General features: G+C 49.7%; 55 protein-coding genes and 3 pseudogenes (1 of these 58 cut by a window edge). 42 read left to right on the forward strand and 16 right to left on the reverse strand.

Translation table 11 applies throughout. From position 1 onward, the window contains the following. From tuf to C2M35_RS12435, 3 genes and pseudogenes are all read left to right on the forward strand, one after another. Window positions 1-145, forward strand: a pseudogene (tuf, locus tag C2M35_RS12425) (elongation factor Tu); the annotation flags it as partial. 672 nt (window positions 146-817) lie between these two features. Beyond that, the gene (locus tag C2M35_RS12430) at window positions 818-2368 is read left to right on the forward strand and encodes a TPR end-of-group domain-containing protein (RefSeq protein ID WP_105265489.1); all 1551 of its coding nucleotides are present in this window, start codon (window positions 818-820) and stop codon (window positions 2366-2368) included. 577 nt (window positions 2369-2945) lie between these two features. Further along, window positions 2946-3836: an Abi family protein gene (locus C2M35_RS12435; protein ID WP_105265490.1), complete on the forward strand. Its 891-nt coding sequence runs from the start codon at window positions 2946-2948 to the stop codon at window positions 3834-3836. Between the two features lie 305 nt (window positions 3837-4141). Here the strand turns inward: C2M35_RS12435 and C2M35_RS12440 are convergent, their stop codons facing one another. Then, on the reverse strand, window positions 4142-4672 hold the full coding sequence (locus C2M35_RS12440; RefSeq protein ID WP_105265491.1) for a PaaI family thioesterase: 531 nt from the start codon (window positions 4670-4672) through the stop codon (window positions 4142-4144). A 229-nt stretch (window positions 4673-4901) separates the two neighbouring features. Between C2M35_RS12440 and C2M35_RS12450 the strand changes: the two genes are divergently transcribed. Then, window positions 4902-5432: a DUF924 family protein gene (locus C2M35_RS12450; protein WP_105265493.1), complete on the forward strand. Its 531-nt coding sequence runs from the start codon at window positions 4902-4904 to the stop codon at window positions 5430-5432. On the opposite strand, the gene C2M35_RS12455 is transcribed toward C2M35_RS12450, so the two are convergent. Then, on the reverse strand, window positions 5429-5797 hold the full coding sequence (locus tag C2M35_RS12455; protein WP_105199977.1) for an STAS/SEC14 domain-containing protein: 369 nt from the start codon (window positions 5795-5797) through the stop codon (window positions 5429-5431). The genes C2M35_RS12450 and C2M35_RS12455 overlap by 4 nt on opposite strands. Before the next feature lie 206 nt (window positions 5798-6003). On the opposite strand from C2M35_RS12455, the gene lexA reads away from it, so the two are divergent. The 5 genes from lexA (at window position 6004) to C2M35_RS12480 (ending at window position 11080) form a co-directional block, all read left to right on the forward strand. Further along, window positions 6004-6621, forward strand: coding sequence for a transcriptional repressor LexA (gene lexA, locus C2M35_RS12460; protein ID WP_105199978.1), 618 nt, complete (start codon window positions 6004-6006; stop codon window positions 6619-6621). Window positions 6622-6938: 317 nt separating this feature from the next. Further along, window positions 6939-8072: a cytochrome c oxidase subunit II gene (coxB, locus tag C2M35_RS12465; RefSeq protein ID WP_105257899.1), complete on the forward strand. Its 1134-nt coding sequence runs from the start codon at window positions 6939-6941 to the stop codon at window positions 8070-8072. Beyond that, window positions 8069-9643, forward strand: coding sequence for a cytochrome c oxidase subunit I (gene ctaD / locus C2M35_RS12470; RefSeq protein WP_105265494.1), 1575 nt, complete (start codon window positions 8069-8071; stop codon window positions 9641-9643). Before coxB ends, ctaD begins: the two co-directional genes overlap by 4 nt. After that, complete coding sequence (locus C2M35_RS12475) at window positions 9644-10186, forward strand: cytochrome c oxidase assembly protein (RefSeq protein ID WP_105265495.1); 543 nt, start codon at window positions 9644-9646, stop codon at window positions 10184-10186. A gap of 18 nt (window positions 10187-10204) precedes the next feature. After that, window positions 10205-11080 carry a cytochrome c oxidase subunit 3 gene (locus C2M35_RS12480; protein ID WP_105199982.1) on the forward strand — a complete coding sequence of 292 codons (876 nt, stop codon included), beginning with the start codon at window positions 10205-10207 and terminating at the stop codon, window positions 11078-11080. Here the strand turns inward: C2M35_RS12480 and C2M35_RS12485 are convergent. Beyond that, window positions 10980-11282 carry a DUF2909 family protein gene (locus C2M35_RS12485; RefSeq protein ID WP_267894377.1) on the reverse strand — a complete coding sequence of 101 codons (303 nt, stop codon included), beginning with the start codon at window positions 11280-11282 and terminating at the stop codon, window positions 10980-10982. The genes C2M35_RS12480 and C2M35_RS12485 overlap by 101 nt on opposite strands. Window positions 11283-11311: 29 nt before the next feature. On the opposite strand from C2M35_RS12485, the gene C2M35_RS12490 reads away from it, so the two are divergent. The 5 genes from C2M35_RS12490 to C2M35_RS12510 are packed head-to-tail and all read left to right on the forward strand — an operon-like array spanning window position 11312 to window position 15055. Continuing rightward, the gene (locus tag C2M35_RS12490; RefSeq protein WP_105214979.1) at window positions 11312-12043 is read left to right on the forward strand and encodes an SURF1 family protein; all 732 of its coding nucleotides are present in this window, start codon (window positions 11312-11314) and stop codon (window positions 12041-12043) included. Continuing rightward, the gene (locus C2M35_RS12495) at window positions 12030-12533 is read left to right on the forward strand and encodes a transmembrane cytochrome oxidase associated protein (RefSeq protein WP_105199985.1); all 504 of its coding nucleotides are present in this window, start codon (window positions 12030-12032) and stop codon (window positions 12531-12533) included. The genes C2M35_RS12490 and C2M35_RS12495 overlap by 14 nt, the downstream gene beginning before the upstream one ends. A gap of 10 nt (window positions 12534-12543) precedes the next feature. Next, window positions 12544-13533, forward strand: coding sequence for a COX15/CtaA family protein (locus tag C2M35_RS12500; RefSeq protein ID WP_105265531.1), 990 nt, complete (start codon window positions 12544-12546; stop codon window positions 13531-13533). Between the two features lie 18 nt (window positions 13534-13551). Beyond that, a complete protein-coding gene (cyoE, locus tag C2M35_RS12505) occupies window positions 13552-14460 on the forward strand; it encodes a heme o synthase (RefSeq protein ID WP_105265496.1) in 909 nt (302 codons plus the stop codon). Further along, window positions 14450-15055 carry an SCO family protein gene (locus C2M35_RS12510; protein ID WP_105265497.1) on the forward strand — a complete coding sequence of 202 codons (606 nt, stop codon included), beginning with the start codon at window positions 14450-14452 and terminating at the stop codon, window positions 15053-15055. Before cyoE ends, C2M35_RS12510 begins: the two co-directional genes overlap by 11 nt. Here C2M35_RS12510 and C2M35_RS12515 read toward each other — a convergent pair. Further along, complete coding sequence (locus C2M35_RS12515; protein ID WP_199774426.1) at window positions 15033-16073, reverse strand: polysaccharide deacetylase family protein; 1041 nt, start codon at window positions 16071-16073, stop codon at window positions 15033-15035. The genes C2M35_RS12510 and C2M35_RS12515 overlap by 23 nt on opposite strands. On the opposite strand from C2M35_RS12515, the gene dinF reads away from it, so the two are divergent. Beyond that, window positions 16053-17387, forward strand: coding sequence for an MATE family efflux transporter DinF (dinF, locus tag C2M35_RS12520; RefSeq protein ID WP_105265498.1), 1335 nt, complete (start codon window positions 16053-16055; stop codon window positions 17385-17387). The genes C2M35_RS12515 and dinF overlap by 21 nt on opposite strands. Window positions 17388-17483: 96 nt before the next feature. Here the strand turns inward: dinF and nfuA are convergent, their stop codons facing one another. Then, entirely contained in the window at window positions 17484-18059 is a 576-nt protein-coding gene (gene nfuA / locus C2M35_RS12525) for a Fe-S biogenesis protein NfuA (protein WP_105199989.1), read from the reverse strand. A gap of 149 nt (window positions 18060-18208) precedes the next feature. On the opposite strand from nfuA, the gene C2M35_RS12530 reads away from it, so the two are divergent. After that, complete coding sequence (locus tag C2M35_RS12530) at window positions 18209-20764, forward strand: M14 metallopeptidase family protein (RefSeq protein ID WP_105265499.1); 2556 nt, start codon at window positions 18209-18211, stop codon at window positions 20762-20764. An 81-nt stretch (window positions 20765-20845) separates the two neighbouring features. Here C2M35_RS12530 and C2M35_RS12535 read toward each other — a convergent pair whose 3' ends face one another. Then, complete coding sequence (locus C2M35_RS12535; protein ID WP_105265500.1) at window positions 20846-21535, reverse strand: ComF family protein; 690 nt, start codon at window positions 21533-21535, stop codon at window positions 20846-20848. A gap of 87 nt (window positions 21536-21622) precedes the next feature. On the opposite strand from C2M35_RS12535, the pseudogene bioH reads away from it, so the two are divergent. Further along, window positions 21623-22370, forward strand: a pseudogene (bioH, locus tag C2M35_RS12540) (pimeloyl-ACP methyl ester esterase BioH). A 48-nt stretch (window positions 22371-22418) separates the two neighbouring features. Here bioH and C2M35_RS12545 read toward each other — a convergent pair. The 3 genes from C2M35_RS12545 to C2M35_RS12555 all read right to left on the reverse strand — a co-directional run bounded on the left by C2M35_RS12545 (window position 22419) and on the right by C2M35_RS12555 (window position 25812). Then, window positions 22419-24746 (reverse strand): Tex family protein, encoded by a 2328-nt coding sequence (locus C2M35_RS12545; protein WP_105265501.1) that lies wholly within the window; start codon window positions 24744-24746, stop codon window positions 22419-22421. Window positions 24747-24881: 135 nt separating this feature from the next. Beyond that, complete coding sequence (locus C2M35_RS12550) at window positions 24882-25460, reverse strand: CBS domain-containing protein (RefSeq protein WP_105265502.1); 579 nt, start codon at window positions 25458-25460, stop codon at window positions 24882-24884. 37 nt (window positions 25461-25497) lie between these two features. Beyond that, complete coding sequence (locus tag C2M35_RS12555; protein ID WP_105199995.1) at window positions 25498-25812, reverse strand: hypothetical protein; 315 nt, start codon at window positions 25810-25812, stop codon at window positions 25498-25500. Between the two features lie 77 nt (window positions 25813-25889). Here C2M35_RS12555 and greB point away from each other — a divergent pair, with 77 nt between their 5' ends. From greB to envZ, 3 genes are all read left to right on the forward strand, one after another. After that, complete coding sequence (greB, locus tag C2M35_RS12560; RefSeq protein WP_105265503.1) at window positions 25890-26372, forward strand: transcription elongation factor GreB; 483 nt, start codon at window positions 25890-25892, stop codon at window positions 26370-26372. A 100-nt stretch (window positions 26373-26472) separates the two neighbouring features. Continuing rightward, the gene (gene ompR / locus C2M35_RS12565; protein WP_105188058.1) at window positions 26473-27192 is read left to right on the forward strand and encodes an osmolarity response regulator transcription factor OmpR; all 720 of its coding nucleotides are present in this window, start codon (window positions 26473-26475) and stop codon (window positions 27190-27192) included. Then, a complete protein-coding gene (envZ, locus tag C2M35_RS12570; RefSeq protein ID WP_105265504.1) occupies window positions 27193-28512 on the forward strand; it encodes a two-component system sensor histidine kinase EnvZ in 1320 nt (439 codons plus the stop codon). It begins immediately after the preceding gene. A gap of 163 nt (window positions 28513-28675) precedes the next feature. Here envZ and C2M35_RS12575 read toward each other — a convergent pair whose 3' ends face one another. The 3 genes from C2M35_RS12575 to hslR all read right to left on the reverse strand — a co-directional run bounded on the left by C2M35_RS12575 (window position 28676) and on the right by hslR (window position 31744). After that, window positions 28676-30214, reverse strand: coding sequence for a phosphoenolpyruvate carboxykinase (locus C2M35_RS12575; RefSeq protein WP_105199998.1), 1539 nt, complete (start codon window positions 30212-30214; stop codon window positions 28676-28678). 271 nt (window positions 30215-30485) lie between these two features. After that, window positions 30486-31334, reverse strand: coding sequence for an Hsp33 family molecular chaperone HslO (hslO, locus tag C2M35_RS12580; RefSeq protein WP_105199999.1), 849 nt, complete (start codon window positions 31332-31334; stop codon window positions 30486-30488). A gap of 8 nt (window positions 31335-31342) precedes the next feature. Next, window positions 31343-31744 carry a ribosome-associated heat shock protein Hsp15 gene (gene hslR / locus C2M35_RS12585; protein ID WP_234000064.1) on the reverse strand — a complete coding sequence of 134 codons (402 nt, stop codon included), beginning with the start codon at window positions 31742-31744 and terminating at the stop codon, window positions 31343-31345. Between the two features lie 213 nt (window positions 31745-31957). On the opposite strand from hslR, the pseudogene gspC reads away from it, so the two are divergent. The 13 genes and pseudogenes from gspC to C2M35_RS12650 all read left to right on the forward strand — a co-directional run bounded on the left by gspC (window position 31958) and on the right by C2M35_RS12650 (window position 44009). Then, a pseudogene (gene gspC / locus C2M35_RS12590) lies at window positions 31958-32880 on the forward strand (type II secretion system protein GspC). Between the two features lie 24 nt (window positions 32881-32904). Continuing rightward, window positions 32905-34971 carry a type II secretion system secretin GspD gene (gene gspD, locus C2M35_RS12595; protein ID WP_105200002.1) on the forward strand — a complete coding sequence of 689 codons (2067 nt, stop codon included), beginning with the start codon at window positions 32905-32907 and terminating at the stop codon, window positions 34969-34971. Between the two features lie 52 nt (window positions 34972-35023). Beyond that, complete coding sequence (gene gspE, locus C2M35_RS12600; RefSeq protein WP_325034846.1) at window positions 35024-36520, forward strand: type II secretion system ATPase GspE; 1497 nt, start codon at window positions 35024-35026, stop codon at window positions 36518-36520. Then, window positions 36520-37752 (forward strand): type II secretion system inner membrane protein GspF, encoded by a 1233-nt coding sequence (gene gspF, locus C2M35_RS12605; protein WP_105214941.1) that lies wholly within the window; start codon window positions 36520-36522, stop codon window positions 37750-37752. Before gspE ends, gspF begins: the two co-directional genes overlap by 1 nt. A gap of 44 nt (window positions 37753-37796) precedes the next feature. Then, the gene (gspG, locus tag C2M35_RS12610; protein ID WP_105200005.1) at window positions 37797-38219 is read left to right on the forward strand and encodes a type II secretion system major pseudopilin GspG; all 423 of its coding nucleotides are present in this window, start codon (window positions 37797-37799) and stop codon (window positions 38217-38219) included. 2 nt (window positions 38220-38221) lie between these two features. Then, window positions 38222-38806 carry a type II secretion system minor pseudopilin GspH gene (gene gspH, locus C2M35_RS12615; protein WP_105200006.1) on the forward strand — a complete coding sequence of 195 codons (585 nt, stop codon included), beginning with the start codon at window positions 38222-38224 and terminating at the stop codon, window positions 38804-38806. Then, window positions 38803-39210 (forward strand): type II secretion system minor pseudopilin GspI, encoded by a 408-nt coding sequence (gene gspI, locus C2M35_RS12620; RefSeq protein ID WP_233997926.1) that lies wholly within the window; start codon window positions 38803-38805, stop codon window positions 39208-39210. The genes gspH and gspI overlap by 4 nt, the downstream gene beginning before the upstream one ends. Next, window positions 39210-39983, forward strand: coding sequence for a type II secretion system minor pseudopilin GspJ (gene gspJ / locus C2M35_RS12625; protein WP_105200291.1), 774 nt, complete (start codon window positions 39210-39212; stop codon window positions 39981-39983). Before gspI ends, gspJ begins: the two co-directional genes overlap by 1 nt. Next, a complete protein-coding gene (gspK, locus tag C2M35_RS12630) occupies window positions 39976-40968 on the forward strand; it encodes a type II secretion system minor pseudopilin GspK (RefSeq protein WP_105214939.1) in 993 nt (330 codons plus the stop codon). The genes gspJ and gspK overlap by 8 nt, the downstream gene beginning before the upstream one ends. Continuing rightward, window positions 40965-42170, forward strand: coding sequence for a type II secretion system protein GspL (gene gspL, locus C2M35_RS12635; RefSeq protein WP_158677981.1), 1206 nt, complete (start codon window positions 40965-40967; stop codon window positions 42168-42170). Before gspK ends, gspL begins: the two co-directional genes overlap by 4 nt. Beyond that, window positions 42167-42637 (forward strand): type II secretion system protein GspM, encoded by a 471-nt coding sequence (gspM, locus tag C2M35_RS12640; protein WP_105200009.1) that lies wholly within the window; start codon window positions 42167-42169, stop codon window positions 42635-42637. Before gspL ends, gspM begins: the two co-directional genes overlap by 4 nt. Before the next feature lie 2 nt (window positions 42638-42639). After that, window positions 42640-43404 (forward strand): type II secretion system protein N, encoded by a 765-nt coding sequence (locus tag C2M35_RS12645; RefSeq protein WP_105265505.1) that lies wholly within the window; start codon window positions 42640-42642, stop codon window positions 43402-43404. Next, window positions 43404-44009: a YecA/YgfB family protein gene (locus C2M35_RS12650; RefSeq protein WP_105265506.1), complete on the forward strand. Its 606-nt coding sequence runs from the start codon at window positions 43404-43406 to the stop codon at window positions 44007-44009. The genes C2M35_RS12645 and C2M35_RS12650 overlap by 1 nt, the downstream gene beginning before the upstream one ends. Window positions 44010-44043: 34 nt before the next feature. On the opposite strand, the gene C2M35_RS12655 is transcribed toward C2M35_RS12650, so the two are convergent. Together C2M35_RS12655 and C2M35_RS12660 are read right to left on the reverse strand one after the other, a co-directional pair. Then, window positions 44044-44241, reverse strand: coding sequence for a hypothetical protein (locus C2M35_RS12655; RefSeq protein ID WP_105214933.1), 198 nt, complete (start codon window positions 44239-44241; stop codon window positions 44044-44046). Between the two features lie 6 nt (window positions 44242-44247). Next, the gene (locus C2M35_RS12660) at window positions 44248-44589 is read right to left on the reverse strand and encodes a hypothetical protein (RefSeq protein ID WP_105265507.1); all 342 of its coding nucleotides are present in this window, start codon (window positions 44587-44589) and stop codon (window positions 44248-44250) included. A gap of 213 nt (window positions 44590-44802) precedes the next feature. Between C2M35_RS12660 and ccoG the strand changes: the two genes are divergently transcribed. Genes ccoG through C2M35_RS12680 form a run of 4 tightly spaced genes read left to right on the forward strand, consistent with a single transcriptional unit; the run spans window position 44803 to window position 48519 of the window. Further along, window positions 44803-46236 (forward strand): cytochrome c oxidase accessory protein CcoG, encoded by a 1434-nt coding sequence (gene ccoG, locus C2M35_RS12665; protein WP_105214929.1) that lies wholly within the window; start codon window positions 44803-44805, stop codon window positions 46234-46236. Window position 46237: 1 nt separating this feature from the next. Beyond that, window positions 46238-47215: a serine/threonine protein kinase gene (locus C2M35_RS12670; RefSeq protein WP_105200015.1), complete on the forward strand. Its 978-nt coding sequence runs from the start codon at window positions 46238-46240 to the stop codon at window positions 47213-47215. Window positions 47216-47249: 34 nt separating this feature from the next. After that, a complete protein-coding gene (locus C2M35_RS12675; RefSeq protein ID WP_105265508.1) occupies window positions 47250-47870 on the forward strand; it encodes a thiol:disulfide interchange protein DsbA/DsbL in 621 nt (206 codons plus the stop codon). A 16-nt stretch (window positions 47871-47886) separates the two neighbouring features. Beyond that, window positions 47887-48519: a thiol:disulfide interchange protein DsbA/DsbL gene (locus tag C2M35_RS12680; protein WP_105200017.1), complete on the forward strand. Its 633-nt coding sequence runs from the start codon at window positions 47887-47889 to the stop codon at window positions 48517-48519. 52 nt (window positions 48520-48571) lie between these two features. Here C2M35_RS12680 and trmA read toward each other — a convergent pair whose 3' ends face one another. Continuing rightward, window positions 48572-49669 carry a tRNA (uridine(54)-C5)-methyltransferase TrmA gene (gene trmA, locus C2M35_RS12685; RefSeq protein WP_105265533.1) on the reverse strand — a complete coding sequence of 366 codons (1098 nt, stop codon included), beginning with the start codon at window positions 49667-49669 and terminating at the stop codon, window positions 48572-48574. A gap of 671 nt (window positions 49670-50340) precedes the next feature. On the opposite strand from trmA, the gene C2M35_RS12690 reads away from it, so the two are divergent. From C2M35_RS12690 to C2M35_RS12705, 4 genes are all read left to right on the forward strand, one after another. Further along, complete coding sequence (locus C2M35_RS12690) at window positions 50341-51396, forward strand: OmpA family protein (protein ID WP_105200018.1); 1056 nt, start codon at window positions 50341-50343, stop codon at window positions 51394-51396. Between the two features lie 259 nt (window positions 51397-51655). Then, on the forward strand, window positions 51656-54253 hold the full coding sequence (acnB, locus tag C2M35_RS12695) for a bifunctional aconitate hydratase 2/2-methylisocitrate dehydratase (RefSeq protein WP_105200019.1): 2598 nt from the start codon (window positions 51656-51658) through the stop codon (window positions 54251-54253). Window positions 54254-54486: 233 nt separating this feature from the next. Continuing rightward, window positions 54487-55119 (forward strand): 2OG-Fe dioxygenase family protein, encoded by a 633-nt coding sequence (locus C2M35_RS12700; protein ID WP_105265509.1) that lies wholly within the window; start codon window positions 54487-54489, stop codon window positions 55117-55119. A 9-nt stretch (window positions 55120-55128) separates the two neighbouring features. Further along, on the forward strand, window positions 55129-56367 hold the full coding sequence (locus tag C2M35_RS12705) for a cysteine desulfurase-like protein (protein ID WP_105265510.1): 1239 nt from the start codon (window positions 55129-55131) through the stop codon (window positions 56365-56367). Window positions 56368-56424: 57 nt separating this feature from the next. On the opposite strand, the gene C2M35_RS12710 is transcribed toward C2M35_RS12705, so the two are convergent. Then, complete coding sequence (locus C2M35_RS12710) at window positions 56425-57129, reverse strand: 2OG-Fe(II) oxygenase (RefSeq protein WP_105257877.1); 705 nt, start codon at window positions 57127-57129, stop codon at window positions 56425-56427. 28 nt (window positions 57130-57157) lie between these two features. On the opposite strand from C2M35_RS12710, the gene C2M35_RS12715 reads away from it, so the two are divergent. Then, window positions 57158-57184: the 5' portion of an acyl-CoA thioesterase gene (locus C2M35_RS12715; RefSeq protein ID WP_105265511.1), read on the forward strand. 378 nt of this gene lie beyond the right edge of the window; only the first 27 of its 405 coding nucleotides appear in the window; it begins with the start codon at window positions 57158-57160; the stop codon falls past the right edge of the window.

Raw genomic sequence — 57184 nt, forward strand, 5'->3', positions numbered from 1 at the left:
CGTAGAAATGGTAATGCCTGGCGACAACATCAAGATGACTGTTGAACTAATCTGCCCAATCGCGATGGACGAAGGTCTACGTTTCGCGATTCGTGAAGGTGGTCGTACAGTAGGTGCTGGTGTTGTAGCAACTATCGTAGAATAAGCTTTTACGCTTAATAAAAAGGCGCCTTAGGGCGCCTTTTTTTATGCGTAAAAACCTTATAGACCACCTTCACGGCGTGAGGGGCGACGAGCGACCGAAGCACAGCTTCGCAGCGCTCGGAGGTGGAGGCAGGGATGCCGACAGGAACCCAGCTTCAGGGATGAATTCCTTGCAGGGTAGTGATGTAGGTAACTTAGATTGCATGCACCCAACTCACCATAAACACCAAAGGCCGCTATGCGGCCTTTTAAACACTCTTCTTTTAGTATCTGTCTCTCTACTCACTTCTTCCGTTAAAACTCCCCACAGCTTTGCACAGTGAGTTCTTGTCGCGTTGGCGACGGCAACCAAGGCGCCCATAATTCGCCAATGCTTCCGAACTCAGGTTTTTGCTAAACGCTCCGCTTAGGCTGCGACACGATTTAACGGCACTTCCCTGTGCCGATAAATCTAGCTCGGCATCGTGCCTCGCTGTCTTAGCCACGCGCCGCAGCAAAAGCCGATTTCTCCAGCGCGAATTTAAACGGGGTGTTGATTAGCGCATCGTAGGTTTTAGGTTAGTGATGAAAATTAATCCTCGTTTTACCTTGATGTGATCTTCATCTATTTTTTACGCATAATATAAAATATAATTTTTCCTTATGGTGGGTAGTAAATAGGTTTAATTTTCTGATGTCTTACTTTAAAGGGATAGAAAGTAAATTTCCTTGGTCTTTCTCAGGCTTTATTCTGGCAATTTTCTTTGGTGGCTTATCTATATACTTAGGCTTTTTCAATGAAAGTAAAGCTGATCTAAATTTTATAATCTCTTCTAGCTCTGCTGTTCTTGATATAAAAGAAGAGGTTGGGAAGTTAGACATACTTTATGATGGCGAAAGCCTGAGTAAGTCTAAGCAAGATCTTCAGTTAATAACTCTAAGAGTTGTTAACCAAGGCAATATGGCTATATCAAAACAGTCGTATGACTTGACCGCACCTGTTGGTTTTGAGGTGCTGGAAGGTAAGTTGGCAGAACCCCCTAAAATAGTGAATGCAAGCCAGCAATATTTGAAGAATAAAGCAGCTTTAATAGTCGAAAGTGATACTAAGGTTACATTTTCAGAGGTAATTATTGATGCTGGAAACTATTTCGATATAAAACTACTCATAATGTATGGAAATGGTGATGAGCCTAAAATAGAGTCCTTCGGAAAAATTGCTTCGCTTGACAGAATTGATGTTGTATATGATACAAATACTGTTGAGAGTAGATCTTTTCTTGATGCGACTTTCGTAGCTTCTATAGGAATTCAGATAACAAGGGTTGTAATTTACGGCATACTTTTTATATGTGTACTCGTCGTGCTTGGAGCCTTTTTAGCAGGATACGATGCTTGGAAAGAGAAAAAAGAGAAGCGCGAATTGGTGAAATTATTCAAGAGCTATAACTGCAATAAACTGGCGACAAAAGATACTTTTTTCTTCAACTATTTTGTGTCGAACCAATCAATAAAGACTAAGCACTTGTTAACTTTTCTAGAGAGAGCAATATCGGATAGCAAATTGCTCATGACCTCTGAAATCCTTTCTGTCGATAGTACAGAGCTAAATGTAACAACAGATGTGCTTCTAAGAGAGGAAATCGTTATTCCGAATGACGGAGAAGGCTATAGAGTTTGTCCATCCAGAATAGAAGTTTTCAAAGAGTTTGTGGAGTTTCTTAATAGGCACGAAGAGTTTAGTAAAAAAGTTAACTTATCGTCAGGTGCTAGTGCAGACATAAAAGTGGTTGATGAACGAGTTTCCAATGTATCTGAAGACATGAATAATTTGAAATTCGAACAGCTGAAACTACAGGGTGCTGTTGCTCTTAATGAAGGTAACTATCAAAAAGGTATCGATTACTTTAATGAATATTTGAATAGTTTCCCTCAAGATCCAAGTGTGTTGTGGAAGTTAGCGTGTTGTCAGAAGCGAATGGGTGAATTAGGAGCTGCACTGACTTCCATTGAATCCGCTATCAAATTTTCAGAAGAGGTGACATATCTAATGCACTATAACTATGCATGCTATTTAGCATTAAATGGCAGAGAACTAGACCTCATAATTGAGCAATTGCGCAAAGCCCTAACCAAAGACAAGGACGAAAGCGTTAGAAACCAGATTCCAAAAGAGTCAGACTTTGAAGGGATTAAGCATAATGTTCAATTTATAGAATTACTAAAAGAGTTCGAAATTGTTTAAAGCCTAATTATTTTGATGTTGCAATGCTCTAGTTTAGTGTACTATCATCACAAGTAGAGACGCTTCCTTGTAAGTGTCTTTTTTGTCAGTTCAATGATAGTTCAAAGTCTTATTTAGAGGTTACTGCTATGAAATACTTTATTGGTAATTTTACACCTCAGGATCTAACCCCTCCTATTATTGACTAAAAAGGCCGCGACAAGCGGCCATTTTTATGTGGGTGTGAAGCTATGGCATGATTCTAAAAAACATCTCATCGCCCCTGTTTTTTAGCACCGCACTTGAAAATCAGAAACCCTCTTAAAGCCCGCGACCCTTGGTCTTCTCCACCACCGCCGCGGTCATCCTTGAAATACAACACAAGTCCCCTGCGCTGTCATAAATTTTTATCTCCCACACTGATGAGCGCTTGCCTAGGTGTGCGAGTTAGGTCACGGCTTTGAGCGTGCTGATACGCGATGCACTCAACTCAAATTGCAAAAGGCGATACACACTGTATAATTATCGGTAACAACACCCCTCCCGCTACCCATAAGAACAGCGCCCTGTGAGGGGTTAATTTTTTGGTGTGACGCAAATGGAATTTGATAAGCCACCTTTATCTTTCGAGCAGCAACTAGACCGTCTTATAGAGCGGGGTATGCGTGTTACCGATCGCCCTCGGGCACTTGCCTACCTTCGCCATATTAATTACTACCGTTTAGGTACTTATTGGTGGTCTTTTATTGGTGACCACAACACTCACCAATTTAAACCCGATACCAGCTTTGAAAGCGTTCTGAATCTGTATGTATTTGATCGGGAATTAAGGCTGCTTTTGCTTGATGCAATAGAAAGGGTTGAAGTATCGCTACGTACTCAGTGGGCCTATCACGTGGCCAAAGAGGGTGGGTCACACGCGCATCTAAACAAGGAACTGTTTAATGCGAAGGATTTCGCTCATGACTCCTTCTTGGATAACTTGCTCAGTGAAGTAAATCGAACTTCCGACAGGAATATTAAGAAGCAGGCCCAAAAATACCAAGAAGCCACACCTGCTATCTGGATTATCAGTGAAGTTATGAGCTTTGGGTGGTTATCGCGTTGTTACGGCAATCTTAAGCGCCGCCGTATACGTATGGACATTGCGCAGGTTTATGATCTTAATGAAGCTGTGCTTGCTTCGTTCCTTCACCATCTAACCACTGCGAGAAATATCTGTGCCCATCATGCTCGGCTATGGAACCGAGATTTCACCTTTCGCATGAAATTGCCACATAATGGCCCTGATTACCTAATACAGAGCCTCAACGCTCATAGTCCCCGCGAGTTATACAACACACTGGTAATGCTAGCCTTTTTGTTGGATAAAATTAGCCCTGAACATAGTTGGAAGAGCAGGTTAAAAGCGTTGATAGATAATCATGATATTGACACAGCCCCTATGGGTTTTCCAGAACATTGGCAACAACTGCCAATGTGGCAATAGTTAAATAATTTACGCAAATCTCACCGCCATGCTGAGCCCCCTTACATTTGCGCTGAGCATGGTGGGGCGGGTAGCACAACGAGGCAGGACGCCGAGTTAAGCGAATCGAGACACGATGTCGAGTTTCGCTGTGTGCGTTGGCCGCCACAGTATGCGGAAGCATCAAGCAAATGTTGGGGTGTCCTAGGAGTTCTTAGAGGAAATGGACAAGCATTTCCTCTAAGTCGTAGTCGGCGACCCGACAAGATCTCAAATTGCAAATCGTTCTAAAGAGCGAACACCAAACTCGCTAGAACAATCCCCCATTAAAGCCCTGCGCTTTTACTCCTTTTCTCAACCACCGCCGCGGTCATCCTTGAAATACAACACAAATCGCCAGCGCTGTTGTAGATCTTAATCTCCCACACCGATGAGCGGCCGCCCAGGTGCACGGGTTTGGTTACGGCTTTGAGCGTGCCGGTGCGTGAGGCTTTGAGGTGGTTGGCGTTGATCTCCTGGCCGACGCAGTAATATTTATTGATGTCGACGGCGAAGTTGGCGGCGTAGCTGGCGACGGTTTCGGCCAGTACCACGTAGGCGCCGCCGTGGACTATGCCGATGGGGTTGTAGAGCTCGTTGTCGATTGGCATGGTGGCCACCAGGTAATCCGGGCCGATTTCGCTGATTTCAATGCCGAGTTTGGTCATAAGCGTGCCCTTGGCGCCAACGCCGAGGTCGAGTTCCCGACAAAGATCAAAATCGATTTCCTGGGCCCAAATACTTGGGGTGTTTTCGCTTACACTCGAGTCTGGCTGCTCTGTGACCGGTAGATCGTTTTCATGATTCTGAATACTCATACAGATTCCTTATACGGCGGCATGGTTAAAGGGGGTTATTTGCACTCATTGGCACTGTGTTCCACATAGTGCTGCACTCGCCTGGGCTTCTGCAAGCCTTTTACGACGGTTAGCGAGCGCAAAAAGAGGAACAGGGCGGCGATATCTTCGGCGGCCTTGCTATCACCTGAGGGCCGGATTTGACTAGACTGTCAGTAACGACCTGGGTGTAAATGTTGAAGGAGGGTCTATGGACTTTCAATCCGTGTATGATTTTTGGTTTAACCAGTGCAACAGCGAGGACTGGTTTAAAAAGAGTGCGACCTTCGATGCTAGGGTTACCGAGCTGTTTGCCAAGACTCACCGCGCCGCCAGTCGGGGAGAGCTCTATCATTGGCGTAGCAGTGCCCACGGTGCCCTGAGTGAAATTATCGTGCTCGATCAATTCTCCCGTAATATCTATCGCGATACCGCCAGTGCCTTTGCCCAGGATGCTCAGGCCTTATGCCTGGCTCAGCATGCGTTAGAAAAGGGCTACGACCTGCTGCTCAATGAGCAGGAGCGTGGCTTTTTATACATGCCTTATATGCACAGCGAAAGTGCCGTCATTCATATGCTTGCCGAGCACCTGTTTCGGCCTTTGGAGAGTTATTCCTATGAGCTGGCCCATAAGGCGATTATCGACCGCTTTGGTCGCTACCCGCATCGCAACGCTATACTCGGGCGTCGGTCGACACCAGAGGAAACAGCATTTTTAGAAACGCCCAACAGCAGTTTTTAATCGGCCTCACTCACCCAGTTACGTGCTTGCTCCATCTGGTCATATTGAAAGGCTCTGATTTCGGCACTGATAAAATGCGCCGTTAAATGCTCGCCGAGCATGGCCAGGGGAGAGTCGGTAACTACGGCTATCCTGCTGATTCTCTTATGGTGGTCGCGGGCAAAGCGCAGGTGCGCCGACAAGGCCGCAAACGAATCCCAGCCGGGAAAGTGACGGGTGGCTATCATCAGCCCCTTGAGTCCACCATGACGCTCTATATAGGGATCTATAATACGTACGGCGGCTATAAAGTCGGCGGCAGACAACTCGCCATGGGGGGTAAATACGCCAATATCATGTTCATTATCTAGGCTGATACAGAGCATATTGGGTTCCTTCTTTCATTTAAAATGCTTCGATGCGAAATCGGCTACCTATAACTGTAGGCGCTTTTTCAAGTATTTGCGCAGTCGCTGATACAGCTTAGAAATAACTCCTGACTGTGGCAGCAGCAAAATCATTGAATATATTTGCGATTTTCTGACAACTGTATATACTCACAGTTAAATGTACTGTATGGAAAACCAGTTGTATGCGCCCTTTAACTAATCGCCAATCGCAAATTTTAGAGCTGATCAAAGTCTTTATTAAAGACACAGGCATGCCGCCGACGCGCGCCGAAATTGCACAAACATTAGGTTTTCGCAGTGCCAATGCCGCTGAGGAGCACCTGAAGGCGCTGGCCAAAAAAGGGGTGATCAGAATGAAACCCGGTGCCAGCCGCGGTATTCAGCTGGTTGAGGAAGAAGAGCCGGAGCAATTAGGCCTGCCGTTAATCGGTCGGGTTGCCGCCGGTGAGCCCATTTTGGCGCAGGAGCATATCGAGAGCCATTGCCAAATCGACCCCATGTTGTTTAAACCGGCGGCGGATTATCTGCTACGGGTTAACGGCATGAGTATGAAGGATATCGGTATTCTTGATGGCGATCTGCTGGCGGTACACCGTGCGCAAGTGGCCGAAAACGGTCAGGTGGTGGTAGCCCGAGTGGGTGACGACGTAACCGTGAAGCGCCTGGAAAAGGCGGGCCGCAAGGTTTTCCTGCATGCGGAAAACGAAGAATTTGCTCCCATCGAAGTCGATTTAGAACATGAATCCTTTGATATTGAGGGCTTAGCCGTTGGTGTAATTCGAAACGCCGACTGGATGTAGGTTTTATTCGGTATTTTTGCCCCCGATACGCCGTTTATTGGGGGTTTTACGGCGCTTTTCTCCTTTCTTTCCTTACGCGCTAACAGTTTGAATATCCCCCAAATATTTATTTAAAAAAGAAAAACAAAAACGCTTCATTTCTTGCTATTCGCTCAATTCTTGACTAATTGGTTATATTACAGGCTTTGCTGGTTGCTTTTTGCGCACTTTGTTTGCAGAAAATTGAATCGGCCAGTCCAAGCATAATAATAACGAAGATTGGCTAGCAGTAATTGCCTCTTCCCTTTTTGCGTTGCGCGTAGTTAAGGAGATGGTACATGAAGCAGCTTTGCTCCCTCATGTTGCTGTGTTTGTTTGCTCCCCATCTGGCCTTGGCCAACAGCAAGTACAACTTGCGCCCCGGGGTGACGGATATCAGCGAGAATGTTTACCAATTGCATATGACGATATTTATCATCTGCTGTGTGATTGGGGTGATCGTATTCTCGGTCATGTTTTGGGCCTTGCTCAGGCACCGTAAATCCAAGGGCGTTACCGCCGCCACCTTCCATGAAAGCACTAAGGTCGAAATTCTTTGGACCGCTATTCCCTTTCTTATCCTTATCGGCATGGCGGTGCCGGCGACCAAGACCTTGATCGCCATGGAAGACACCAGCAAGGCGGACATCACCATTAAGGTGACCGGCTCGCAGTGGAAGTGGCATTACGAATACATGGGCCATGATCTGGGCTTTTATTCGCTGCTGGCCACCCCTCAGGAGCAAATTCAAAATGCCGAGAATAAAGGCGAAAACTACCTGCTGGAAGTGGATAAGCCGCTGGTGATCCCAACCGGTAAAAAAGTGCGTTTTCTGATGACCTCGGACGATGTTATTCACTCCTGGTGGGTGCCGGACTTTGCGGTGAAAAAAGACGCCAACCCAGGCTTTATCAACGAGGCCTGGACCAAGGTTAACGAAGAGGGTATCTATCGCGGTCAATGTGCCGAGCTGTGTGGTCAGGACCACGGCTTTATGCCCGTGGTGGTTGAAGCGAAATCCCCTGAGGAGTTTGATATCTGGCTGGCGGCGCAAAAACAAGCGATGTTAGACCAGGCCGATGCCGATGCTGCCTTACTCGACCAAACCTTGTCTCATGACGAGCTCATGAGCACTGGTGAGAAGATCTATATGACCCGCTGCGTAGCCTGTCACCAACCGACTGGTCTCGGCGTTCCCGGAGTATTCCCGGCAATCAAGGGCAGCCCAATCGCGACCGGCGAAATCAAAGACCACATCGATATCGTGGTACACGGTAAACCTGGCACCGCCATGCAGGCGTTTGTTAGCCAGCTCACTATTAAAGAGCTCGCGTCCGTTGTTACTTACCAGCGTAATGCCTTTGGTAATGACACCGGCGATACGGTGCAACCAAGTGCGATCCAGGCCTTTATTGATGGGGAAGAACAATGAGTACAGCAGCTGCAACACACGAACATCACGGGCCTGCGACTGGCATTAAACGCTGGCTCTTTACCACTAACCATAAAGACATAGGCACGCTATACCTGCTGTTTTCGCTGCTGATGTTTTTAACCGGCGGCGCCATGGCCATGGTGATCCGCGCCGAGCTGTTTCAGCCGGGATTACAATTAGTCGACCCGCACTTTTTTAACCAGATGACCACGGTGCATGGCTTGATCATGGTCTTCGGTGCGGTGATGCCGGCCTTTACCGGCCTGGCCAACTGGATGATCCCCATGATGATCGGGGCGCCGGATATGGCCTTGCCGCGCATGAACAACTGGAGCTTCTGGATCCTGCCCTTCGCCTTTGCGATCTTGCTGATGTCGCTGTTTATGGATGGGGGCGGCCCGGCGTTTGGTTGGACCTTCTACGCGCCGCTGTCGACCACCTACAGCAACGACAATACCGCGCTGTTTGTGTTTGCCATCCATATTATGGGTATCAGCTCCATTATGGGTGCCATTAACGTCATAGTGACTATCGTCAACCTGAGAGCGCCGGGCATGAAGTGGATGAAGCTGCCGCTGTTCGTATGGACCTGGCTGATCACCGCCTTCCTGCTGATTGCGGTAATGCCGGTTCTGGCCGGGGCGGTGACCATGGTACTGACGGATAAATACTTCGGCACCGACTTCTTTAATGCCGCCGGTGGTGGCGATCCCGTGATGTTCCAGCATATTTTCTGGTTCTTCGGTCACCCCGAGGTGTACATCATGATCTTGCCGGCGTTTGGTATTATCTCCACCATAGTGCCCACCTTTTCGCGTAAAAAACTCTTTGGCTACTCCTCCATGGTGTATGCCACCGCGTCCATTGCCTTGTTGTCCTTCGTGGTCTGGGCGCACCATATGTTTACCACCGGCATGCCGCTGGCCGGCGAGCTCTTCTTTATGTACTCCACCATGCTGATATCCGTGCCCACCGGGGTCAAGGTGTTCAACTGGGTGGCCACCATGTGGCGCGGCTCCATCAGTTTTGAAGCGCCGATGATGTTTGCCATCGCCTTTATCGTGCTCTTTACCCTGGGTGGCTTCTCCGGCCTGATGCTGGCGATTACACCGGTGGATTTCCAATACCATGATACCTACTTCGTGGTGGCGCATTTCCACTATGTGCTGGTTACCGGGGCGGTGTTCTCCATTATGGCCGCGGCCTATTACTGGCTGCCGAAATGGACCGGGCATATGTACAACACCACCCTGGCGAAGTGGCACTTCTGGATGTCGCTGATAAGCGTCAACGTGCTCTTCTTTCCCATGCACTTTGTTGGCTTGGCGGGCATGCCGCGTCGTATCCCCGACTATGCGCTGCAGTTTGCCGACTTTAACGCCATCATCAGTATCGGCGGCTTTGCCTTTGGTCTATCGCAACTGCTGTTTGTGGCCGTGGTGTTTAAATGCATCAAGGCTGGCGAAAAGGCCCCGGCCAAGGTGTGGGACGGAGCCGAGGGCTTAGAGTGGCAGGTGGCTTCACCGGCGCCGTATCACACCTTTGAAACGCCGCCCGAGGTGAAATAAATGAACCATATGCCGCTGTTAAGAAAGCTCTTATTAGGCACCCTGGCGATGTTCGCCTTTGCCTTTGCGCTGGTGCCCTTGTACGACGTGTTCTGCGATGTCACCGGCCTTAACGGCAAACCCTCCATGGAGCAGGCGCAGCAAAGCGAGCGGGTGGATAACAGCCGTGAGGTTACCGTGAGCTTTACCACCCATGCCCAAAGCGGTGCGCCCTTTAAGGTCAGCGCTAAGCAGCAGTCTGTGGTGGTTAAGCCCGGCGAGATGAGCCTAGTGACCTTTGCGGCGGCCAATACCAGCGATCAGGCCCGGGTGATGCAAGCCATTCCGTCTGTCTCTCCTGGGTTAGCGGCAAAATACCTACATAAACTGGCGTGCTTTTGCTTTGACCAGCAAACCTTGCAGGCCAACGAACAACAAGAATATCAATTAAGATTTTATGTCGATCCGGCGTTGCCCCCCGAATACGAGGAGCTAACGCTGTCATATACGCTTTTTGATATCAGCGCCAAGCATAGCGAGTCGTTAGTGGCGGCGGCGCGATAACCCAAATGAGGCATGAATATGAGTGAAGAGTATCAAAAGTACTATGTGCCGGCGCAAAGTCCCTGGCCGATAGTCGGCGCGGTGGCGCTGTTCTTTATCGCCGCCGGTGCGGGTCTAACCGTGATGCAAATGGAGCAGGAAAGTAGCCATGGCCATTACCTGTTGTTTGCCGGTATTGCCGTGTTGCTGTACATGCTGGTGGGCTGGTTTCGTAATGTCATCAGCGAGTCCCATGGCGGTCTCTACTCGATGCAGATGGATCGCTCCTTCAGACAGGGCATGAGCTGGTTTATTTTCTCCGAGGTGATGTTCTTTGCCGCCTTCTTCGGCGCCTTGTTCTACGCCCGTATGCTGGCGGTGCCCTGGCTCGGTGGCGATGGCAATAATGTGATGACGGGCGAAGTGTTATGGCCGGAATTCACATCTGCATGGCCGCTGGAAAGCACTCCGGATGGCACCAGCACCCAGGCCATGGGCTGGCAGGGGCTGCCGCTTATCAACACTATTATCCTCTTGGTGTCGTCGGTAACCTTGCAGTTTGCTCACACCGCCATAGAAAAAGATAAGCGCACGCCACTGACCTTGTTCCTGCTGTTGACCATAGTTCTTGGTATCTGTTTCTTGGGCCTGCAAGCCTATGAATATGTGCATGCCTATCAGGATTTAGGACTGAAGCTGGATTCCGGCATTTACGGCAATACCTTCTTCTTGCTTACCGGCTTTCACGGCCTGCACGTAACCCTGGGCACCATAATGCTTATTGTGGTCTGGATCCGGGTGTTAAAGGGCCACTTTAGCAGCGAAAAGCATTTCGCCTTTCAAGCGGCGGCCTGGTACTGGCACTTTGTAGATGTGGTGTGGCTGTGCCTGTTTGTATTTGTGTATGTGTTGTGATCGGTGATTGATTAAAGCGCAGCAGACCAAACTGCTGCGCCAGCAAAATAATAATAAGTACCAAGATGCACAGGGCAACGCGTTTGCCCAAATAGCGCGACATAGGCACCTTGTTATCGGCTTTTATCATCGCCAGTAAGGCGCGGAAAAGGGTGTAAATGACGGTCAGCAAGAGCGCAATAATTATAATTTTAATAAGCAAGATACGGATACTCCGAGGTTGGTGGTTGAGTGTTTACAGCTAAGCTTAGCGCAATTTTATGGATAGGGCTGGTTATCCTCGCGGTAACTGTTTGTACTCGCTTGGGTTTTTGGCAACTTGAACGGGCAGAACAAAAACAGCAAAGACAACAGCTGCTGGATTCCTGGTCGGCTCAGGGGGTCATGCCTTTGACCAAGGCGCTGCGCTATATCGAAAGCGAAGATGCCACCGGTTTGCAGGTGCGCTTTGATGCTCAGTTGCAGAGCGAATACTGGCTGCTGGACAATCAGGTGTATCAGGGCCGAGTCGGCTATGATTTGCTGGTGCTGGCCTTGGCGCCTGGCGCCAGTCACTGGCTGTTGGTCAATCTCGGCTTTGTGCCGGCACCCAGCAAGCGCAATGAACTGCCCACTATCACCTTGCCATCAGGGATCACCCTGACTCAGGCATTGGTCAAAGAAGGCCCACTGGCGCAGTTTACCCTGAGCGAAACTCAGGCCCCGCAAGGCTGGCCCAAACGTATTCAAGAGATCGCCATCACCCAGATGAGCGAGCAAACCCGCAAACCCATATATCCCTTTATGGTCTATGCCCAAGATGCCATTGATGGCATAGGCGCCATCCCCCATTACCAGCCGGTCACCATGTCCGCAGACAAGCACAAGGCCTACGCCTGGCAGTGGTTTTTAATTGCCCTGGCGGCCTTGGTGATTGCTTTAAGTGCCTATTGGCGAGCAAGGAGAACGCATGCAGCTACCTAAACCCCTTATGTTATTTATCGGCTGCTTTTTGCTGCCCATTGTTGCCGCTGTGGCGGTTTTGTATTCCGGCTGGCTGCCCGGCCATAAGAGTAATCAAGGGCGGCTGATGAGCGAGCAGGTAGAACTGAGCGACTGGCAGCAATACCCGCCATCGCCCTGGACCATAGCCCTGGTTAATACCGAGCCCTGTCAGGGCTGTGCGCAGCAATGGCAGGACCTGCAGTCGCTCTATGTGGCTCTGGGTAAAAATAAAGACAAGGTGCGCATTGCCGTCTTGGGCGAAGCAGCACCCAAGGCGCAAGACATGCCCAGTATTCATATTAACAGGGCTCCGGCGCAGCTGAATGCCGGCAGCCTGTATTTAATCGACCACCATGGTTTGGTGGTGCTGGAGTATGACTTTGCTCCACAAGCCGACGCCAATCGCTTGGTACACAAGGGATTGTTGAAGGACCTAAAAAAACTACTTAATTATGCGCGTAGCAGTTAAAGAGGCCAGTATGACAAAAAACTATAAATTTCTGGTGTTAACTACGGCTTTATTGGCCGTGTTGGTGGTGGGCCTGGGGGCCTATACGCGATTGAGCGATGCCGGTCTGGGTTGCCCCGACTGGCCCGGCTGTTATGGCTTTTTAACCGTGCCCGATAAGGCCCATGAAATCGCCGCGGTGGAGGAAAACTTTCCCGGTATGGAGGTGGATCAGGGTAAGGCATTGAAGGAAATGGTGCATCGTTACTTTGCCGGCACCCTGGGGCTGTTGATCCTCGCCATTGCCCTGTATGCGTGGCGTTATGGCAAGCAGGTCCGTATGCCGGTGCGTTTGCCCACGGTGCTTGTGCTCTTGGTGATCTTCCAGGCCATGTTGGGTATGTGGACCGTGACCATGAACCTTCAGCCTCTGGTGGTGATGGGCCACCTGCTCGGTGGTTTCTCCATTGCCAGCCTGTTATGGCTCTTGTATTTGCGCAACCACAGTCGCCCCGTGCCCGGTGGCGACCCAGGTGCCAAGAGCTTGCAGGGTTGGAGCATGGCAGCCTTGAGTATGGTAGTAGTGCAGATTGCCTTAGGGGGCTGGCTGGCGGCCAATTATGCCGCCGCCCATTGTGTTGGTTTTCCCCTGTGTGAAGGCAGTGAGGCGTTTTCCCTGGCCGAGGTGTTCCATTTGCCTATGGAGCATGCCAATTACGAGTATGGGGTGCTCTCCTACGAGTCGCGCATGTCTATTCACCTGCTGCACCGCTTTGGCGCTCTGATGACACTCTTGATTGTCGGTGCGGCCATGTGGCGGGTATATAAAGCTGCCTATTCGCGCACCATTAAAAATGCGGCCTTAGCGGTCGGTGCCGCCCTGGCGGCCCAACTCACCCTGGGAGTTGCCCTGATCTATTTGCAGATCCCCTTGTTGATGGCGCTGGCGCATAACCTGATGGCCCTGCTGTTGCTGCTGACCCTGGTGCGGTTGTGCTATTTACAAAAACGAAAATGTTAGGCGCGAAGGAGAAGAATTATGAGTAAAGCAATAACCTTAACGAGCTCTCTGTCGCACTGTGCAAGCTGGCGCGACTACCTGGCCATGTGCAAGGGCAAGGTGGTACTGATGCTGGTACTGACCGCCTGGGTTGGCCTGGCCCTGGCGCCGGATATGGGGCGCTCCTGGGTGCTGCAGCTGATCAGCCTGCTCGGCATTGGTTTACTATCGGCGGCGGCGGCGGTGATCAACCATATTGTCGACCGTGAAATAGACTCGAAGATGGCGCGCACCCGCCATCGCCCGGTGGCCCAGGGGAAGGTCAGTGAGGGACGGGGCTTTGCCTTTGCCGCGCTGCTCGGTGGCATTGGCTTTGTTGCCCTAGTCGGCGCTGCCAACTGGCTGACCGCCTTGTTAACCCTGCTGGCGCTGGTGGGCTATGCGGTGGTTTATACCCTGTTTCTTAAGCGGGCAACGCCGCAAAATATCGTCATTGGTGGTTTGGCCGGTGCCATGCCGCCGTTATTGGGCTGGGTGAGTGAAACCGGGCAGCTGGCCGCCGCGCCTTGGCTTTTGGTGATGATTATTTTTGCCTGGACGCCGCCGCACTTTTGGGCTCTGGCCATTGCCCGTGAAGCGGATTACCGCCGCGCCAATATTCCCATGCTGCCGGTCACCCATGGTATCGATTTTTGTAAAACCTGTGTGCTCGGTTATACCGTGCTCTTGGCTCTGGTCTGTGTGTTGCCCTATCTGATCGGCATGTCCGGGCTCTTCTATCTGCTGGCGGCATCGGCGCTTAACCTGATGTTTATCGCCTATGCCTGGCGCTTAAAGCGCGAGCCTCAGCATCAATCGGCAATGCGTGTTTTTAAGTTCTCTATCCTGCATTTAATGTTACTCTTTGTCGCATTATTTATTGATAAGTGGGTATTTTATGTCGCTTAAGTGGTGGCTGATTGGGGCGCTTACAACCTTGACTCTGGGTTGTAGCAAGCCGGAATTGCATGTGGAGGCCTTGGTGTATGAGCAGCCACGGGTGATAAATGCCTTTAGTCTGGAAGATCAGCATGGCGAGCGAGTTGGTGTGGCCGATTTACAAGGGCAGTGGGATCTGCTGTTTTTAGGCTATACCAGCTGCCCGGATGTGTGCCCCATGACGCTGGCGAAATTGCGCCAGGTCGAGACGCAAGTAAAAGATCATAACCTGAATGTGTGGTTTGTATCTGTGGACCCTCAGCGGGATACGGCGGCGAAACGTCGCCAATATATCACCTACTTTAATCCTCAGTACAAGGCGGTTTCGGCCCCGCATCAGGACCTCTATCCCTTTGTACAAAACCTCGGGCTGATGTACGCCATTAGCGAGCAGCAGGAAGGCGACTACCTGGTGGATCACAGTGCTTCCGTGGTGCTGGTGGACCCGGATGGGAAGATCCGCGCCATCTTTAAGCCAGAATTTGTTGCCGGCTCGGTACCGACCATCAATACCGAGGTCATGGTACGCGAGCTAAAGGCGATTATTGACTATTACCCTGGGTGATCACCCAGGGTTGGGAGAACCACAAATAACGCCCCGATTTGTGCAGCGACGGGGCGGTGCAGTTATAGCGGGCGCGGCCGGGTTTTAAATCCTGTTTGGCCTGCACGGTCACGTGATTGCCGTCGAGCCACTTGATCTCTGCTTGACCCTGGCCGGAGACATAGCAAGCAAACTGATTGTTATGAAAGCCCTTTTCGGCAAATTCCAGGGTGACCTTGGGACGCGGTTCGGCGGTTACAGTGTCGCTATAGTCGAGCTTGGCCAGGGCAAAGGGCAAGGACTCCAGCTTGGTCGCCAGGGTTTCCAGGTCGGCATAAAAACCAGAAGCAGGGAAGCGCGGCAGGCGGGTAAAATCATTGCCTGGGCCCAGGGCACCCGAGTGCTGACCTATGCCTATATAACCTAACTCTTTCACCACCTGCTGCAGTGCCTTATTGAACTCGCCATAAGGGTAGGCCAGGTATTTCAGGCTGTAGCCAATTTCCTCTTCGATACGTTTTTCGGCACTGGTGAGGTCGGCTTTAATGCGGCTGCGCCATTGCTCTTCGCTTTCTCCTTCAAGGCGATGATGGAGATAATCATGACGGCTGCTGTGGTTGGCAATCAGGGCGCCCTGTTTGCTGAGCTCCTTGAGTTGTGCCCAGGTCATCACATAGCCTTTTTGTTCGTCGATCAAAGCCGGATTAACAAAGATGGTGTAGGGGTAGCCAAATTCCGCCAGTATAGGGGCGGCCTGCTCGATATTATTGTCATAGCCGTCATCAAAGGTGATAGCCACTGTTTTATCGTCAAAGGTTTGCCCTTGTTGCAGACTGCTTAGCAGGGTATCCAGGGCAACTACCTTAAATTCATGCTGCTGCAAATACTGTAAATGGGCGCGAAAGGTATCGGCTTCGACACTGGTTACCTTGGGCAGGGTTTTACTGACGTGATGATACTGTAAAATAACCGCTGCCTGGGCAGAGGCGCCAAACAGGGCGCATAAAGAGAAGAATAAATGGGACAATTTTCTATACATAACAACACTCACCATAAAAGCTTATTGCTGCTTGCCGGGCCCATGATTCTATCTAATATCACGGTGCCTTTGCTAGGCCTGGTTGATACCGCGGTTATCGGCCACCTCGGCAGCGCCCATTATTTAGCAGGTATTGCCCTGGGTGCAACGGTTATTTCCATCTTGTTTTGGCTCGCCGGCTTTCTACGTATGAGCACTACCGGGCTTATCGCCGCCGCCTTTGGCGCCGAAGACAAGCAAGAGCTGGTGCAGGCGCTGCAAAAAAGCTTAATGCTGGCGCTGGCGGTGGCGCTGCTCTTGTTGCTGTTACAAAAACCTTTGGGGTCGCTGATGGCGCTGCTTGCCGATGCTTCGCAGCCAACCATGGAGCAGGCCTTTAATTATTTTTATATTCGTATTTATAGTGCCCCGGCGGCCTTGGTGAACCTGGTGCTGCTGGGCTGGATGCTCGGCGTGCAATACGGGCGTGGTCCATTTTTACTGGTGCTGCTCACCAATATCATCAATATCGCTTTGGATATTCTCTTTGTAGTCGGCTTTGGCTGGGGCGTTAAGGGCGCGGCCCTGGCCTCGGTGATCGCCGATTATTGCGCTTTGGCCTTTGCCCTGTGGTTGGTATCGCGATTGTTTGCCAAGCTGCAGTTGCACTGGTGTTGGTCCTTCGGCGCCCGATTGCTGCAACTGGGTGCCCTGCTGCGCCTCAATGGCGATATTTTCCTGCGCTCCTTAATGCTGCAGCTGTGCTTTAGCTTTATGACCTTTTACGGTGCCCGCTTAGGGGATGTGGTGCTGGCCGCCAATGCGGTACTACTGAACTTCCTGCTCTTGATCAGCTTTGCCATGGATGGCATTGCCTATGCCGCCGAGGCCAAGGTGGGGCAGGCGCGTGGGGCGCAATCCGTGCATGGTATTAGAATGTGGGTAAGTATTAGCTTACAGTGGGGTGCTGTATTTGCGGTGCTTTATGCTGTGGGCTTTTATGTTTTTGGGGAGCAGGTGATCCGCTTGCTCACCGATGTGCCCGAGGTTAACAGCCTGGCTATCGCCTATTTGCCCTGGCTGGTGCTGATGCCGCTTATTGCCATGAGTTGTTTTTTATTCGACGGTATTTTTGTCGGTCTTATGCGTGCCAAGGATATGCGCAACACCATGATGCTATCTGCCTTAGTGGGCTTTTTCGGGGTCTTTGTGTTAACCCAAGGCTGGGGAAATCATGCCCTGTGGGCAGCCATGACCGCCTTTATGGCGCTGCGTGGCATTAGTCTGGCGGTGCGTTATCGTCAATTGCTAAAGGCGGATGCTTTACTGCAATAACAAGACGAAATGATTGGTAAAAATGCCAAGGCCGATAAGAAAGGGTTTGAGGTTGCGCTTGGGCTTGGCGCCCAAGCGCTAATCAGCGTCGCAAACTTAGTAGTAAGAGTGGTCGCCATGGCTGTGTTCGGTGATATCACGAACGCCTGTGATTTCGCTGAATTTAGCGACCATTTCCTTCTCGATGCCTTCTTTTAGCGTGACATCGATCATGGAACAACCATTACAGCCGCCGCCAAACTGCAGCACGGCAATGCCTTCGGCGGTGATTTCAACCAATTGTACCTGGCCGCCGTGGTTAGCCAACTGAGGGTTAACCTCGGTTTGCAGCATGTGCTCAACCTGCTCTTCCAAAGTGGCATTGTCCGACAGTTTACGGGCCTTGGCATTAGGCGCTTTAAGGGTCAGTTGGGTGCCCATTTTATCGGTTACGAAATCGATTTCCGCCGCTTCTAGAAAAGGTGCACTTTCCTTGTCGACTACCGCATCAAAACCGTTGAAGTTAAGACGAATATCATCTTCTTCAACCGCATCGGCCGGGCAGTATGACACGCCACATTCGGCCCCTGAGGTACCAGGATTAACAACGAACACTCGGATGTTAGTGCCATCTGCTTGTTCTGAAAGTAGTTTTGCAAAGTGACTTTGCGCGGTTTCTGAAATTGTGATCATAGTAACAACACTATACTTGACTGTTTTACTCGGTTAATGGCTATGATACTCCGCTCATCGCGTTGTCGCCAGTGTTGAACGTAAAAAGTTGGCTTAATTTTAAGCCAATGGTAGCGTGAGAATATGGTTTTTAACTCACTGTTATCCTAATGCGCCGAATTTTACTTTTATTATTAACTGCCTTTGCCTCATCCCTGAGCGCGCAACCGCTCAGCTACTATTTTGGTGACGAGGTTCAATTTGACCCTAAGGTGCCCACGCCGGCATCGGTACTGGGTTATGAGGTTGGTCAGTGGCATGTGCGTCACGACCAGCTGGTTTATTATATGCGTGAGCTAGCTGAGCACAGCGATCGTGTGCAAATGCAAACCATAGGCTATACCCATGAGCAGCGTCCTTTGGTGATGCTGACCATAGCTGCACCCGAGCGACTGGCCAATATTGAGCAGGTGCGTCAGGCTCACCTGGCCCGAGTGACGGGCGAAGACAAGGGCTCATCGAAAACCGCTCCGGCGATTATGTACATGGGTTACAGCGTCCATGGTAATGAGCCTTCCGGCAGTAACGCCGCGCTGTTAGTGGCTTATTATCTGGCCGCGGCGCAGGACCAGCGCGTTGAACGCCTGTTGCAGGAAACAGTGATCCTGCTCGACCCCTCGTTAAACCCGGACGGGCTGGCACGTTTTGCCAACTGGGCTAACTCTAACCGCGCCATGGTGCCCAGTGCCGATCCCAATACCCGCGAGCACAATGAAAACTGGCCAAGCAGCCGCAGTAACCATTATTGGTTCGATCTCAACCGCGACTGGTTGTTATTACAGCACCCTGAGTCGCGAGCCCGTATCGCCCAGTTTCAGCGCTGGCAGCCCAATGTGCTGACCGACTTTCATGAAATGGGGCCAAACAGCACCTTCTTCTTCCAGCCTGGTATCCCCAGTCGTAAAAACCCGCTGACGCCTGACGAAAACGTGGATCTGACCAAGGCCATAGCCGAACATCACGCCCGTATTCTCGACAGCCATGATCGCCTGTATTTTACCGAGGAAGCGTTCGATGACTTTTATGTGGGCAAGGGCTCGACCTACCCGGATGTAAATGGCAGCGTCGGTATTTTGTTTGAGCAGGGCAGCAGTCGCGGCCATGTGCAGGACACCATCAATGGCCGTTTGGAGTTTCCATTTACCATTAAAAATCAGCTGCTAACCAACTTTTCGACCTTTGATGCCGTGGTCGAAAAGCGCCAGCAGCTGCTCGATTATCAGCAAGATTTCTTTGCTCAGGCGAGTCAACTTGCCGATAAAGACAAGATAAAGGGTTATGTGGTCGGTGCGCCAAAAGATTCAACTCGGTTGCGTTATTTCCTCTCTATCCTGGCCCAACATGAGATAAAGGCGTATGCGCTGCAAGAAGATGCGACCGTGGAAAAGCAGCAGTTTGCAGCCCAAAGCAGTTATCTGGTGCCCTTGTCACAGCGCCAATATCGCTTGATCAAGGCCATTTTTAGCGAGCAGCAGAACTTTGTCGATAATACCTTTTATGATGTTTCCGGCTGGACCTTGGCCCATGCCTTTAACCTGGAATTTAAAGAGCTAACTAGCGTTCGCGGCTTAGATGTGGCGTCGCAGCCTTGGTCACCAAGCAGCAGTGCCTCGCAACAGGTATTGCAGCCTCATTATGCCTTTGCCTTTGAGTGGTTCGATTATCACGCCCCTAAACTGCTAACCAAGCTATTGCAGCAAGGCATAGAAGCGCGTGTCGCCCTGGCGCCATTTACCGCCAGCAGCGACGGCCAAAGTCGTGAGCTGGCCGCCGGTTCAATCGTGATTGCTGCAGGATTGCAGCAGCGCGACGACTGGTTAAGGGTACTAAACCAGGTCAGTGCCGAATTTGATATTGATGTGCATGGTATCGATTCAGGGTTAACCCGTCGTGGCGTCGACCTGGGGTCGCGCCAGTTAGCACCAGTGAAGTTACCCAAGGTGCTTTTGGTAGGCGGTGAGCAAAGCAGCCAGTATGAAGTGGGTGAGCTTTGGTATTACCTTGACCGCCATGTGGGTTTAACGCCGAGTATTATCGAGGCCGACGAGTTAACTAAGGTCGATTTGAATACCTACACCCATATCGTTTTTGCCAACGGCCGTTATGCCAGTTTGGCAAAGTCATTTAAAGCCGAGCTGCACACTTGGGTACGTAATGGCGGTGTGGTCTGGGGCCATAAGGGCGGGGCGCAATTCCTGGCCGATGAACAGGTATTAAAGGCCAGCTATTTGTCCCGTAAAGACATGGCGGCGGCTTTTTCAACCCAAGGCCTGACTTATGGCGACAGGGATATGCTGGCGGGTAAGCAGCGTATTGCCGGCGCGATTTTTAATACCAAGGTCGATTTGAGCCATCCGCTAAGTTACTCATTAACCCGCGACGAGTTGCCGGTATTTAAGAACGGCACCTTCTTGCTGGAGCAAGCGTCCGTGCCCTTTGTGAATGTGGCGACCTATACGGAAAAACCTTTGCTTGCCGGTTTTACTCATGAGCAAAACCTGGCACAAATCGCCAACGGTGGTGCCATCCTGGCCCATAGCTATGGCCGTGGTGCCGTGGTGGCCATGACAGACAACCCGGTATTCAGGGGCTTCTGGTATGGCAGCAGCCGTATTTTCAGTAATGCCTTATTCTTTGGCGCGCATATAGATGCCAGCGGCGAGTAAAGCTTCCGCTTGCAAATAGCAGTTTTCTCCCAAGCAAAAGCCGGCGTTTTAGTCGGCTTTTTTATATTAAGTGAATTGGTATTATGTTTTGGCGGTGAGGCAGACGACCCAGGCGGACACCGAGCGGGCTCCTGCTTTTTTTAGTAGTTTTGCGGCGCTATCCAGGGTCGCTCCCGTGGTCAGCACATCATCCACCAAGGCAATATCTAGATTATGCACATCGGCCTGAAGGTTAAAGGCCTGAGCTAGGTTTTTACGTCTTTGCCTGGCCCCAAGTCTGGCCTGAGCCCGAGTACCATGGTGGCGCTCCAAGAGGTTAGTGACAAACAGCTGGGGCGGCAGGGCGTCTTGCCATAGCCGCACCACCTGATTAAAGCCACGCCACACCAGCCGCGAAGGCGCTAGGGGGATAGGAGCGACGAGATGCGGCCAGTGCCAGTTTGGTTGGGTCGACAGCTGTGCAAAATAATGGCTAAGCAGGTTGGAGATGGCCACTTGGCGATACATGCGTTGTTGATATTTATACTGTTTTAACCAGGCCGACAGCGGCGGGCGATACCAGTCCAAGGCCTGCAAGCTGTCTATATAGCGCAGTGGAAACTGGCGTTGAATATCGGCGCGCAGCAGTAAATCTTCCTCTAGGTCGGCGTTGATGCCGCGAAAAGCGCGGATGCAGTGAGCGCATACTTGTTGTCCGGCACAGAGGGGTTGAGCACAGAGCTGGCAGTATTGCGGGAAGAGCCAGGCACAGGCTTTTGTGAATGCGTCCATTGCATAAGCCTTTATTCGCGTTAATAATGCAGGTGTCGGCGTATGGCGCGACAGGGCTTTAATAATAGTGGATGCGGAACAGGTTAAATGCAAAAACAACTGGTGTTGCTTCATGGTTGGGGTATGAACCGTGAGGTATGGGAGTTGGTTCGTCCAGAGCTTAACTTTATTTTTGACGGCGAGGTGCGGGCCCTGGATTTGCCCGGCTATGGTCATGCCCAGCCGTTACAGGGCGAGGGCACTCACTCGGATCTGCCGACCATGGCCAAACAATTATCGGAGCAGTTACAAGACGGCTCCATCCTTGTCGGCTGGTCACTCGGTGGTCTGGTTGCCTTGTATCTGGCGCACTTTTATCCGCATAAGGTCAGCAAGGTGATCTTGGTTGCCTCGACGCCATTTTTTAGCCACAGCTCGAACTGGCCTGGAATTAAGAATGCGGTGTTAGAGCAGTTTAATCAGCAGCTGGTGGAAAACAGCAATAAAACCATAGAGCGTTTTCTTGCCATTCAGGCCATGGGCAGCGAGTCGGCACGTCAGGATATTAAACAGCTGAAGGCGTTTGATACAACAGGCGCCCAGTACCTCGGAGCAGGTGCTTAAGCAGGGGTTAGAGATCCTTGAATATCAGGATTTAAGACAAGAGTTTGCTCATCTTAAGCAGCCCATAGGTGCCATCTTTGGGCGCTTGGATGCCCTGGTGCCTTATAAAGCCATAGAGCAGATGCAGCGCTTAAGGCCACACTTGGATATAGAAGTGTTGGATAAGGCATCTCATGCGCCTTTTATTTCCCATAAGGACGAGTTTGTAGCGGCATTAAAAGCCATGCTGTAGGCGAATGCCAGTCAGCTTAACTGACTGGCATTACAGCCAATAAAGGCATTACTTTTTCAGCTTGGCAAAGGCCTCGGCAAAAGCATTACCCATGGCGGCATTGCCTTGATCCTTGCTGCGGTTATTGCCCTTCTTACTAGGTGCTGCACTTTTCTTTGCCGCCGGTTTAGCTGTGCTCTTAGCGCCTGCACCCGCACCCGCAGCAGGCAGCTCGTCATTTAGGCGCATGGTAAAGCTGATGCGCTTACGGGCGCTATCGACTTCCAACACCTTGACCTTAACGATATCGCCGGCCTTCACCACCTCGCGCGGATCGCTAATAAACTTGTCGGTCAGTGCCGAGATGTGTACTAAGCCGTCTTGATGCACGCCGACATCGACAAAGGCACCAAAGTTGGCGACGTTGGATACCACGCCTTCAAGCACCATGCCGGGCTTTAAGTCGTTAATGGTTTCTACGCCGGCCTTAAATGCCGCGGTTTTAAACTCAGGACGTGGATCGCGGCCCGGCTTATGCAGTTCGCTGATGATATCGGTGACCGTGGGCAGACCGAATTGCTCATCTGTGTAGTCAGCGGCATTGAGACCTTTTAGCACTTCGGCATTACCGATCAAATGGGCGATATCCTGATCGTTGGCGGCACAAATATTCTTAACCAAGGGATAGGCTTCCGGGTGAACCGCAGAGGCATCCAGGGGATCGGCGCCACCGACGATGCGTAAGAAGCCGGCGCTTTGTTCAAATGCTTTTGGCCCCAAACGCTCAACCTTTTTCAATTCGCTACGCTTGCTGAAGGCACCATTGTTATCGCGGTACTTAACGATATTCTGCGCCAGGGTTTTGTTTAAGCCGGAAACGCGTGTCAGCAGGGGCACCGAGGCGGTATTTACGTCGACACCCACGGCATTTACACAGTCTTCAACCACGGAAGTCAGGGTTTGTCCTAGCTGGCTTTGCGAGACATCGTGTTGGTATTGACCCACACCGATGGATTTTGGCTCGATTTTTACCAGTTCGGCGAGGGGATCCTGCAGGCGACGGGCGATCGACACGGCACCGCGCAGGGAAACGTCGAGATCCGGGAATTCTTGAGCGGCGAACTCGGACGCCGAATACACGGAGGCACCGGCTTCGCTGACCATGATCTTGCTTAATTTCAACTCCGGAGCCGCTTTAATCAGTTCGGCAACCAGTTTATCGCTTTCGCGACTGGCGGTGCCGTTACCGACGGCGATCAGTTGTACCTTGTGCTGACGGCATAGTTGCTCCAGCGTACGCAATGACTTATCCCACTGATTTTGCGGAGCATGAGGGAAAATGGTGGCGGTGGCCAGGAGTTTGCCCGTGCTATCGACCACGGCAATTTTACAGCCGGTACGAAGACCCGGATCCAGGCCCAGGGTGACCTTGGCGCCTGCCGGGGCCGCCATAAGCAGGTCTTTAAGGTTTTTGGCGAACACATCGATAGCGCCGGTTTCGGCCTGTTCGCGCATATTGGCAAGAAACTCATTTTCCAGATGTAACGCCAGCTTCACCTTCCAGGTCCATTGGGCTACCTGTGCCAGCCATTTGCTCGCCGCTTTCCCTTCGATGGCGAGATCGAAATGACGGGCGATCATGTTGACGCACAGGGCATGACCGTCTTCGCTTTGCGCATCCGGATTAATGCTTAGGGCCAACACTCCCTCGTTACGGGCACGTAACATGGCCAAGGCGCGATGTGATGGGATGCTGGCAATGGCTTCGCTGTGCTCAAAGTAATCCTGATACTTGGCGCCGGCTTTTTCCTGACCGGCGATCACGGTACTGCTAATATGGCCATGTTGCTTGATATGGCTGCGTAGTTTAGCCAACAGTTTGGCATCTTCGGCGAAGCGCTCCATCAGGATATAGCGGGCTCCTTCGAGGGCCGCTTTGCTGTCGGCCACGCCTTTATCGGCGTCGACGAAACGAGCGGCTTCGCTTTCCGGATCTAAATTGGCATCGTTTAGCAGCGCGTCGGCGAGGGGCTCAAGGCCGGCTTCAATGGCTATCTGGCCTTTAGTGCGACGCTTGGGTTTATAAGGCAGATACAGGTCTTCAAGTTCTGTTTTGGTTGCCGCAGCGGCAATATCGGCGGCTAGTTGCGGCGTTAACTTATCTTGTTCGCTAATGGTTTTAATGATGAATTGGCGGCGCTCTTCGAGTTCGCGCAGATAACCTAAACGTTGCTCTAGAGTGCGCAGTTGGGTGTCGTCCAGGCCACCGGTTACTTCTTTACGGTAACGGGCAATAAATGGCACCGTAGCGCCTTCATCTAAAAGCTTAGTTGCTGCTAGCACTTGCTGTTCTTGCGCTTGTAATTCCTGCGCCAGAATCGTGGTGAGATTAGCCATTAATAACCTTATATCTTGGTGCCCAAAGCAGGGCTAATACGAGTAAAATTAACTGGATAATATCACAGCTTGTCACGAACGACAGGGCAAATTTGTCGTTCGTGACCCGCATCTTAAGTGCCTTAAAACGGCTTGTTAGTGAGGGTGTTCTACGCTGGCAACCACGTCCTGAAATGACTGTGCAACCGGGGTAATATCCAAGCCCATATTCAGGGTTTTGGCGATTTTACGGGCGCAGAGAATACCGCGGATTTGCTCATTCTCGGTCACCAACAGGTAGAAACTGCCGGTTCGCTCCATGGTGCTCAGGACGTTGCCTAACGAGGTATTGCGCACCGCCAACATGGTGATGCATGGCAGTACATGCAGGGAGCGCATTACATCATGGACCATCAGCTCACTGGGCTTAAGACCAAGCTGCAGGGCTTGGGTGGTCACGCGAATACTTTGTAGCTCAACGCTTGAGGTGACTCCTATCACTTGGCCTTGCTCATCAAGTACCATGAGCGCATCTGTCGGTGTGCTGCTGGCCAATTTACGCGCCGCCGTCAGCGGGGTGTTGGCCTGCACACAAATGGGGCTTTGCAGGGTGAAGTCTTGCAACAGGCTTAAGGCGCCACTGCTGGTATCTAGCTGTAAGTGTGACTCGTGTGCGCTCGCCAATTGAGCACCATCAAGAATATGGTGTGTACGTAATGAATTAAAATTAGTCATGATATTTCTCCAAAAAAATTGTAAATAAAACAGTTTTTTAAGAGAGGTGTGGCGGTGCTCTTTGTTGTGCTGCGGTGAGCACTCGACGGTTAAGCGGCGCGCTGGGCGCTATCGACACTGTATTTTTTGCTAAGGCAGCTTGCTTAATAGCAGGGCTTAGCGGATGCTCAGGGTCGTGATCATTATCGCTATCATGATTGATATTTTGTGCCGTATCGACACTAACGGTAAGGCTATACTGGTCACTGGAGTTGGCAGCTGAGGTGAATAGGTGTTGGCTTGCGAATAGGCCGCATAGGGCAAACAAGGCAAACACAAAAAGCAGGTTGTACTTCAAGTTGTACTTTTGCATACCATCACCTGCCTATAAAATTACTACCTAGGGGTAAATATGACCCTGTTTATATGAACGAAAACTGAACATTATTTATGAAAACGAAATTAATCACCCGCCGTGGTTATCTGCAATTACAAACTGAACTCGATCATTTATGGCGAACCGAGCGTCCTGAAGTAACAAAAAAAGTGGCCTGGGCGGCGAGTTTGGGCGATCGCTCTGAGAATGCCGATTACCAATATAATAAGAAGCGTCTGCGGGAAATTGACCGCCGAGTCAGATACTTAAGAAAGCGATTGGACGAGCTTAGAGTCGTAGATTACAGCCCGCAGCAAGAAGGTAAGGTGTTCTTTGGTGCCTATGTGGAGGTTGAAGATGAGCAAGGCGAAGTGCTGGCCTTTCAAATCGTCGGCCCAGATGAAATTTACGATAACAAGGCCGTGGTTTCCATTGATGCCCCTATGGCTCGCGCTCTGTTGAAAAAGGAAGTCGATGACGAGGCTTGGGTGAATACGCCTAATGGTCGAAAGTTGTGGTATATCAATAGTATTCGCTATCAGCCAGGTGAGGAGTAAGGCGGAAAACAAATGTAACAATCTTCTTAACCTTGGGCGTTTCCCAACTCGGGTATTTCGCATATAGTTAAGGCTACAACAAGAAAAATTAAGCAAGAAGATGGGACAAGAAACCACCAAAATCCTCGTTGTCGATGATGATATGCGTTTGCGCAGCCTGTTAGAAAGATACCTGGTTGAGCAGGGCTTTATCGTTCGCAGTGCCGCAAACTCAGAGCAAATGGATAAATTGCTGGAGCGGGAAAACTTCCACCTCATGGTGCTCGATCTAATGCTGCCCGGTGAAGACGGTTTGTCAATTTGTCGTCGTTTACGACAAAAGGAAAATGAAATTCCGATTGTTATGTTGACCGCGAAAGGGGACGAGGTGGATCGCATTATCGGCTTGGAACTCGGTGCCGATGATTATATCCCTAAGCCTTTTAATCCCCGTGAATTGCTGGCCCGTGTAAAGGCCATTCTGCGCCGCCGCGCCAAAGAGGTGCCCGGTGCCCCTTCTGCCGAAGAGAACCTGGTAAAATTCGGTGAATTTGCCCTTAATCTGGCGACCCGGGAAATGACCCGAGGCGATGAGGTGATCTCCCTGACCAGCGGCGAGTTTGCTGTGCTTAAAGCCTTGGTTTCGCACCCTCGCGAGCCGTTAAGTCGGGATAAATTGATGAACCTGGCTCGAGGTCGTGACTATAGCGCCCTGGAGCGCAGCATCGATGTGCAGGTGTCGCGCCTGAGGCGGATGATAGAGGTGGATGCCGCCAATCCTCGCTATATTCAAACCGTTTGGGGACTAGGTTACGTATTCGTACCCGACGGCAATAAATAGATGCACTTACTTCCTCGAAGCGCTTTTGGACAAACGGTTTTCCTGGTTGGCGCCCTACTGCTGATCAACCAGGTGGTGTCTTATGTAGCGGTGAGCTTCTATGTGGTTAAGCCGACTATAGAGCAGGTCAATATCATGCTCGCCAAGCAGGTAAAAACCGTGTTTATCGGCGTTAATGACGGCGTTGAGGTGAGTGATGAAGTGTCCAAGCGTTTCCTTGAGGAAACCGGCATTGAGATATTAACTCAGCGCGATGCCTACATTAATGGCTTAGGTGAAGCGCGAGAGTACTCCATGCTCTCGAATATTATGTCGCAGCAGCTCAATGGCTCGGCGCGGGTGCGCATCAGTCAAACCGATCCTCTGGTTTATTGGATAGAGCCACCGCAGGCACCGGGTTATTGGGTGCGGGTGCCGCTGTCGGGCTTTACCGAAGCCAATATTGAATTCCTCACCTTTTACCTGACCAGTATCGGTTTTCTCAGTGTGCTCGGCGGCTGGCTCTTTGCCCGTCACCTCAACCGCCCGTTAAAGGCCTTGCAGGAAGCGGCGATTAAGGTGAGTAAGGGGGACTTCAGTACCGAGGTCGATGAGCAAGGTTCGACGGAAATGGTGGAAGTGACCCGGGCCTTTAACAAGATGTCCCGTGGCATTGCCGCCCTTGAGCAGGACAGGCGCTTGCTTATGGCTGGTGTCTCCCACGATTTGCGTACCCCCTTAACTCGTATTCGTCTGGCGACGGAAATGATGTCTGACGATGAGGACTACCTGCGAGAAGGCATTATTCATGATATCGAAGACATGAATGCCATTATTGATCAGTTTATTGAGTACCTGCGCCACCATGATAAGGGCGATTATCAAAGGGAAGATCTGAATGCCCTGGTGGAAGAAGTAGTGCATGCGGAGCAGCAGCATGGGCGCGTGCAGGGGCGGGAAATTAGCGCCCACCTCAACCCCAGTTTGCCCAATGTGCCCATGAGCCATGTAGCCATTAAGCGGGTGCTGACCAATATGATTGAAAACGCTCTGCGTTACTCCAGTGCCGATATAGATGTGGTAACCCACTATAATGCCCGTAAAACTCATGTTTGTGTGAGCGTAAAAGACAGAGGTCCGGGCATTCCCGAGTCTGAGCTGGAAAAGGTGTTTGCGCCCTTTACCCAGGGCGATCAGGCTCGTGGCAGTGAGGGCAGCGGTTTAGGCCTGGCCATTATTAAGCGCATTATTACCATGCATAACGGCCGGGTGGAATTAAGAAATCGCAAGGAAGGCGGTTTGTGTGCCACCATCTACCTACCCATAAAAACGCCGGCATAAAGCCGGCGTTGCACCCTGTTTGTTTCCTTTTGCCCTTGCGCTAGGCACCGGTCTGTTGATTGAGTTATAAGCTCACTGCTAGGCTCTAGTAACAAAAACGCCAGCATAAAGCTGGCGTTGGTGCGAATTCTCAGCGCTATGGCTAAGTTAAAGAAGTTGACCCTTAGCTATTAGGGCCAGCTTGTTTAATGGCGTCAGATACGTCGTACTTAGCAAAGTTCTCGTTAAAGTCGTTCGCTAGTTTCTGTGCGTATTCTGCGTATTTCTCTTTGTCGTTCCAAGTGTTGATTGGGTTTAGAACCGCGCTATCAACGCCAGGTACGGCTACCGGTACGTCTAGGTTTAGTACGTCGATATGTTGAGTTTCAACGTCGGCTAGTTTGCCAGATACGATAGCATCAACAACGGCACGCGTAGTCGGGATGTCGAAACGCTTACCAACGCCGTAAGGACCACCAGTCCAACCTGTGTTTACTAGGTATACCTTGGCACCGAACTCACGTACGCGCTTCATTAGAAGCTCTGCGTAAACGCCAGCTGGGCGAGGGAAGAAAGGTGCGCCGAAACAAGTAGAGAAAGTTGATTCGATATCAGAAGTTGAACCGATTTCGGTTGAACCTACTTTCGCTGTGTAACCGCTTAGGAAGTGGTATGCAGCTGCTTCTTCGCTTAGTACAGAAACAGGAGGTAGTACGCCACTTACGTCACAAGTTAGGAATACCACGGCCTTAGGCTCACCAGCGCGGTTTTCTTCTTTACGCTTGGCTACGTGCTCAAGTGGGTACGCGGCACGAGTATTCTGCGTAAGTGATGAATCCGTGTAATCAGGAGTACGTGTGTCATCTAGAACAACGTTCTCAAGGATGGTGCCGAAGCGGATAGCATCCCAGATTACCGGCTCATTCTTCTGAGACAGGTCGATACATTTCGCGTAACAACCGCCTTCGATGTTAAATACGCTGCCAGGTGCCCAGCCGTGCTCGTCATCACCGATTAGGAAACGGCTTGGATCCGCAGAAAGAGTTGTTTTACCAGTACCTGATAGACCGAAGAACAGGGCAGTGTCGCCTGCTTCGCCTACGTTTGCAGAGCAGTGCATAGGTAGCACGCCTTTAGCTGGAAGTAGGAAGTTCTGTACTGAGAACATAGATTTTTTCATTTCGCCGGCGTAGTGCATACCAGCAAGTAGTACTTTACGCTCTGCGAAGTTGATGATGACCGTTCCGTCACTGTTTGTACCGTCACGCTCTGGCTCACATACAAACGAAGGTACATTTAGGATTTGCCACTGTGGCATGTTGGCCTTGTTGAAGTGCTCAGGCTGGATGAACATGTTTTTAGCGAAAACATGGTGCCAAGCAGTTTCAGTGGTTACAACGATTGGTAAGTAGTGCTCTGGATCCGCACCTACTTCAAGGTGAGAAACGAAGTGGTCGTTTTGCGATACATGATTCTCAACTCGCTCCCAAAGGGCGTTGAATTTATCAGCATCGAAAGGACGGTTAACGTTACCCCATTGGATATCGTTCTCGGTGCTAGACTCTTTTACGATAAAACGATCGTTAGGAGAGCGGCCGGTACGACGACCAGTTTTAGCCACGAAAGCTCCGTTAGCAGCAAGAGAACCTTCACCACGGCGAATTGCCTGCTCGATTAGTTCTGCAGTTGTAAGATCAACAAAACGAGTAGCGCTTGAAGTCATGTTTTTACCTAAAAGTTGTGAGAGATTGAACGGTTAATCTAAAGCGGTGTGAGAGTGCTTTGATATGCAAATTATAGTAACAGATGGTTTGTGCATATACGAGCTTTGAAGTCGCTAAAAATGCCCGTTTTAGGTGAAAAAACATGAATAATTACAGTGATACCGGTGTCATGAAAAATGCATGTTCTTATGATACCGGTGTCATTTTTATTCATAAAAAAACTCGGGCGTTAATAACCCGAGTTTTTTATCGCCTTCGTTTAGGCCTATATTAATTGAAAATCGCTTTAATCTGCTCTTCGTTAAAGCGGTAATCAGTCAGGCAATAATGACAGCTGATCACTATCTCGCCATTTTGATGGACGTCGGCGAGCAACTCTTCCTGGCCTATATTGACTAGGGCATCCATGGTTTTTTCACGGCTACAGGTACATTTAAAGCGAATCGGCTGCGGCTCGAACAACTGGGGGTTGTCTTCGTGATAAAGGCGCGTTAGCACTGTATGGGCATCGAGGTTGAGCAGCTCATCGTTAGTAACCGTGTCGCTCAGTGTTTCTAAATGGCTGAAATCGGCTTCCGATTTCTCCCCTTGATGCACAGGCAATACCTGCAAAAATAAACCTGCGGCGCGCTCTTGGCCTTCGGTGACATCGGTGGCAAACCACAGACGCGTGCGCAGCTGCTCCGACTGGGCAAAATACTGCTCAACACATTTTGCCAAGGTGTCATGCTCTAGGGGCACTATGCCCTGGTAGCGCTCGCCTTTGACAGGAGTGATGGTGATGATCATATGACCCTTACCCATCAACTCAAGCAGGTTGTCGCTTTTTATTTCACCCTGCATACGGGCTACACCGCGCATATTTTGTTCATGGTCACCATTTATTGCGGCAAATTTAACCGGGCCATCGCCCTGGATTTGCACATTAATATGGCCTTGAAACTTTAAGGTTGCTGTGAGTAAAGAAGTCGTTACAAACAGCTCGCCCAAGAGTTTTTTAACCGGGTCAGGGTAGTCGCGTCCTACCACCATTTGGGTGAAAGCGTCACTTACTTGCACTAACTCGCCGCGCACGTCGAGTTGTTCAAAAATATAACGATATAGTAGATCTTGCTGCATGTGTTTCTCTATCTGGCTTTAAACTTGATCAGTTCACGGCGCTGTTTTTTATCCGGCTTGTGATCTGGATGCGGTGCAAAGAAGGCGTTATTTTTCCGGGCTTGCGCGTTTTCTTCGCGTTTTTGCTTACTTTGCTCTGTTTCCTCATAGCAAGTCACAGCAATGGGGGCGGCAACGCGTTTTTCAAGTAATTTAATTACCGTAATTTGCTTTTCATCGAAGCCCTGAGCGAGACGAATTTGCGCACCTACCTCAACCTGTTTGCTGGGTTTACAGCGTTGTCCATTGTAATGTACTCGGCCGCCTTGCACCATCTCGCGAGCCAGGGCGCGGGTCTTATATAAACGCACCGCCCAAAGCCACTTATCTAAGCGTACCGGGTCGGGTTTTTGTTCGGGGGTTTTGGTCACGATGTTTGGCCTTATTGCAAGCCCATATATAGAGGGGCAAAGTTAACATATAAGCAAGTGTAAAAAAAGTTGGCAAGATTGTAATACAGATGCCTTACTTAGCTTATATAGTCCTTGCCCGATTTTACATATTGCTACAGTACGCGCTTGTTGAACGCAGGTGATGAATGTACTATGTGGCGTTAGTTAACAGAATGATAATAGTGAACAGTTTTGGATTTAGCCCAACTACAACAAAGGCTTAAACAGCTTCCACAGACGAAGATTGTGACTGCTATAGTGCTGGCTACGACAATATATTGTGGCTATTTAGCGGCTTCGTTGGTGTGGTTACTGTGGCCACAACCGCAAGTTACGGCGGTCATGCCGCCGGCGACGGCCTCGTCGACGGCAAAAAATGGCGTCAATATTGCCGCTATTAAGGCAGTTAAATTATTTGGTGATGCTGCGGCGGTAGTGCAGGAGCAGCCCAAGCAAGAAGTGACCAGCGATGCTCCTGAGACACGTTTAAGCATCAACCTTACCGGGGTTGTGGCGGCCACCGATGATAATAGTGCTGGCTTGGCCATTATCGAATCCCAGGGTAGCCAGGAAACCTACGGCATAGATGATGTGATCAAGGGCACCCGAGCAAAACTGGCTAAAGTTTTGCCCGATCGCGCCATTTTGGACGTTAACGGTCGTTTTGAAACCCTGATGCTCGATGGCGTCAGTTTTACCAAAACGGTCAGTATGCCGGTGCCGGCCAGCAAGGAGCCAGAAAAATCCGGACCCAGCCGACAACAGGCTAAGCAAAGCGTTAATGTCACCGCCGATCCCGAACTCAAAGCAGAGTTACAACAAAAACGCGAAGAGGTATTGGCGGATCCTGGCAAGCTGACGGATTATATTCGTGTTAGTCCGGTGCGCAACCAGGGACAGTTGCAGGGTTACAAGTTAAGTCCGGGTAAAGATCCCCTGCTGTTTAAGCAGATGGGCTTAGAGAATAATGATATTGCTGTTGCGATTAATGGCTTCAACTCACCGATATGAAACAAGCAATGGCGGCTTTGCAGGAGCTTCGTTCAAGTACAGAAGCGGCGATTACGGTCAACCGTAATGGCCAGCTTATCGACGTGCAATTTAGCCTGCAATAATCACAAAGTGTGGAGAGAAGAATAATGGGCGCGAAATTTCGCACAAAAGTTTTAAAAGGGCTGGCCAAATACGGTGCGCTCTTTTTTGCCGCTGGTATTAGTTTAAACCTGTATGCAGTTGAGTATGCGGCAAATTTTAAAGGCACGGATATTAATGAATTTATTAATATCGTCGGTAAAAACCTGAATAAAACCGTAATCATCGATCCCAATGTGCGCGGTAAAATCAATGTCCGCAGTTATGAATTGATGGACGAAGAATTGTATTATCAATTCTTCCTTAACGTGCTGGAAGTGCACGGTTTTGCCGCGGTAGAAATGCCTAACGGTATTCTTAAGGTTGAAAAAAGCTCAGACGCGAAAAAGACGAATGTGCCTGTGATCGGCGAAGAAGACGGTTACGGCGGCGATATGCTGGTGACCCGCGTAGTACGAGTTAAAAACGTAACTGTGCAAGAGCTCGGCCCGCTTATTCGTCAGTTCAGCGACCAAAAAGACGGCGGTCATGTAACCAACTTTAACCCATCAAACGTAATGATGCTGACCGGCCATGCCGAGTCGGTTAACCGTCTCGTAGAGATCATTCGCCTGGTTGACCAAGCCGGTGATAAGAGCGTTGATATCGTTCGCCTGAAACATGCCACCGCTGCGGATGTGGTATCCGTAGTCGATAATATTTTTAAAGATACCGGCAAGGGCAGTGTGCCTGAGTTTTTGATCCCTCGCGTGGTCGCCGATGAGCGTACCAACAGCGTGATCGTCAGTGGTGAAGGCCAAGCCCGTACTCGTGCCATCGAATTAGTGAAACGTCTTGATAACGAGTTGGAAAGCACGGGTAATACCAAGGTGTTTTATCTTAACTACGCTAAGGCCGAAGACTTGGTCACAGTACTACAGGGCGTAAGTAAATCACTGACCGAAGAACAACAGGGCGCCGCTGCCACTCAACGAACATCGCGTCGCTCTCGCAGCGATATCAGCATCGAAGCTCATAGTGACTCCAACTCACTGGTTATTACCGCCCAGCCGGATATGATGCGCTCGCTTGAGAAAGTGATAGAACGTTTGGATATCCGCCGTGCTCAGGTATTGGTCGAAGCCATTATTGTTGAAGTATCGGAAGGCGACGGCATTAATTTTGGCCTGCAGTGGATCACCGAAGAAGGCGGCATGCTGCAGTTTAATAACGGTACCACAGTGCCCGTGGGTTCATTGGCCGTGGCCGCAGAGCAGGCTCGTGACGAAACCATTATTGATAATGTTATCGGATCTGAAAATGGCACAGTGACACCGATCGAGCGTACTCAAGAAGGTGACTTAGGTCCATTAGCCGCGTTGTTAGGCGGTATCAATGGTCTGGCCATGGGTATTGTCCGCAACGACTGGGGCGCCATAGTGCAGGCGGTATCAAATGATACTAACTCGAACATTCTAGCAACGCCTTCGATCACCACCATGGATAACGAAGAAGCTTCGATGATCGTGGGTCAGGAAGTGCCAATTATCACAGGTTCATCGACTGGCAGTAACAACGATAACCCATTCCAGACCGTTGAGCGTCAGGAAGTGGGTGTGAAACTGAAAGTAACGCCGCAAATCAACGATGGCTCGGCGGTACAGCTTACGATTGAGCAGGAAGTATCGAACGTTGCCGGCTCTACCGCGGTGGATATCTCCATCAACAAGCGTGCCATTACCACAACCGTTCTAGCCGATGACGGCGGCATGGTGGTGTTAGGTGGCTTGATCGACGAAGACGTACAAGAAAGTGTTTCTAAGGTGCCATTGCTGGGTGATATTCCAGTGCTGGGTCACCTGTTTAAGTCCACTAGTACGGCCAAGCGTAAGCGTAACCTGATTGTCTTTATTCGCCCGACGATTCTTCGCGACAGCGAAAGCATGAACCGTCTTAGCCACAGCAAGTATAACTTTATCCGTGGCGAGCAGTTAAAGCAGGATGACGATGGTATCGACCTTATGCCATTTGAGAAGGTGCCTATGCTGCCGGAGTGGGACGATGCCCTGGTATTGCCTCCTACCTACGAAGAATACCTGAGAGAACAGAATAAGGCTGAGCGTAACAATGACTGAGCAAGTGGCCAATGATGCCTCTCCTGAGCTGCCGGTAAGCGACGAAGAGCTGATGGAAGTATCGGAAGTGCTTGCCGCAGCGCCGTTGCGACTGCCTTTTGCCTATGCTCGCCGTTTCCAGGTTTTGTTGGTCGACAAGGACCAAAAATTGGTGTTGTACTACGCCAATGAGCTAGACGCGCAGGTGATGTTGGAAGTGCGCCGTTTCGCGGGACGCGGCTTCGTAGTGGAACAGCTCGCAGAAGATAAATTTGAGCTGCTATTGGAAGCTTCTTATCAAAGAGACAGCTCCGAAACCCAGCAGATCATGGAAGATATCGGCAACGAGGCGGATCTTTTCTCCCTTGCCGAAGAGCTGCCGCAAACCGAAGATCTCTTGGCGGGTGACGATGATGCGCCTATCATCAAGTTGATCAATGCCATGCTCGGCGAAGCCATTAAAGAAGGCGCCTCGGATATACATATAGAAACCTTTGAGCAGGATCTGGTGATACGTTTTCGTGTCGATGGCGTGCTTAAAGAAGTGCTTAAACCCAACCGTAAATTGTCGTCGCTTTTAGTGTCGCGTATCAAGGTTATGGCCAAGCTGGATATCGCCGAAAAGCGAGTACCGCAAGACGGTCGTATTAGTTTAAGAATTGCCGGCCGCGCCGTTGATGTGCGGGTATCGACCATGCCATCGAGCTTTGGTGAGCGTGTGGTACTGCGTTTGTTGGACAAAAACAACGCCCGCCTTAACTTACAAGACTTAGGCATGACGCAGCACAATCAGGAGCTGTTTGCCGAACTTATCCGCAAGCCCCACGGCATTATTCTCGTTACCGGTCCTACGGGCTCGGGTAAGAGTACCACCTTGTATGCCGGTATGAGCGAAATCAACAGTAGAGATCGTAATATCTTAACCGTTGAAGATCCGATCGAATATGAAATTCCAGGCATAGGCCAGACTCAGGTGAACCCCAAGGTGGATATGACCTTTGCCCGCGGTTTACGGGCCATTTTGCGTCAGGATCCGGATGTGGTGATGGTCGGTGAGATCCGTGACTTGGAAACGGCACAGATCGCCGTGCAGGCATCTTTAACCGGTCACCTGGTATTATCGACCCTGCACACCAACACCGCCGCTGGTGCCATTACCCGAATGGAAGATATGGGCGTTGAGTCCTTCTTACTTTCTTCATCTTTACTTGGGGTCTTGTCGCAGCGTCTGGTACGTACCCTGTGTAAATCGTGTAAGCAGCCGCATCAGGCCGATGCCAATGAGTGTCAGATGCTCGGCGTTAGTGCTGAATCGGCGCCAATCATCTACCGCGCCGTGGGTTGTGAAGAATGTAACTACAATGGCTATAAGGGCCGAACCGGTATTCATGAGCTGTTGATCGTGAACGACCATATTCGCGAACTTATTCACAATGGTAAGGGCGAGCAAGCGGTTGAGAAATACATTCGTCAGCATAGTCCGAGTATTCGTGGCGATGGGTGTACCCGTGTGCTGGCAGGCAAAACCACTCTCGAAGAAGTATTACGGGTTACCCGTGAGGAGCAATAGTGGCGGCGTTTGAATATCGAGCTCTGGATGGCAAAGGCAAAGAAAAAAAGGGCATTTTAGAGGCCGATACGGCAAAACAGATACGTCAACAATTACGTGATAAGGGCTTGATGCCTTTAGCCGTTGAGCTGGCAGCCTCGCAGGAGAAGGCCAGTGCCGCAAAAACCGGCCTGTTTAGCGGCCTGTTTAAGGCGAAAATCGCGACCTCAGATCTGGCCTTGATCACCCGCCAGTTGGCGACCCTGATCCAATCTGCACTGCCGGTAGAAGCCGCGGTGATGGCGGTGGCCGAACAGTGTGAAAAGCCTCGCCTCAAGAAAATGTTGATGGCGGTACGCTCCAAGGTGGTCGAGGGTTACACCCTGGCCGATGGCCTGGCGGAATTTCCTCATGTTTTCGATAACCTCTATCGTTCTATGGTGGCGGCAGGGGAAAGATCCGGGCATTTGGATCAGGTGTTAAATCGCCTAGCGGATTATACCGAGCAGCGCCAGTATATGCGTTCGCAGATAGTGCAGGCCATGGTGTACCCCACCATACTTGTGGTGTTCGCCATTGCCATAGTTTCTATCTTGCTTGGTACAGTCGTTCCCGAGATCCTAAAGACGTTTGAGAAATCCAAACAGGCTCTCCCCTGGACCACAGAATGGGTAATGGCGGCCAGTGCCTTTGTACAAAACTACTGGTTTATTACCCTGGTCGTGGTGATAGCCGTGGTGGTCGCTATTAAGCAGGCGTTGAAGCGCCCCAATATTCGTTTTTGGTACCATTCCCGGTTATTGTCCATGCCTGGTTTAGGCAAGGTCAGTCGTGGCCTGAATACAGCGCGTTTTGCCCGTACCCTAAGTATCCTTTCTTCCAGTTCTGTGCCCTTGCTTGAAGGCATGAAGATTTCCGGTCAGGTATTGGAGAACGATAAGATCAAACAGGCGGTGGCCGAGGCGGCTACTCGGGTCAGTGAAGGTGCCAGCCTGCGTGCTTCTTTGGAACAGTCTAAACTTTTCCCACCCATGATGCTGCACATGATTGCCAGCGGTGAAAAGTCCGGTGAGTTGGAGCAAATGCTTGAGCGTGCTGCAGACAACCAGGACCGCGAGTTTGAGACCATGGTGAATGTGTCATTAAAACTCTTAGAGCCGGCAATGATAGCGAGCATGGCACTAATTGTGCTATTTATCGTAATGGCAATATTGCAGCCAATCATGGCAATGAACAAGGCAATTGGCTTATAGTGGCCAAGTAAACACAGATTTCAGTAAATTTAGAGGTACGAACAATGAGAAAGCAGTCTGGTTTTTCATTACTTGAAGTGATGGTGGTATTGGTCATCATAGGCATGATCATGTCGATTGTAGCCCCGAATATCATGGGACAAAAAGAAGAAGCAGATCTTGATAAGGCGCAGTTGGACATTCAGCAAATTGAAGATGCGCTAAGCATGTATAAGTTGCGTGTTAATACCTACCCAACTACAGAGCAGGGTTTGGAAGCACTTGTGACCAAGACCAGCATAGAGCCAATTCCAAAGCGTTTCCCTGAGGGTGGTTTTATCAATGAATTGCCATTGGACCCTTGGGGTAACCCTTACCAGCTAATCTATCCGGGTGAAATCGGTAAGATTGATGTATTTTCTATGGGCCCTGACGGCGAAGCAGGTACCGAAGACGATATCGGTAACTGGGACGAAGAAGAGCGCTAAGCATGAAGGCGGTGAATCATCGATCCGGTTTTACCCTAATCGAAATTCTGGTGGTGCTGGCAATTATTGCGTTTAGCGCCAACCTGATAGTTTATAGCATTGATGATTCACGCCACGACGAGTTAGAGCAAACGGCCTTTGCCTTGCAAACCAGCATTAACTTTGCGTCCGAATACGCCATCCTTAATCAGCGTCAGCTCGGTTTATTTGTAGATGACGAAAATGGTTATGAGTTTATGGTCTATGGGGAGCAAAAATGGCAAGCATTGGATGACAGCGATGGTGTGCTAAAAGGCAAAAAGCTGGAGTCCGACTTTTCCCTGACCCTGAATCAAGAAGATCTCCCTTGGGCGCAGGATAGTCTGCTGAATGAAGTGGATTGGCAAAAACTATTGGGAGCCGATGACGATGACTTTCTTGAACTGCAAAAAATGCAGATCCCCCAAGTGATGATCCTATCCTCAGGCGAAATCAGCCCGTTTCAACTACGTCTTGCCTTGCAGGATGCGGACGAAGATCTGGCTCCCTTTATTATCGAAGGGGAATTTATGGCGCCGGTTAGCCTTTACCAAGAAGAGCTGCAATGATGGCTCAGCATAGATCTCGCTCAGGTAAGCGCAGCGCTGGCTTTACCCTTATCGAAGTTTTAGTGGCGCTCAGTATTTGTGCCATGGCCGGGATCGCTGCCATGCAGATCAGTGGCGAACATATTAATCATTTAGGCGCCATTCAAGAACAAACCTATGGCTCCTGGGTCGCGGAAAACCAGTTGGTTGAAATTCGCGCCCAAGGAGATAAGTGGGATGCCAAAAATGGTGCCAAGGGCAAAACCGAGTTGGCCGGAGTAACCTGGTATTGGCAACAGGAAGTGATACGCACCGCCAACAGCAGCTTTGTGAAAGTTGTGATATCCGTATTTACCGATGAAGAGCGCGAACAATTTGCCTATGAGCTCGCGACCTATATAGATAAAGAGGCGAGTAAAACATGATGCGTAGCCGCTTTGCTAATGTGTCTCGCCAACGTGCTTTTACCCTGGTTGAGGTGCTTGTAGCCTTGGCCGTAATGGCCTTTATTATCGGCGCAACCCACCAGATTTTTGAGGTCAGCACCCGAACCAAGGAAATGTCGGAAGAGACATTGGATAACCTATCACGTTTGCAGACGGTTTTTCGGGTGATGGAACAGGATTTTAGTCAGATAAGTAAGCGCAAGGTGCGCAATGAGGCTGGCGATTTTCAGGAAAAATACCTGTTACACGAGCGCTTTTTATTTGGCAGTGAACTAGATGGCATTGCCTTTATACGCAACGGCTGGACCAACCCGGGCTACTTGTTGCCGCGCAGTGAACTACAAGCCGTAGCCTATCGGGTGCAAGAAGGGCGTTTAGAGCGTTTGTATAGTCTTTATGTCGATCAGTTAGACAGCAGTGAGCCTAGAGTGCAGGTGCTGTTAAATGATGTGGAAGATTTTAGGTTTGAGTTTTTTAACGGCCAGGCGCAAAAGTGGCAGGAGCAATGGCAGCAGGAACTGTTACCTAAGGCCGTTGCCGTGGATCTGACCTTAAAAGAAGGCGACCCAATTCGTCGCCTATTTTTACTGGCAGGTCAGGGCGCCGATATCCCGGTGCAGCAAGGCGGTTCAGGAAATAATTCAGGCGGTGGTTCAGCTGGTTCCCAGGGCGGTAACCAAGGTGGAAATAATAATCAAGGCGGCAACAACTCGGGTGGCGGCGGTTCGACGGGGAGCCCTAATCATGGTTAATCGTCATCAAGGCGGGGCGGCCCTTATCATTGTTTTATTTATTGTTGCCCTAGCCGCAACCATTGCCGCGCAGATGAGTATGAATCTTATGGTTCAGGTGCAAAAGTCATCGAATCTTAACGATTTTCGTCAGGCTAAATGGTATGCCTATGCGGCGGAGGCCCTAGCGCAAAAGGTGCTGCGCGAAAGTATCGAAGAAGAGCCGGACAAAATGCACCTGAAACAGAGCTGGGCTTTGGCAGCTAATACGCCGTTTCCTGTGGAAAATGGCACCATTGCCGGGGAAATTAAAGACTTGCAAGCCTGTTTAAATCTTAATGCGCTACGGGCTGAGCCTCAAACGCAAAACGGCGGCTATGTAAAATCTAACCCGGCTCATCAGGCTCTGCTAGCCTTATTAAAGGAAATCGATGATTTGCCAAGTGATGAGTCTGAAGAGGCTATGGCCGACAGCGTGTTTGACTGGGTGGATGAAGACAGTATTACCATGCGTTCCGGCGCCGAGGAAGACGAGTATTTATCCCGGGATGTGCCTTATTTAACCGCCAATAACTTCTTTGCCGATTTTTCCGAGTTACGCCTGGTAAAAGGGTTTAACCCGCTGGCGATGCGTAAATTGGCTCCTTATGTTTGCGTGATCCCCGGCAGTGAGGTGTTTGCATTGAATGTAAATACCATTACCGAAGATCAAGCCTTGCTTCTGGCTGCTATGATTGAAGGGTTGGACGAGTCATCGGCGCAGTCGGTGATCAGTGCACGCCCGGAAAAAGGCTTTGATTCGCTGAGCGACTTTGTTAACGAGGTAACCCAGCAGGGGGGCCGTGATGTTAAAGAGGACGATGGTCGGTTTGTGCTGAAAAGTTCGTATTTTCAATTGCAAACAACCGCAACTTTTGTCGAGTTTGAGTTTACTATGACCTCGCTATTACAAATAAATAATAAAGAAATTTCCATTATGGCGCGAAAATTTGGAGGCCTGCAGTGAGAGAATCCTTACTGATCCACGTGGGCGAGCGCCCAGATCAGCCTATTCATTGGCTGGTATATAATCCCGCAGAGGACGAAATTATCGCCAGCGGCCACCTGGCCGAGGCAACCGCTTTATCCGGACTCACGGACAAGGCGCGCAATCGCGATTGCACCTTAGTAGTGCCCTGCGCTCAGGTGCAACTGCAAAGCGTGAAATTGCCCGCGAAGTGGAATCGCAAGCTGGCTCAGGCCTTACCCTTTATGGTGGAAGAGCAGGTGACGGTCGATATCGACAGCCTGTTTATCGCCCATGGCAATGCCTACAGCGAGGCGGATAATCATTTTATTAATATCGCCCTGGTTAATAAGCAGTGGCTGCAAAACTGGCTGGAGCTATTTGCTGAAGCCGATATTGCCGTAGTGAATGTGTATGTTGATGCCCTCTTGCTACCCGAGCCTGCACCGCAAAGAGCCAGCGCTATTGCCATTAATGATGACAGTTTTTTGGTGCGTTCCAGCCAGTGGCAAGGCGCTCAGCTGGAGCCGGATTGGGCAGCGGCCTATTTAATCTCGGCAGGCATCGAGACCTTAGACTTATACAGTCCATTACCCAGTGGCGAATTGGGAATTGAAACCTATAGCCACGAAGATAAGTTTGAATTGCCTTTAGCCATGTTCGCCAAGGCCATCTCACCTATCAATTTGCGCCAAGGCACCTTTGCCTACAAGAAAAAAAGCAGTGGTTGGATTAAGGTATGGCGTCCGGCCATGGTTGCCGCGGGTGTGGCTCTGGTCTTTATGCTGGGCGTCAAGGGGGGACAGTGGTATCACTATTCTTCTCAGGCCGAGTCGGTGAAAGAGCAGGTAGTGAGCAGTTATGAGTCGGCTTTCCCCGGCACCAAGGTGCGTCCGCATCTTATCCGTAACCAGATTAATACCGCACTGGGCGGCCAGAGTCAGGGCGGCGGCGCTGAATTTCTGATGATGTTGCAGGATTTTGCCGATATCGTGCAGCAAAGCAATGAGTTTGTAACGCAAACGCTGCGTTTTGATCAGCGCCGCAATGAATTACGGGTTGGCGCCAGAGCCAAAGACTTCCAAAGTTTTGCACAAGTAAAGGCGCGCTTGGAACAGCGCGGTTTCAGTGTCGACCAGGGGTCATTAAACAATGACGGCGAAACCGTGGTGGGTGAATTACGCATAAGGGGCGAACAATGAGCGCATTAACGAATTATTGGCAATCATTGAAGCCACAAGAGCAGCGCTTGCTAAGCATCGCCGGCGTTATTTTTATCATCTTTTTCTTTGTTATGGTGATCTATCGGCCGTTAAATAACGCCGTTGCTGAGGCCAAACAAGAGCTGAGCAAACAGCAAGAATTGCTGCAATTTGTGCAGCAAAGTGTGGTGCAAATAAAGGCCCAGGGCGGCTCCGTAAAAGCTGTCTCCAGTGGTAATGTCACCCAGGTGGTGAACAGCACCCGTTCACGCTATCAAATTGAGATCGCTCGCATGCAGCCCAGTGGTGAAGGTTTGCGTTTAAATATTGATAGTGTGCCCTTTAATCAACTCTTGTCTTGGTTGGACGACATAGTCAAAAACCATGGCGTGACCATTAGTAATATCGAGCTGTCTTTAGATCCAAAACCGGGCCATGTCCGTGTTAGTCGTATCGTTCTGGAGTAACTATGTCTGTGAAGAAAATCAGCGGTCTAGCCGTTGTATTTGTTGTTTTTTTGCTGGTTTTCGCCATTGCCCTGCTGCCCGCTTCGGTGGCCTTGGACTGGTTTAAAAAAGATTTACCACCTGGCTTACAGTTGGGTCCGGCCACGGGCACGGTCTGGCAAGGCCAGGTGCACGGGGCGCGTTATCAGGGCCAGTATGTCAGCCAGGTGAAATGGCAGGTTAAGCCGCTGGCGCTGTTGCAGGCGCAGTTGAATATGGATCTGGTGCTAGGTAATAAGCGCAATACCAATGAAATTTCGGCCCAGGGTCAATTAGTCTATGGCCTATTTAACAAGCAGCTGCAGCTTCACGATACCCAGGCACGACTTTCTCTTGAGCAAGTTTTACAGCGAGTGCGTCTACCCATACCTACAGAGGCCAAGGGGCGGGTGTTTGTCGAACTGGATAACTACCAACTCGGTGAGCCTCACTGTCAGGCATTAGCCGGCACCATCAGCTCTGCGGATATCAGCGTGAAGGGTCGTAATGGCTGGTTTAGCATTGGCGAGCTGGAAGGTGAGCTTAGCTGCGTAAATAGTGCTGCTAAGGTGACGGTTACCAAGGAAAATCGTCTGGGTCTACAGGTTGATGCCAGCTTTAACGACCGTGGTCAGTTTAGCGTTAAAGGCTTTATTAAACCGGATGCCAGCCTGCCTAAGGACGTGCATGATGCGGTGCAGTTCCTGGGAGCGCAGGGAGCCGACGGTCGCTATCGGATCGAGTTCTAATGAGTGAGCAAGCGCTAACCTCTTTGCGTGACTACCTGAGGGAGGCTGGTAATGCTATGCCCTTGGCTCAGGTTCAGGGTTATCTTTTTGCACTTATCTGTGCTCCTGCTCCCATAGAGGAAGAGCAATGGTTGCAAGAGGTGCTTGGTGGCCATGCCGCCGATTGCGATGAAAGTGTTTTATTTGCACTCATGAGTCTGCATCAGGCTATAAGTGAGCAGGTGTATGAAACCGGTTTTAAGCTTACTAGCAATGTCGCAGTTGCACAGCGCTGGCAGGATAATCTAGCTGCCGATGCCGAGTTGCATCAATGGGCACAAGGCTTTGTGCTGGGTGTCAGCTATTACCTTGAACCCTTGCTAAGTGCCACATCTTGCCCCGAAGAAAGTAAAGACATGCTTGCTCAGGCGGTCACTGTACTTGGATTATTTGCCGATGCTGAGCAATTCAGCATACATGCGGCAAACTCTGGTCAGGATGAGCAGGCATTTAACGATGCTCTGGTTGATATGATGGCCGATTTTAGCCTGGGATTTGCCGAACTGATTGAGCTTACTGCGGTGCAAAGTGGTTTATTCGATGATGAGCCGCACTGGGAAACCTAACCCCGCCATTTTCGCTATGTCTTCTTGGGTGAGCTTAGCCGAGTTGCAATAGCAGGTCGGTGCAGCCCTTGGTGCAACGGGCTCTGGCATAGCCGGGTTCGGCGAGTTGCAGACTTATGGCGCCTTGGCAGTGCTTGCATAACACGGTTTTGCCCTTGCTCAGTTGCTGCAGCAGACGTTTGTGCTCGGCAAAAGAATCGCCTTGCTTTTTATTGAGTGCTGAAAAGTCCATAGCTTACTAGTGGGTAGCCGCAATAATGGTGCAGGTCTGCAGTAAATCGTCACCATAAAAATACTGATTAAGCTCTCTGTTTTTACAGTATTTTTGCTCCCACCAGTGCATACCGCGAACCGTTTTAAAACTGTCGGCGAGATGGGCGTCCTGATCTTTGTTTAATTTAAGTTGAGAGCGGACCTCAGCTAGGGCATGTCTTGCCTTCACTTCCCTTTGTACCTGAGTGGAATCACTTAAATCCGACACCACAGAGCCAAGAATTTTGTCACGGGGATTTTTGATCAAAGGATGATCAACGCTTAGCAGTGCTAACAGAATAACGACCAACAGTAATAACTTCTTCATGAGTAAACCTTGATCTAGGTGGCAACGGGGACGCTGATAGTGTAGTAAACTCTGGGTTTTAAAAGCAAGCCTATTAAGGCGCTTAGGGTTAAATATAATCTTCTGGTTACATCATTTTGGTGGCCGAATTGATATACTTGCCCGAAACGACAAACCTAATAACCAATTAGGTAAGTTTGCCCATTCCTAAATCCCTGGCGTTGAGGAACTAAGATGGAAAAAGAGCAGCGGATCAAGGTAAAAAACATACCCAGTGACGTGAAAATCGAAAAGCCCAGCGGGGCCGAGTACGATAGATTTAATCCCCGTAACCGTATTTATGTCCGAGCCGTCACCGGATTACACCAGTTGCTAAGACAGCGTATCGGCTTAGTCGGTATGCTCGCCTTTATGTTGTTGCCTTGGATTAACTACAACGGCCAGCAAGCGGTTTTATTCGATATAGGTAATCAGCAGTTCAGTATTTTTGCCCTGACCTTTTGGCCGCAAGACTTAACCATACTCGCTTTTATTTTTATGATTGCCGCCTTTGCGCTGTTTCTGGTGACCACCTTCTACGGCCGTGTCTGGTGCGGTTATACCTGTCCGCAAACGGTGTGGACCTTTATCTTTATCTGGTTTGAAGAGAAGTTTGAAGGCACCGCCAACCAGCGTAAAAAGCTGGATCAGCGTGCCATGGACTTTGATAAGTTTTGGCGCAAAACGGCCAAACATGGCAGCTGGTTGCTTTTCTCCTTGTATACCGCCATTACCTTTGTCGGCTACTTTACGCCCATGCGTGAGCTGGTGTTCGACTTTGTGACCTTTTCTGTGGGCGGCTATGCGCTGTTGAATATTGTCGTATTTGCCCTTTGTACCTATGGTAATGCGGGCTGGATGCGGGAAATTATGTGTTTGCATATTTGCCCTTATTCGCGCTTCCAGTCGGCCATGTTCGACAAAGACACTTTTACCGTAAGTTATGATGCCAAGCGCGGCGAAAACCGCGGTCCGCGTGGGCGCAAGCAAGACCCTAAAGAGTTGGGGTTGGGCGATTGTATCGACTGTAACCTCTGTGTACAGGTGTGTCCTACCGGTATAGATATTCGTAACGGCTTGCAGTACGAGTGCATTAACTGTGGTGCCTGTATCGATGCCTGTGACGGCGTTATGGATAAGATGAATTATCCTCGTGGCCTGATCTCCTATACCACGGAACGTAACCTGGAAGCTTCCGCCGAGAAAACCAAGCCGGTGCGCGGTAAGTTAATTGGTTACTCTATTATTCTCTTTATCCTTATCGGCGCACTGGCGGCTAATATCGCCATGCGGGTGCCTATGGATCTCGATATTATTCGTGACCGTAACCAGCTGTTCCGTATCAATGTTGATGGCTTGGTAGAAAACACCTACACATTGAAGGTATTGAATAAGGCTCAGGTAGCGCAGCAGTTCCGAGTTGAGGTTGAGGGGCTGGAGCATTATCAGGTGATTGGTCAGCTTGAGTTTAGTGTGGCACCGGGACGCTCTCACGATCTGCCTTTATCTGTGATTATCGACCCTTACGATCTGAAAAAGCCGATGACAGAGTTTAATTTTGTGCTTTACCCGGTGACTGATCCCGAGACGCAAATTAAGCAAAGCAGTAATTTCTTTAAGGGTCGTTAAGGTGAGTGAATTTAGTTTTGCTTCCTTAACCCCGGATACCATTTTAGATGCCCTCGATGGTGTGGGCATCTATGCTGAGTCTGGGCTCTTGGCACTTAATAGCTACGAAAACCGTGTTTATCAGTTTATAGCTGAGGATCAGCGCCGCTATGTGGCAAAATTCTATCGCCCTGAGCGCTGGAGCAATGAGCAGATCCTTGAAGAGCATAGCTTCAGTGCCGAGCTGCAAGAAGCCGAGGTACCTGTGGTGGCGCCGTTGCGTATTGATGGTCAGACACTGTTTGAGCATCAAGGCTATCGCTTTACGCTGTTCCCCAGCGTTGGTGGCCGCCAGTTTGAGATGGATAATCTCGACCAGCTAGAACAGCTTGGCCGTTTAATTGGCCGCATGCACAAGGTGGCGGCGGCAAAACCTTTTACCACGCGGCCTGTGCTAGGCTGTGATGAATATCTATATCAAGCCAAGGTTCATTTGCAGCACAGTAACTTGGTAAGTGAGGCAATGTCTTTACCTTTTTACACCGTGCTCGATCAGGTTATCGACAAAGCTAGCCGCTTATACCAGAGTGTTGCTACTATACGCTTGCATGGAGACTGCCACGCTGGCAACATTCTCTGGTCCGGCGATGATATGCTAACCTTTGTTGACCTTGATGATAGCCGTCAGGGCCCAGCAATGCAGGATTTATGGATGATGCTCAGTGGCGATCGGCAAAATCAGCTGGTCCAGCTTGATACCCTAGTGAATGCCTATGAGGAGTTTGCCCATTTTGAGCATGGCCAGTTGCGTTTAATAGAGCCGCTGCGGGCGATGCGCATGGTGCATTATATGGGCTGGATTGCCAAACGTTGGCAAGACCCGGCATTTGAGCGGAACTTTTCTTGGTTCGCACAAGACAAATACTGGGAGCAGCAAACTCTGGCATTAAAAGAGCAACTGGCGGCGCTGGATGAGCCAGCGTTGAAATTGATGCCATAAGCGCGCAGCCAAATTGAATTTAAAAGAGACGATTATGATAAAAAAACTAACAGGTTCGTTATTACTACTTTGTTTACCTCTGGCCTCTTGGGCAGCCGACTTTAAGGCTGGCGAGCATTACCAAGTGCTTGATACTAAGGCCTCTGAAAGTGACAAGGTAACCGAGTTCTTTTCTTTTTACTGCCCCCATTGCTATCGTCTTGAGCCTGCGGTCGGTGCGCTTAAAGATGCCTTGCCAAAGGATGTGCCCTTTATTAAAAGCCATGTAAACTTTTTACGTTTGGATAAGGCTGCGCAAAATCGCCTAACCACGGCGTATCTAATCGCTCAGCAAGAAGGTAAAGGCGAACAGGTATCTGAGGCCATCTTCAAGAGTATTCATCTGCAACGCGAGCCACTGCAATCGCAGCAAGCGGTAGAAAAATTATTGGCGGAGCAGGGCATTGGCGCCGAGCGTTATAGCATGTTAGCAAGCAGCATGCCGGTATTGGCCGGTGAAAAGGCCGCTCTGGAAGCGCAAGAAACTTATACCAAGGCCGGCGCTCTAACGGGCGTGCCTACCATTATTGTTAACGACAAATACAAGGTGCATGTACACACTGTGAAGTCGCAACAAGAGCTTAATGAGCTCGTTAACCATTTATTAGAAAAATAACACGGAGAATAAAGGTATGAAGAAGTTTATTGCCCTAGCGCTAATGGCGCTGGCATTACCTTTGACAGCAGTGGCAGCACAGTTTGAAGAAGGTACTCACTATGAAGTCGTTTCTGAGCGTGCTAGCCGTAAGCCGGAAGTAAAAGAATTCTTCTCTTTCTACTGCCCAGCCTGTAACGCTTATGAAGGTTTACTAAGAGACGTTAAGCCTAAGCTTAACGAAGGCGTGAGCTTTAAGCGCAGCCATGTAAACTTTATGGGTGGCCGCACCGCAGAAAACCAGGATATGTTGTCGCAAGCCTTGGCAACGGCCAGTGTGTTACCTGAAAAAGAGCTTTTGGTTGCTGCCATCTTTAACCACATTCACAATAAACGTTCGCAGTTTAACGAAATGGCCGACGTGAGAGATGTGTTTGTTGCCAATGGCGTTGATGCACAAAAGTTTGACAAGTTATTCGAAGGCTTTGCGGTACGCACTAAAGCCTCAAAGATGCAGCGCGATCAAGAATACTATAAAGAAAAGGGTGCCCTGAAAGGCGTACCTACCTTTATCGTTAACGGTAAGTATCGTTTGATCTTAGGTCGTGATTCTGGCGTTACCGAGCCAGATGATATTGCAGCGCTAATCAACTACTTGGCCAAGAAGTAAGTACGGCCAATGACAAAAAAACCGCATCTTTTGATGCGGTTTTTTTATGTTCTTATTTGCGCTTTAGGTAGACCCCGGATTCAATATGATGGGTGTAAGGGAACTGATCAAAGATAGCAAAGCGGGCTACTTCGTGGGTTTGCGTCAGTATCTCCAGATCGCGCTCCAGGGTCTCCGGGTTGCAGGAAATATAGATGATGTTGTCGTACTCGCTGGTAAGCTTACAGGTCAGTTCATCCATACCGGCTCGTGGCGGATCGACCAAGATGGTTTGGCAATCATAGCTATGCAGGTCTATGTTACCTAAGCGGGTAAAGGTGCGTTCTTTACGCATTGCCTGGGTAAATTCTTCGCTGCTCATGCGGATGATATCCAGGTTTTCAACCTTATTGGCGGCAATATTATATTGCGCCGAGTGTACCGATGACTTGGAAATTTCCGTGGCCAGCACGCGATTAAAGGAACCCGCCAGGGCGATTGAAAAGTTGCCATTACCACAGTAGAGCTCGAGCAGATCATTGCTCAAGGGGGCACAGATATCCTGAGCCCAGGCCAGCATAGACTCATTTACCTTGGCATTGGGTTGGGTAAAGCTGTTTTCCACCTGCTGATAGGTATAAGTGCGGCCATTTACTTCAAGTTGCTCAATCACATAATCCGTGGCCAGTACCTGCTTTTGTTTGCGGGCACGGCCGATAAGCTCGACATTAAAGCGTTGTTGCAGTCGTGCTTGTAGATCCTGTGCCGCTTGCAACCACTGCTCATCTAACTGTTTGTGATAGAGCAGGCTGATTAAGGCGTTGCCGCTTAACGTGGTCAGATAATCGATTTGAAACAGCTTACGGCGCATCAGCTCGTTATCTTTTAACTCGGCGATCATGGCACTCATCAGTTCATTGATCAGCTCGGCACCCGGGTCGAAGCGCTCGACGCGGACTTTTTCTTTACTCTGTTGATCGAACATAATGTGGTAGAGGTCATCGCCATCATGCCAGACACGAAATTCCGCACGTTGCCGGTAATGTTTCGGGGTCGAGGCAAACACTTCTAACTTATTGACACCAAAGCGAGAAAATTGCGCAAGAATACGCTCTTCTTTTTCTGCTAATTGCTGGTTGTACCCGGACGTGTCGATTTCTATTACTGGCATGCAAACCTCTACTAATTTATGTGCGCCGCTATTGTAGGTAGCTGCGTCCAATTGTCCAGTAACAAGTGCCATATTCTTGTTTGTTTTTTCTACAGCTCGATGCCTTGCTCGGGTTATGAGTGCCAGGGCCATTATAAAATTTTGCTATTGCGCCGGGAAAAACTACATGTCGCGATTCGGGTAATAAAGAAACCTTGGTAAAGAGGTTGGATGGATGCAGGGTTTTATTGCAGATGCGGTGAGTATTTTTCAGCCTAGCTCCCGCAAGTTTAAAGATGTGGGTTAATTAAACTACAATATCTTGCCAGGGCTGGTTCAGAGGGCTTTTTCTGCTGTGTTGTAATTTGCAAAGTGGCAGAAACTTTACTACTTTAATACTAAAATCATCTTATATTCAGGAACATAATGCTTTAATATAGCGTACCTGATTAAGTTAAGACGCGAACTTGCTTAATTAGACTACAATGTAGATGTGTTGAAACCTGTTAGCGCGGATCTAGACCTGGTGTTGTATAGCACCTGCGATAAAAGCAAGAAATGTCGGCTGATAGATTAATGAATCATCGGAATATAACTAAGTAAGAGGCACAAGATGGACCTTTTACTTGGCGCATTAAGGACTAATTTACCTTGGTGCGCATAATCGATAATCGTAAAATGGGATGGAAACAATGAAAATCAAATCACTTTCTGCTGCTATCGTTTTGGCAATGGCATCACAAGCTGTTGTTGCTGAAGAACAGAAAAACCCTCACGAAGGTATTCACATTGGTGTGTTTGGTGATTACTTCTGGGCTGACTGGGACAACATCAAGGGCGCAAACCCTGCGAATGTTGCGCTAGGTGAGTCTTTCGGTTCAGGTATCGAAGTAGGTTACCGCTTTAACGAATACTGGACAGCTCGTCTAGAATTTGCAGCCCTTGAGCTTGATAAAGAAAATTCAGACAACCACAAAACAGGTGAGCGTTACGGTGCTGATGTATTGTACCACTTCAACGACACTTTCTACGGTGTACTAGGTGCAAAGAAATTTGACGTATACGATGACTTCAATGCAGCTAACCTAGGTTTTGGTTTCCGTAGCCACTTCCGTTACAACTGGGCATTCTTCGGTGAAGCCAACTATTACGAAGGTCTTAACCAGAACCATTCTGATTTCGGTCTTAAGCTAGGTGTTAGCTACCACTTTGGTGACAAGCCTGAGCCTAAGAAAGTTGAGCCAGCACCAGTAGTTGTTGCTCCTAAGCCAGAGCCAAAAGACACAGACAAAGACGGCGTACTTGATGCCAACGATAAGTGTGCAAACACACCTATGGAAGATGCAGTAGATGCGTCGGGTTGTACTCGTTACATGGAAAAAGGCGACAAGGTTAGCTTGTTAGTACGTTTCCCACACGATAACTCTGACGTTAACCAGCGTTACTTGGATGATATCCAAAAAGTTGCTGAATTCATGACTAAGTACCCGCAAACAAACGTACTACTTGAAGGTCACGCTTCAGCAGTAGGCGATGCAGGTTACAACAAAAAGCTTTCTAAAAAGCGTGCAGACGGTGTTGCTAAGCAACTAATCAATGATGGTATCTCAGCTTCTCGCGTAGAAACTGTAGGCCTAGGTGAAGAGCGTTTATTGAACACTGAAAACACCAAAGAAGCTCACGCTGAAAACCGTCGCGTTGAAGCGCACATCTCAGTTACTGAGCGTGTAAGCATCAAACGTAACTAATAGTAGGTTATTACCAACCTATGATGAAAAGCCCGGCTGATGCCGGGCTTTTTGCAAATAATTATTACTCAACATTCACCAGCCTATAGTTTTAAAGCCCTTACATTCATTGTATTTATATTGACTATTTTGCCTCTAGGCGGCGACGCCAATTTTCTTCTATCTTTAAAGCCTTTATAATTGTTATCGTGTCAAAATTCTATAAGTAGTATGGACGCGTCGAAGTCTGCTACTTTCACGTCACCAAGAGGGCATAATTGTGCTTCAAGAATATCGTAAACATGTTGAAGAGCGTGCAGCCCAAGGTATTGTGCCTGCACCATTAGATGCTCAGCAAACTGCTGACCTGATCGAATTAATCAAGAATCCACCTGCCGGTGAAGAAGAGTTTATCCTAGACCTTCTAGTTAACCGTGTACCGCCTGGCGTAGATGACGCCGCCTATGTAAAAGCGGGCTTCCTAGCCGCCGTTGCAAAAGGTGAAGCGCAGTCGCCACTAATCAATAAAGAAAAAGCGGCCGAGCTACTTGGCACCATGCTAGGTGGCTATAACATCGAGCCTATGATTGATCTGTTAGACGATGCTGAACTTGCACCGTTTGCAGTAAAAGGCCTATCGCACACCCTGCTTATGTTTGATGCCTTCTACGACGTAGAAGAAAAAGCCAAAGCGGGTAACGAATTTGCTAAGCAAGTTATCGAGTCTTGGGCAAACGCCGAGTGGTTCCTTGAGAAGCCGGCGGTGCCAGAGAAGATCTCTGTAACCGTGTTCAAGGTAACCGGTGAAACTAACACAGATGACCTTTCACCTGCTCCAGATGCCTGGTCTCGCCCGGATATCCCACTGCACGCTCTGGCTATGCTTAAGAACGAGCGTGACGGTATCAACCCTGATAAAGCTGGTGAAATCGGTCCAATCGCCCAACTTGAAGAGCTTAAAACCAAAGGTTTACCACTAGCGTACGTAGGTGACGTTGTAGGTACTGGCTCATCACGTAAGTCGGCAACTAACTCGGTACTTTGGTTCATGGGTGATGATATTCCTCACGTACCAAACAAGCGCGTTGGCGGTGTATGTCTTGGCGGTAAAATTGCCCCTATCTTCTTCAACACTATGGAAGACTCAGGTGCACTACCTATCGAGCTAAATGTTGACGACATGAACATGGGTGATCAAATCGATATCTACCCGTATGAAGGTGTGGTTAAGCGTCATGGTACCGATGAAGTTATCTCTACGTTCAAGATGAAGTCAGACGTGATCCTTGATGAAGTACGTGCCGGTGGCCGTATTCCTCTGATCATTGGTCGTGGTTTGACCGACAAGGCTCGCACCTCATTGGGTATGGAAGCCGAAGACATCTTCCGTAAGCCTGCTCTTGTTACCGATTCTGGTAAGGGCTTCACCCTGGCTCAGAAGATGGTTGGTAAAGCATGTAACATGCCTGGCGTTCGTCCTGGTCAATACTGTGAGCCTAAGATGACCACGGTTGGTTCGCAAGATACCACAGGTCCTATGACTCGTGACGAACTGAAAGACCTTGCTTGTCTTGGTTTCTCAGCCGACCTAACTATGCAGTCTTTCTGTCACACGTCTGCGTATCCTAAGCCTATCGACGTAAACACGCACCACACACTACCTGATTTCATCATGAACCGTGGCGGTGTATCGCTACGTCCAGGTGACGGTGTAATCCACTCATGGCTAAACCGTATGCTTCTTCCTGATACCGTAGGTACAGGTGGTGACTCGCATACTCGCTTCCCTCTAGGTATTTCATTCCCAGCGGGTTCTGGTGCGGTTGCATTCGCAGCGGCAACAGGTGTTATGCCACTGGATATGCCAGAGTCGGTACTAGTACGCTTCAAAGGCGAAATGCAGCCGGGCATCACACTACGTGACCTAGTACACGCAATTCCTTACTACGGTATCAAGCAAGGCCTGCTTACCGTTGAGAAGAAAGGTAAGATCAACGAATTCTCTGGTCGCGTACTAGAGATCGAAGGTGTTGAGCACCTAACCGTTGAGCAAGCGTTCGAGCTGTCAGATGCCTCTGCAGAGCGTTCAGCCGCAGGTTGTACCGTTAAGCTAAGCAAAGAGTCTATCTCTGAGTACCTAGAGTCAAACATCGTTATGCTTAAGTGGATGATCGCTGAAGGCTACGGTGATGTACGTACTATCGAGCGTCGTATCAACGCGATGCAAGAGTGGTTGGCTAACCCAGAGCTTATGGAAGCCGACAAAGACGCAGAATACGCGCACGTAATTGAAATTGACCTGGCGGAAATCAAAGAGCCAATTCTTTGTGCTCCTAATGACCCGGATGACGCACGTCTACTTTCAGACGTAACTGGCGAGAAGATCGACGAAGTATTCATCGGTTCATGTATGACTAACATCGGCCACTTCCGTGCCGCTGGTAAGCTGCTAGACAACTTCGGTGGTCGTCTACCAACCCAACTTTGGGTTGCACCACCTACTAAGATGGATAAAGACCAACTTACCGACGAAGGTTACTACGGTATCTTCGGTCGTGTAGGCGCGCGTATCGAAACTCCAGGATGTTCATTGTGTATGGGTAACCAGGCACGTGTTGCTGATAAGGCAACGGTTGTTTCTACCTCTACTCGTAACTTCCCTAACCGTCTAGGTACAGGTGCAAACGTATTCCTAGCGTCTGCCGAGCTTGCAGCGGTAGCAGCAATTCTAGGTAAACTACCTACAGCTGCGGAATATCAAGAATACGCGGAGAAGATCAACGCAACAGCGGCTGATACTTACCGTTACTTGAACTTCCACAAGATGCCTCAGTACACGAAGAAAGCGGATAACGTGATTATCCAGCAAGCCGTGTAATTTGCATATGTGATAAAAGCCCGCTTACTAAGCGGGCTTTTTTATGTTTAAATTTAGTTAAAATAGAATATGGATTTTCTTAATTTTTCATATTTTCAATTTTTAATTCTTCAAATTAAAGATTAAAGATTTTTTTATTCAATTTGACATTGAAATTGTCGCTAAATGAAATCAAACCTGCGACGGAAATAGCTTAAAATCCCCGCCAATTTTCTTATCAAGGCAGGATCTTTATGACTTCGTTAAATAACCAGAACCTTCTGCAACTTCGTTTCATTGACCAGTCTCATATTGACGCGGTAAAGCCTTCTTTCGACCATCTTCCCGATAATCCCTATGCCGATGGTGCCTTCCGTAAGCGTCGTTATTCAGTGATCAAGGTGCAACAGGGTGAACTCACCCTTCAGCCTACTAAAGCCTTTGTACAAGACGATTCCATTAATACCTTCCAGGGCAATGTTGAGCGTACCTACGAAAACCTCGACGCAGACTTGCTAAGCAGCGAAGGCATGAAGCGCATTGTGGCCGAGTTTATTGCCATGACAGGTGTCGACGCAGATCGTGATATCGAAATTCACCAGTTCCGTATGTTGGCCATCGACAGCGATACGCCGCCGGCACCGGAAGGTATTCATCAGGATGGCTTTGACCATGTGTGTATATGCGGTGTGTCTCATGAAAACATCGCCGGTGGCGAGCTATTGGTGTATGAGCACAAAGAAGCCAAGCCGTGTTTCAAGATGGAAATTAAAGACGGCATGTTCGCACTTATCGATGATCGCCAGGTGTGGCACAACGCCACCCCCATGAACAAGCTGGATGAGTCGAAGATCGGCTATCTTGATTGTTTTGTACTGACTGCGTAAGGAAAAATGATGAATCTAGTCTCTCTTCGCAGCCAGTTTCCGGCACTAATGCAGCAAGTAAATGGCGAATCGCCAATCTTTTTTGATGGCCCCGGTGGCGCGCAAGTACCCCAATCAGTATTAGATGCCATGGCGGCTTACCTAGGTTTTTATAATTCAAACCTGGGCGGCGCGTTTTTCTCCAGCGATAAAACCGTGGCGGTGATGAGCCAAGCGCGTCAGGCCATTGCCGACCTGCTTAACAGCCCAAGCCCGGAGCAAATCGTCTTCGGCGCCAATATGACTAGCCTGACCTTTAGCTTTAGTCGCGCTATTTCACGCGGCTGGCAAAGTGGCGACGAGATCATAGTGACCAATGCGGATCACTTCTCCAATGTGTCTTCGTGGCGACAGGCCGCCGAGGATAAAGGAGCCACTGTGCATGCGCTGCGTATTAATGAAGCGGATTGCACCCTGGATATGGCGCACTTCGAGTCATTGCTTAATGCCAATACCAAGCTGGTCGCCGTAACCTATGCGTCGAACACCACGGGCTCAATCAATGATGTGAAGCGTATTATCGAGTTGGCGCATCAGCATGGCGCCCTGGTGTATGTGGATGCGGTTCACTATGCTCCACATGAGCTGGTGGATGTGCAGGCACTGGATTGTGATTTCCTTGCTTGTTCGGCCTATAAATTCTTCGGTCCTCATGTGGGTATCGTTTACGGTAAGCGTGAGCATTTGGAAAACTTCACCCCCTACAAGGTAGAGCCGGCGAAAGATGTAGTACCGGGTCGTTGGGAGACGGGTACGCAAAGCTTTGAAGGCTTGGCCGGTGTGGTTGCCGCCGTTGACTATATTGCTTCACTGAGCGGCCTGGATGCGCAACTGCCGCGTCGTCAGCGTCTTGAAGCGGCATTTGCCAACAGCAAAGAGCATGAAATGGCGTTAAGCAAGCACTTCCTTACACGGCTAAAAGAGTTTCCACAGATCTCGCTGTTCGGTATTGATGATATGGAGCGTCTGGCCGAGCGTACGCCGACCTTTGCCCTTACCTTTGATGGCTTAGAGCCACGTCAGGTATCCGAGTTCTTAGGCAAGCAGCATGTCTGTGTATGGGACGGTAACTTCTATGCCCAGGGCCTGTGTGAGCAATTAGGTGTAATGGACAAGGGTGGTGTGGTGCGTATCGGTTGTATGCACTACAACAGCATCGAAGAGATCGATCGCTTATTTGCCCTGTTCAGCGAGCTACTCGGCTCATAGCGCTTCGCTCTGTTAAAAAGGCTGCCTAGGCAGCCTTTTTTGATCTTATATGCTGGGTTATTTTTGTGCTTGGCCGTAGATCTGCTCGGCGCGATTAAACAACACCCAAGAGGTAAGAATGTACTTGTCATTCGACAAGGGTTTGTTGCCGCGGTGGGTATGGGTAAAGTAGGCCGGTGCGACCACCATGGTGCCGCGTTTTGGAGCGATTTTACGCTTTTGATAGTAAAACTCGGTTTCGCCGCCTTCGCTCACATCGTTCAAGTAGAACATAAACAGCAGGACGCGGTGTAAGGCTTCGTTATGGCCGGTTTGTGGATAGACCTCACTGTGCCAGTAAGGATACCCGCCCTTATTGATCTCGTATTTCTGCGCTTGAATACTGCCTAAACGAAACAGCTGTTGCATCAAGGTACCCAGCTGGGGTTTGGCCACCTCTTCAAAGTTGTCCTGGTTAAGGGCCACCGGTTTGCCGGTTTTTGGGTGGAAGACCTGTAAGCCAAAGGCGCCAATCATCATAAACAAATGTTCTTCAACATAGCGCATCACGTGTTGCGCGGTGACCTGTTGAATATGCTGTAAGTGCTGCTGGTACTCGGGGTGAGCATTGAGGTAAAGGTCTTTACTGTCTTTTTTACTTAAATCTATGCCGCCAGAGGTGGTACCCTGCTTCAAATGCGGACTCTGCTCGAACAGGTCGATAAACTGACTACAAAAAGTGTCACTAAGCGCGTTATCATAAACGCCAATGAAGTCTGTCATGACTGCAACCTTACCTATTGGAATTATTATGCTTATTGAAAAAGTTCAGCCCAGA

It is taken from the genome of Pseudoalteromonas sp. T1lg76 (genome assembly GCF_002964725.1).
In the GTDB taxonomy this organism is placed as follows: Bacteria; Pseudomonadota; Gammaproteobacteria; order Enterobacterales; family Alteromonadaceae; genus Pseudoalteromonas.

Excerpts from the sequence above, each read along its gene's own strand:
- gspM (WP_105200009.1), top strand. The coding sequence starts at position 42,167 with ATGAGCGCATTAACGAATTATTGGCAATCATTGAAGCCACAAGAGCAG.
- dinF (WP_105265498.1), top strand. The coding sequence starts at position 16,053 with ATGGGACAATTTTCTATACATAACAACACTCACCATAAAAGCTTATTG.
- C2M35_RS12515 (WP_199774426.1), bottom strand. The coding sequence starts at position 16,073 with ATGTATAGAAAATTGTCCCATTTATTCTTCTCTTTATGCGCCCTGTTT.
- C2M35_RS12655 (WP_105214933.1), bottom strand. The coding sequence starts at position 44,241 with ATGGACTTTTCAGCACTCAATAAAAAGCAAGGCGATTCTTTTGCCGAG.
- C2M35_RS12710 (WP_105257877.1), bottom strand. The coding sequence starts at position 57,129 with ATGACAGACTTCATTGGCGTTTATGATAACGCGCTTAGTGACACTTTT.
- C2M35_RS12450 (WP_105265493.1), top strand. The coding sequence starts at position 4,902 with ATGGACTTTCAATCCGTGTATGATTTTTGGTTTAACCAGTGCAACAGC.
- gspJ (WP_105200291.1), top strand. The coding sequence starts at position 39,210 with ATGCGTAGCCGCTTTGCTAATGTGTCTCGCCAACGTGCTTTTACCCTG.
- gspE (WP_325034846.1), top strand. The coding sequence starts at position 35,024 with ATGGAAGTATCGGAAGTGCTTGCCGCAGCGCCGTTGCGACTGCCTTTT.
- gspI (WP_233997926.1), top strand. The coding sequence starts at position 38,803 with ATGATGGCTCAGCATAGATCTCGCTCAGGTAAGCGCAGCGCTGGCTTT.
- ompR (WP_105188058.1), top strand. The coding sequence starts at position 26,473 with ATGGGACAAGAAACCACCAAAATCCTCGTTGTCGATGATGATATGCGT.
- C2M35_RS12550 (WP_105265502.1), bottom strand. The coding sequence starts at position 25,460 with ATGACTAATTTTAATTCATTACGTACACACCATATTCTTGATGGTGCT.
- trmA (WP_105265533.1), bottom strand. The coding sequence starts at position 49,669 with ATGCCAGTAATAGAAATCGACACGTCCGGGTACAACCAGCAATTAGCA.
- C2M35_RS12555 (WP_105199995.1), bottom strand. The coding sequence starts at position 25,812 with ATGCAAAAGTACAACTTGAAGTACAACCTGCTTTTTGTGTTTGCCTTG.
- C2M35_RS12430 (WP_105265489.1), top strand. The coding sequence starts at position 818 with ATGTCTTACTTTAAAGGGATAGAAAGTAAATTTCCTTGGTCTTTCTCA.
- cyoE (WP_105265496.1), top strand. The coding sequence starts at position 13,552 with ATGAGTAAAGCAATAACCTTAACGAGCTCTCTGTCGCACTGTGCAAGC.
- C2M35_RS12455 (WP_105199977.1), bottom strand. The coding sequence starts at position 5,797 with ATGCTCTGTATCAGCCTAGATAATGAACATGATATTGGCGTATTTACC.
- C2M35_RS12500 (WP_105265531.1), top strand. The coding sequence starts at position 12,544 with ATGACAAAAAACTATAAATTTCTGGTGTTAACTACGGCTTTATTGGCC.
- envZ (WP_105265504.1), top strand. The coding sequence starts at position 27,193 with ATGCACTTACTTCCTCGAAGCGCTTTTGGACAAACGGTTTTCCTGGTT.
- C2M35_RS12650 (WP_105265506.1), top strand. The coding sequence starts at position 43,404 with ATGAGTGAGCAAGCGCTAACCTCTTTGCGTGACTACCTGAGGGAGGCT.
- gspD (WP_105200002.1), top strand. The coding sequence starts at position 32,905 with ATGGGCGCGAAATTTCGCACAAAAGTTTTAAAAGGGCTGGCCAAATAC.
- hslO (WP_105199999.1), bottom strand. The coding sequence starts at position 31,334 with ATGCAGCAAGATCTACTATATCGTTATATTTTTGAACAACTCGACGTG.
- C2M35_RS12690 (WP_105200018.1), top strand. The coding sequence starts at position 50,341 with ATGAAAATCAAATCACTTTCTGCTGCTATCGTTTTGGCAATGGCATCA.
- C2M35_RS12530 (WP_105265499.1), top strand. The coding sequence starts at position 18,209 with ATGCGCCGAATTTTACTTTTATTATTAACTGCCTTTGCCTCATCCCTG.
- ccoG (WP_105214929.1), top strand. The coding sequence starts at position 44,803 with ATGGAAAAAGAGCAGCGGATCAAGGTAAAAAACATACCCAGTGACGTG.
- nfuA (WP_105199989.1), bottom strand. The coding sequence starts at position 18,059 with ATGATCACAATTTCAGAAACCGCGCAAAGTCACTTTGCAAAACTACTT.
- C2M35_RS12700 (WP_105265509.1), top strand. The coding sequence starts at position 54,487 with ATGACTTCGTTAAATAACCAGAACCTTCTGCAACTTCGTTTCATTGAC.
- C2M35_RS12510 (WP_105265497.1), top strand. The coding sequence starts at position 14,450 with ATGTCGCTTAAGTGGTGGCTGATTGGGGCGCTTACAACCTTGACTCTG.
- lexA (WP_105199978.1), top strand. The coding sequence starts at position 6,004 with ATGCGCCCTTTAACTAATCGCCAATCGCAAATTTTAGAGCTGATCAAA.
- C2M35_RS12535 (WP_105265500.1), bottom strand. The coding sequence starts at position 21,535 with ATGGACGCATTCACAAAAGCCTGTGCCTGGCTCTTCCCGCAATACTGC.
- coxB (WP_105257899.1), top strand. The coding sequence starts at position 6,939 with ATGAAGCAGCTTTGCTCCCTCATGTTGCTGTGTTTGTTTGCTCCCCAT.
- C2M35_RS12645 (WP_105265505.1), top strand. The coding sequence starts at position 42,640 with ATGTCTGTGAAGAAAATCAGCGGTCTAGCCGTTGTATTTGTTGTTTTT.
- C2M35_RS12680 (WP_105200017.1), top strand. The coding sequence starts at position 47,887 with ATGAAGAAGTTTATTGCCCTAGCGCTAATGGCGCTGGCATTACCTTTG.
- greB (WP_105265503.1), top strand. The coding sequence starts at position 25,890 with ATGAAAACGAAATTAATCACCCGCCGTGGTTATCTGCAATTACAAACT.
- C2M35_RS12475 (WP_105265495.1), top strand. The coding sequence starts at position 9,644 with ATGAACCATATGCCGCTGTTAAGAAAGCTCTTATTAGGCACCCTGGCG.
- C2M35_RS12480 (WP_105199982.1), top strand. The coding sequence starts at position 10,205 with ATGAGTGAAGAGTATCAAAAGTACTATGTGCCGGCGCAAAGTCCCTGG.
- ctaD (WP_105265494.1), top strand. The coding sequence starts at position 8,069 with ATGAGTACAGCAGCTGCAACACACGAACATCACGGGCCTGCGACTGGC.
- C2M35_RS12440 (WP_105265491.1), bottom strand. The coding sequence starts at position 4,672 with ATGAGTATTCAGAATCATGAAAACGATCTACCGGTCACAGAGCAGCCA.
- C2M35_RS12435 (WP_105265490.1), top strand. The coding sequence starts at position 2,946 with ATGGAATTTGATAAGCCACCTTTATCTTTCGAGCAGCAACTAGACCGT.
- C2M35_RS12705 (WP_105265510.1), top strand. The coding sequence starts at position 55,129 with ATGAATCTAGTCTCTCTTCGCAGCCAGTTTCCGGCACTAATGCAGCAA.
- gspH (WP_105200006.1), top strand. The coding sequence starts at position 38,222 with ATGAAGGCGGTGAATCATCGATCCGGTTTTACCCTAATCGAAATTCTG.
- gspK (WP_105214939.1), top strand. The coding sequence starts at position 39,976 with ATGGTTAATCGTCATCAAGGCGGGGCGGCCCTTATCATTGTTTTATTT.
- C2M35_RS12660 (WP_105265507.1), bottom strand. The coding sequence starts at position 44,589 with ATGAAGAAGTTATTACTGTTGGTCGTTATTCTGTTAGCACTGCTAAGC.
- C2M35_RS12575 (WP_105199998.1), bottom strand. The coding sequence starts at position 30,214 with ATGACTTCAAGCGCTACTCGTTTTGTTGATCTTACAACTGCAGAACTA.
- C2M35_RS12675 (WP_105265508.1), top strand. The coding sequence starts at position 47,250 with ATGATAAAAAAACTAACAGGTTCGTTATTACTACTTTGTTTACCTCTG.
- gspG (WP_105200005.1), top strand. The coding sequence starts at position 37,797 with ATGAGAAAGCAGTCTGGTTTTTCATTACTTGAAGTGATGGTGGTATTG.
- C2M35_RS12545 (WP_105265501.1), bottom strand. The coding sequence starts at position 24,746 with ATGGCTAATCTCACCACGATTCTGGCGCAGGAATTACAAGCGCAAGAA.
- C2M35_RS12495 (WP_105199985.1), top strand. The coding sequence starts at position 12,030 with ATGCAGCTACCTAAACCCCTTATGTTATTTATCGGCTGCTTTTTGCTG.